Raw genomic sequence first — 54,310 nt, forward strand, 5'->3', positions numbered from 1 at the left:
AGCAGCTGGGTGCCGGACGGCTTGAGGTCCTCGCTGAGGGACGGAGTGGCGAGGCCGAGTACGGTGGCGTCGACCGCGACCAGCAGGACGGCCAGGACGAGCACGGAGAGCGCGAGCCACCTGCCGCCGCTCTTCGCCTCCGTCCCCTTCTGCCGTGTGAGCTGTTCGGTACGGGTCATTTCTCCACACTCCGTCGTGCGCCACCGAGCAACAGCTCGATGATCATGTACTGGAAGTCCTTGGCCGCGACCCGGCCGTCCATGACGGCCCAGGCACAGGTGCCGATGAGGCCGTAGAGGGCCTCGGTGAGCCAGGCGGGGCTCAGGTCGATCCGGATCGTGCCCTCGTCCTGGCCGCGCCGGAACAGGGCGCTGACGCGGGCGTCGAGCCGGGACCACCCCTCGTGGACCTGATCGCCCTCGAAGAGCTGGTTCTCGGTGACGAGGAAGGCCAGCAGCTGGGCGTTGGGTTCGCTCTCCGCGACGAGCCGCCTGAGCGCCTCGACGGCCGTGCCCTCGCCGAGGCGGGCGTTGTCGAACGCCACCTCGAACTCCCGGATGCCCATCTCCTCCAGGGCCCGCACGAGGGCGTCGCGCCCGGCGAAGTGCCGGTGCAGGGTCGCGCGGCCGATGCCGGCGGCGCGGGCGACCTCGTCCATCGTCGCGGTCGATTTCCGGGAAAGCAGGGCGGCCGCGTCGCGGAGCACCTGGTCACGATCCATGGCCATGAGACAACGATACCCCAAATGAGACGCCGATGTCTCATTCAAGCGGAAAATGGGCTGCCCTGGCGGCAGCCGGAAGGAATCCTGCCGAGATGGAACCGCTGAAGCCGCTGCTGCTGATCGATGTCGACGGACCACTGAACCCCTACGCGGCCAAGCCGCAGCGCCGCCCCGAGGGCTACGCCACCCACCGGATGCGCCCGACCGGCTGGAGGGAGGCCGAGAGCCGCAAGCCGCTGCGGGTGTGGCTGAACCCCGGTCACGGGGCGGAGCTGCTCGCGCTGGCGGGCGCGTACGAGTTGGTCTGGGCGACGACCTGGAAGGACGAGGCCAACGAGTGGATCGGGCCGCGCCTGGGGCTGCCCCGGCTGCCGTTCGTCGACTGGCCGCAGATGCACGGGCGGGCGCCGCGCGGCACCTTCTGGAAGACCCAGTACGTCCTGGAGTACGGGGGCCACCGGCCCTTCGCGTGGATCGACGACGACATCACGGCCATGGACCGGGAGTACGTAGACCGGCGCCACCCCGCGCGGGCGCTGCTGATGCGGATAGACGAGCGGGTCGGGCTGGTCCGGGCGGATTTCGGGGCGCTCGCGGCCTGGGCGGCGGCGTAACCGACGGGAGGGCGGCCGGAGCGGGTGCTCCGGCCGCCCTCCCGGGGGGTGACGCGGTTACTGCTTGTGCGCGGCCCAGGCGTGCTGGATGACCAGGTCCGCCTTGAGCTCGGTCAGCTGGGTGGCCACCGCCGACGGCGCGGTGCCGCCGCGGCCGTTGCGGGAGGCGAGGGCGCCCTTGACGTTGAGGACCGTACGGACCTCCGGCGTCAGGTGCTCCGAGATCTTGGAGAACTGCTCGTCCGTGAGCCCGTCCAGCTCGATGCCGAGCGCCTCGCACTCCTTGACGCACTCGCCGGCCACCTCGTGCGCGACCCGGAACGGCACGCCCTGCTTGACCAGCCATTCCGCGATGTCCGTCGCGAGCGAGAAGCCCGCCGGAGCCAGCTCCTCCATCCGCTCGCGGTTGACGGTGAGCGTCGCCATCATGCCGGTGAAGGCGGGCAGCAGGACCTCAAGGGTGTCGCAGGAGTCGAACACCGGCTCCTTGTCCTCCTGGAGATCGCGGTTGTACGCGAGCGGGAGGGCCTTGAGGGTGGCGAGCAGGCCGGTCAGGTTGCCGATCAGGCGGCCGGACTTGCCGCGCGCCAGCTCCGCGATGTCCGGGTTCTTCTTCTGCGGCATGATCGACGACCCGGTGGAGAAGGCGTCGTGCAGCGTCACGAAGGAGAACTCCTTCGTGTTCCAGATGATGATCTCCTCCGCGATCCGGGACAGGTTGATCCCGATCATCGCGGTGATGAAGGCGAACTCGGCGACGAAGTCACGGGAGGCCGTGCCGTCGATGGAGTTGCCGACCGAACCCCGCTCGAAGCCGAGGTCCGCGGCGACCGCCTCCGGGTCCAGGCCCAGCGAGGAGCCGGCCAGGGCGCCGGAGCCGTACGGGGAGACGGCGGTGCGGGTGTCCCACTGGCGCAGCCGCTCCGCGTCCCGGGACAGGGACTGCACGTGGGCCAGTACGTGGTGGGCGAACAGCACCGGCTGCGCGTGCTGGAGGTGCGTGCGGCCCGGCATGGCCACGTCGGCGTGCGCCTCGGCGAGCCCGACCAGCGCGTCCTGGAGGTCGGCGAGCAGGCCGCCGACGATCCGCGCGTGGTCGCGCAGGTACATCCGGAAGAGGGTGGCCACCTGGTCGTTGCGGGACCGGCCGGCCCGCAGCTTGCCGCCGAGGTCGGCGCCGAGCCGCTCCAGCAGGCCGCGCTCCAGGGCGGTGTGCACGTCCTCGTCGGCGATGGTGCCGGTGAAGGAGCCGTCGGCCACATCGGCTTCCAGCCGGTCCAGCCCGGCGATCATGCGGTCGAGCTCGTCGGCCGTGAGCAGGCCCGCTTTGGCGAGGACCCGCGCGTGGGCGCGGGAGCCGGCGATGTCGTACGGCGCGAGGCGCCAGTCGAAGTGGACGGACGCGGACAGCTTGGCCAGGGCCTCGGCCGGACCGTCGGCGAACCGGCCGCCCCAGAGCCGGACGTCACCGTTGTTGCTGCTCACAGCTACTGCTCCTCAAGAGTGGGGGTACGACCGGCTCCCTGTCGCGGAGGAAACAGGGAGCCGGTCTTCGTACTGCGTGGAACGACTCGGCTCAGCCGAGGTCGCGGCGCGCGGCGATCTTCGACGACAGGCCGAAGATCTCGATGAAGCCCTGGGCCTTCGACTGGTCGAAGGTGTCGCCCGAGTCGTAGGTCGCCAGGTTGAAGTCGTACAGCGACTCGTCCGACTTGCGGCCGGTGACGACGGCGCGGCCGCCGTGCAGCGTCATCCGGACGTCACCGGTGACGTGCAGGTTGGCCTCGTCGATGAAACCGTCCAGGGCCCGCTTGAGCGGGGAGAACCACAGGCCGTCGTAGACCAGCTCGCCCCAGCGCTGCTCGACCTGCCGCTTGTAGCGGGCCAGCTCGCGCTCGACCGTGACGTTCTCCAACTCCTGGTGGGCGGTGATCAGGGCGATCGCGCCCGGAGCCTCGTACACCTCGCGGGACTTGATGCCGACGAGGCGGTCCTCGACCATGTCGATCCGGCCGACGCCCTGGGCGCCCGCGCGCTCGTTGAGCTGCTGGACGGCCTGGAGCACGGTGACGGGCCTGCCGTCGATGGCGACCGGGACGCCCTCCTTGAAGGAGATGACGACCTCGTCGGCCTCGCGGGGGGTCGCCGGGTTCGCGGTGTACTCGTAGACGTCCTCGATCGGGGCGTTCCAGATGTCCTCCAGGAACCCCGTCTCGACGGCGCGCCCGAAGACGTTCTGGTCGATGGAGTACGGGGACTTCTTGGTGGTCGCGATCGGGAGGTCCTGCTGCTCGCAGAAGGCGATGGCCTTGTCGCGCGTCATCGCGTAGTCGCGGACCGGGGCGATGCACTTGAGGCCGGGGCCGAGGGCGGCGATGCCGGCCTCGAAGCGGACCTGGTCGTTGCCCTTGCCGGTGCAGCCGTGGGCGACGGTCGTCGCGCCGTGCTTCTCGGCGGCGGCGACGAGGTGCTTGACGATCGCGGGCCGGGAGAGCGCCGAGACGAGCGGGTAGCGGTCCATGTACAGGGCGTTCGCCTTGATCGCCGGGAGGCAGTACTCCTCGGCGAACTCGTCCTTGGCGTCCGCGACCTCGGCCTCGACGGCGCCGCAGGCGAGCGCGCGCTTGCGGATGACGTCGAGGTCCTCACCGCCCTGGCCGACGTCCACGGCGACGGCGATGACCTCGGCGCCCGTCTCCTCGGCGATCCAGCCGATGGCGACGGAGGTGTCCAGGCCGCCCGAATAGGCGAGTACGACGCGCTCGGTCACGGTCTTCTCCTCACGGTGCGATCGGCGATAGGCATAACTATGCACTGCTCCGTATGTTTCGTCAATCGAGCCCGGGGGCGCCGGGGTCTGTGCCGGGGCCTGGTGGGTGAGGGACCGGCCTGTCTGCGGGGTGCGGGGCGGTGGCCGTCGTAGCGTCTGGGGCGTGCTGCGTACCGCTCTCCTCGCCGGCTCGCTGGTGGTCGGCTGCCTGCTGCCCCACCGCCCGGAGCCGTTGCCCGCCCGCCTCGCCGACACCGGCGGGGGCAGTCAGCTCATCGTCGCCGTCGCGCCCTCGGCGGGCTCCACTGCCGGGTGGCTGACCTGGTGGGACCGGCGCGCGGGCCGGTGGTACGAGGAGGGGCGGGCGCCCGCGCGGTTCGGGGCGAACGGGCTGGCCGAGGGTGCGAGCCGGGTCCAGGGGACCAACACCACCCCGGCCGGGCTGTACGACCTCCCGTACGCCTTCGGTGTCGCACACGCCCCCGTGAACACGCGGTACCCCTACCGCCGGGTGACGGACCGCTCCTGGTGGTGCCAGGACAACGCCTCGGGCCGCTACAACCGCTGGGTGGAGCCGCTGCCGGCCGACTGCGCGCCCGGCGAGGCGGAACACCTGGCCGGGTACGGGGAGCAGTACGCGCACGCCCTGGTCATCGGCTTCAACTACGAGCGGCCGGTACGCGGCCGCGGCGCGGGCATCTTCCTGCACGTCAACGGCAAGGGCGCGACGGCCGGCTGCGTGTCCGTCCCGGTGCGGGCCATGCGGGCGGTGCTGCGCTGGGCGAACCCGCGCAGGCACCCGCACATCGTGGTCGGCACGGAGTCCGGACCACTGGCCGTGACGCGCTACTAGGACGGCCCGGTCCCGTCAGCTTTCCTTCTGTGCCAGCCGCAGCAGGTGGTCCGCGAGGGCCTGGCCGCCCACCGGATCACGGCTGATCAGCATCAGGGTGTCGTCGCCGGCGATGGTGCCGAGGATCGACCGCAGTTCCGCCTGGTCGATCGCCGAGGCCAGGAATTGGGCCGCACCCGGCGGGGTGCGCAGGACCACGAGGTTCGCGGAGGCCTCCGCCGAGATCAGCAGTTCCCCGGAGAGGCGCCGCATGCGCTCCTCCTTCGCCGACTCGCCCAGCGGGGCCTGCGGGGTGCGGAAGCCGCCCTCGCTGGGGACCGCGTAGATCAGCTCGCCGCCCGTGTTGCGGATCTTCACCGCGCCCAGCTCGTCGAGGTCGCGGGAGAGCGTCGCCTGGGTGACGCTCAGCCCGTCGTCGGCGAGCAGTTTGGCCAGCTGGCTCTGCGAGCGGACCGGCTGCCGGTTGAGGATGTCCACGATCCGGCGGTGGCGGGCGGTGCGGGTCTGCGGGACGGACGGGCCGCCCCCGGAGTCCGTCTGGGAGGACCCCCAGGACTCGTGTTCCTGCGCCTGACTCATCGTCGTCTCATTCCCCGGTTCGTCCGTCCCCGTTGGCCTCGTCGGACGCGGCCTGGGCCGCGTCGAGCACGCCGGGCAGCGCCCGGACGAACGCGTCCGCCTCGGCCTCGGTCAGTACGAACGGCGGCATGAGCCGTACGACGTCGGGGGCGGGCGCGTTGACCAGGAAGCCGGCGTCCTGAGCCGCCTGCTGCACCAGCGGTGCGAGCGGCCCGGTCAGCACGATACCCAGCAAAAGGCCCGCCCCACGGACATGGGAGACCAGCTCGTGCCCGGTGCCCTCGATTCCGGAGCGCAGCCGCTCCCCGCGCGCCTTGACCCGCTGCAGCAGTCCGTCGGCGGCGATGGTGTCGATGACGGCGAGTCCGGCGGCGCAGGCGACCGGGTTGCCGCCGAAGGTGGTGCCGTGCTGCCCGGGCCGGAGCAGGTCGGCGGCCGGGCCGAAAGCGGCGACCGCGCCGATCGGCAGGCCGCCGCCCAGCCCCTTCGCGAGCGTGACGAGGTCGGGCTCCACGCCCTCGTGGGCCTGGTGCTCGAACCACTGGCCGCAGCGCCCGATGCCGGTCTGCACCTCGTCGAGGACGAGCAGGGTCCCGGTGGCCCGGGTGATCGCGCGGGCGGCCGTCAGGTAGCCGGCCGGGGGTACGACGACGCCGTTCTCGCCCTGGATCGGCTCGATCACCACCAGCGCGGTCTCCTCGGTGACGGCGGCCCGCAGGGCCTCCACGTCACCGTAGGGGACGTGGGTGACGTCGCCGGGCAGCGGCCGGAACGGGTCCTGCTTCTTGGGCTGGCCGGTGAGCGCGAGCGCGCCCATGGTCCGGCCGTGGAAGCCGCCGTCGGTGGCCACCATGTGGGTGCGCCCGGTCAGCCGGCCGATCTTGAACGCGGCCTCGACGGCCTCGGCGCCGGAGTTGCAGAAGAAAACACGGCCGGGGCGGCCGAAGATCTGGAGCAGCCGCTCGCCGAGCGCGAGCACCGGCTCGGAGGCGTACAGGTTGGAGACGTGGCCGAGGGTGGAGACCTGCTCCGTCACCGCGGCGACGACCGCCGGGTGCGCGTGCCCGAGGGCGTTGACGGCGATGCCGCCGACGAAGTCGGTGTACTGCTTGCCGTCCGCGTCCCAGACCTGTGCGCCTTCGCCGCGGACGAGGGCCAGCGCCGGGGTGCCGTAGTTGTCGGTCAGCGCTCCCCGCCAGCGGGCCGCGTAGTGCTCGTTGCCGGTCGTGCCGGTCATTGGGGTTCCCCTCCCTGTGGGTCGGGCACGACCATGGTGCCGATGCCCTCGTCCGTGAAGATCTCCAGCAGGATCGAGTGCGGGACCCGTCCGTCGATCACGCGAGCGGTGCTCACTCCGCCGCGCACGGCGTGCAGGCAGCCCTCCATCTTGGGCACCATGCCGCTCGACAGCTCGGGCAGCAGCTTCTCCAACTGGCTCACCGTCAGCCGGCTGATGACCTCGTCGCTGTGCGGCCAGTCCGCGTACAGGCCCTCGACGTCGGTGAGGACCATCAGCGTCTCGGCGCCGAGCGCCGCGGCGAGCGCGGCGGCCGCCGTGTCGGCGTTGACGTTGTACACGTGGTGGTCGTCGGCGCTGCGCGCGATGGAGGAGATCACCGGGATCCGGCCGTCCGCCAGCAGGGCCTCGATCGCGCCGGTGTCGATGGCGGTGATCTCGCCGACCCGCCCGATGTCGACGCGTTCGCCGTCGATCTGCGGGCTGTGCTTGGTGGCGGTGATGGTGCGGGCGTCCTCGCCGGTCATGCCGACGGCCAGCGGCCCGTGCTGGTTGAGCAACCCCACCAGCTCGCGCTGGACCTGACCCGCCAGCACCATCCGTACGACGTCCATCGCCTCGGGGGTGGTGACGCGCAGGCCCGCCTTGAACTCGCTGACCAGGCCCTGCTTGTCGAGCTGGGCGTTGATCTGGGGGCCGCCGCCGTGCACCACGACGGGCTTCAGGCCGGCCTGGCGCAGGAAGACGACGTCCTGCGCGAAGGCCGCCTTGAGGTCCTCGTCGATCATGGCGTTGCCGCCGAACTTGATGACGACGACCTTGCCGTTGTGCCGGGTGAGCCAGGGCAGTGCCTCGATGAGGATCTGCGCCTTGGGCAGCGCGGTGTGCTTGCGCGCGGTTCCGGCGCCGGGCTGTCCGGCCTTGTCGCCGCTCATGAGCTGTACGCGCTGTTCTCGTGGACGTACTCGGCGGTCAGGTCGTTGGCCCAGATGACCGCGGAGTCGGAACCGGTGGCCAGGTCAGCGGTGATGCGGACCTCGCGGTCCTTCATCGAGACCAGGTCCCGGTCCTCGCCGACGCTGCCGTTCTTGCAGACCCAGACGCCGTTGATGGCGACGTTCAGCCGGTCGGGGTCGAAGGCGGCCTTGGTGGTGCCGATCGCGGAGAGCACCCGGCCCCAGTTGGGGTCCTCGCCGTGGATGGCGCACTTGAGGAGGTTGTTGCGGGCGATGGACCGGCCGACCTCGACCGCGTCGTCCTCGTTCGCCGCGCCGATGACCTCGATGCGGATGTCCTTGCTCGCGCCTTCGGCGTCGCCGATCAGCTGGCGGGCGAGGTCGGCGCACACCGTCCGTACCGCCTCCGCGAACGCCGCGTACGCGGGCACCTGGCCGGAGGCCCCGGAGGCCAGCAGCAGCACCGTGTCGTTGGTGGACATGCAGCCGTCGGAGTCGACCCGGTCGAAGGTGGTGCGGGTGGCGGCGCGCAGCGCCTTGTCGAGGGTGGCGCTGTCCAGGTCGGCGTCGGTGGTGAGGACGACGAGCATGGTGGCGAGGCCCGGGGCGAGCATGCCCGCGCCCTTGGCCATGCCGCCGACCGTCCAGCCGCCGCCGTCCCCGGCGGTGACGACGGCCGTCTTGTGGACGGTGTCGGTGGTCTTGATGGCGATGGCGGCGGCCTCGCCGCCGTCGGCGGAGAGGGCGGCCGCCGCCGCGTCGATGCCCGGGAGCAGCTTGTCCATGGGGAGCAGGACGCCGATCAGCCCGGTGGAGGCGACGGCGATCTCGCCGGCGTTGTGCTCGCCGCCGAGTACGCGGGCCACGCGTTCGGCGGTGGCGTGCGTGTCCTGGAAGCCCTTGGGGCCGGTGCAGGCGTTGGCGCCGCCGGAGTTGAGGACCACCGCGCTGACGGCGCCGCCGCGCAGCACCTGCTCGGACCAGTGGACGGGGGCGGCCTTGACGCGGTTGGAGGTGAAGACGCCCGCGGCGGCCAGACGCGGCCCGTTGTTGACCACGAGGGCCAGGTCCGGGTTGCCGTTCGCCTTGATTCCCGCGGCGATGCCCGCCGCGGTGAACCCCTGTGCTGCCGTGACGCTCACTGCATCTCCTTGGTCGTGGTGGCTGCGGGGGCGTCGCTCACGGAGCGACTCCGACCGCGGTGAGCCCGAGCTGCTCGGGCAGCCCGAGGGCGATGTTCATGCTCTGCACCGCGCCGCCGGCGGTGCCCTTGGTGAGGTTGTCGATGGCGCTGATCGCGATGATCCGCTGGGCGGAGGCGTCGTACGCGACCTGGATCTGCGCGGCGTTGGAGCCGAGGACGGACTGGGTGGCCGGCCACTGCCCCTCGGGCAGGAGGTGGCCGAAGGGCTCGTCGGCGTACGCCTTCTCGTACGCGGCGCGCACCGCGTCGGCGGTGGTACCGGGGACGGCCTTCGCGGAGCAGGTGGCGAGGATCCCCCGGGCCATGGGCACCAGGGTGGGGGTGAAGGAGACCGACACCCGCTCTCCCGCGAGCGGGCTCAGGTTCTGCACCATCTCGGGGGTGTGCCGGTGGCCGCCGCCCACCCCGTACGGGCTGACGGAGCCCATGACCTCGGAGCCCAGCAGGTGCGGCTTGAGCGCCTTGCCGGCGCCGGAGGTACCGGTGGCGGCGACGATCACCGCTTCGGGTTCTGCGAGGCCGGCCGCGTACGCCGGGAAGAGGGCGAGGGAGACGGCGGTCGGGAAGCAGCCGGGGACCGCGATGCGCTTGGCCCCCTCCAGCGCGGCGCGGGCGCCGGGGAGTTCGGGCAGCCCGTACGGCCAGGTGCCGGCGTGCGGCGCCCCGTAGAAGGCGTCCCAGTCGGCGGGGTCCTTCAGCCGGTGGTCGGCGCCCATGTCGATGACGAGCACGTCGTCGCCGAGCTGCGCGGCGACGGCGGCGGACTGGCCGTGCGGCAGCGCGAGGAACACCACATCGTGCCCCGCCAGCACCTCGGGCGTGGTCGCCTCCAGCGTCCGGCCGGCGAGCGGCACGAGGTGCGGCTGGAGCGCGCCGAGGAGCTGCCCCGCATTGGTGTTGCCGGTCAGCGCGCCGATCTCCACCTCGGGGTGCGCGAGGAGCAGGCGCAGCACTTCTCCGCCCGCGTACCCGCTCGCTCCGGCCACCGCTACACGTACCACCATCGGACCTCCTCCTCGATGGCATGACTATACGGCCCCCCGCAGTTTTATGCAAAGCTCTTCCATGCCTCGCCGGACGGCCGCTGAGGGACGGTGTCCCGGTCAGCCCCGGCGTGCACGGAACGCGGCGGCCTTGGTGCGGTTCTGGCAGGCGGTGGAGCAGAACTGCCGGGCCGCGTTGCGGGAGGTGTCGACGTACACGCGGTCACAGCGGTCGGCCCGGCACACTCCGAGCCGGCCCGCGAGGCCGCCGCCCACCGCCAGGGCCAGCGCGGTCGCGCAGCTGGCGCTGCAGCCCGCCGCGAACGAGTCGTTCGCCCCGTGGAAGTGCACCTGCCAGGGCTCGCCCTCGGCGCGGTCCAGCCGGGGCCGGGCCGCCGTGTCGCACAGCAGGGCGTTCACGGCCCCCGCGGCGGCGTCCGGCTCGCCGTCCTGCACGGCTCGGAACACCTCGCGCATCCGCCGGGCCGTCCCCACCAGGTACCGCACCTGCTCGGCGTCGATGTCGCGCGGCAGGGACGCGGCGGCGCGTCCCACGGCGGCGTCGATCACCTCCGGCAGTTCCGCGGCGGGCGGTGCGGTGTAGGGGCGACCGCGCGCCTCGCCGTCGGTCAGCGCGTTCACGAGCGACACGGCCTGGTCCAGCAGTACCGCGACGTGACTGTCGAACATCACTTGACCAGTCACTCCTTCCATGGCTAGCGTCTCGATGACTGACATTATCCGGTTCGACAGTTACGCGAGGGGTGGCGGACATGCCGCGGACCGTATGGCTGCTGGTGGTGGCGCGGGCGATCAACCGGCTCGGCGCCTTCTCGCTGCCCTTCCTGACCGTCCTGATCAGTACGGATTTCGGCGCGAGCGCCACCACGGCCGGCCTGCTCTCCGCCGCCTTCGGGCTCGCGACGATCCCCTCCCGGCTGGCCGGCGGCCGGCTCGCGGCCCGGCTCGGACGCCGCCGCACGATCGTGCTCGGCCTCACGGGATGCGCCGTCGCCCAGTTGGGCATCGCCGCCGCCGGCTCCCTGGCCGCGGTGGCGGCCTGCGCGATCCTGCTCGGCCTGGCCTTCGAGCTGTACGAGCCGCCGAGCCAGGCGATGATCGCCGACGCAGTCGGGCCCGCCGAGCGGGTGCGCGCGTTCAGCCTGCTGGGCGCCGCCCTCGCCGCCGGCGGCACCGGCGCCGGACTGATCGCGGCGGCCCTGGGGCGGTGGGACCTGCGCTGGCTGTTCGTCGCCGACGCGCTCACCTGCCTGGCCTGCGCCCTGATGCTGCGCCTGGCGCTGCCCGCCGACCGCCCCGGCGGCACGGCCGCCCGGACCGCCGACCGCGAGGAGCCGGTCCGGCCGTGGCGGGACGGGGCGCTGTGGGCCGTCTTCGCGGCCGGGACCGGCTTCGCGCTGGTCTCCATGCAGATCGTGGTCGCGCTGCCGCTCACCCTCGGCCGCACCGGCTTCGCCCCGGCCGACGCGGGACTGCTGTTCACCGCCTCGGCCGTGACCGTCGTCGCAGCCCAGCCCGCGCTGCGCCTGCGCCGGCTCGCCGCGCTGCCCGACTCCGCGGTCCTCGCCCTCGGCTACGTGCTGATGGCGGCCGGGCTGGCCGGTTACGCGGTGGCGCACGCCCTGCCCGGGTTCCTGGGGGCCACCGTCGTGTGGAGCCTGGGCGACCTGCTCATCCTCGGCCGGGCGTTCAGCGTCGTGGCGGGACTCGCGCCGCCGGGCGGTATGGACCGCTACCTCGCCGGCTACGGCATCAGTTGGGGCATCGCCACCACCGCCGCCCCGGTCACCGCCACCCAGCTGCTCGCCCACGCCGGGGTCACCGCCCTGTGGGCCGGCACGGCGGCCTTCTGCCTCGCCCTCGCCGCCGCCCAACTCCTCGTGGTCGGCCCGCTCGTCGCCCGCGCGGTGCGGCCCCGCACGGCGACGGCCCCGGCCGCCGTACGGGCCGGCTCCGGCCTGCCCGGCTGACCGCGGGGACGCCGAGATGCAGCGCACCCCGTTCGGACGCACACTGGGCATGGCCCCCGCCGGTGCGGCCGGCCGAGCCAGGCGGAGTTCCTTCGGGTCCCCATGGGGAGGCTCTCGTGCTCTTCGCAGCCCTGTGCGTACCTGTTCTGATGATGCTGTTCCTGATCGGGATGGGCGCCTTCGAAGACCTCGTCTCCCGGCCGGCGCCCGAGCCCGTGGAGGTGGCCGCCGAGCAGGCCCCCGAGGTGTGACCCTCAGCCCAGCGGGTGGCGGACCCAGACGTTCGGTTCGACGTAGACCGCGTGGTCGTGGTCCGGTTCGCAGTGGACGGGAACCAGCGCCCCGGGCACCCGCACCGGTCCCGGCGCGTCGAACGGCAGGCCCGTCCACTCCCGCCACTGCGCCGTGGAACCGCTGATCGTCATGGACAGCGGGGCCACCGAGTCGATGACGGCCCCCGCCCGCACGTGGACCCGCAGCCACGGGTCGTACGGCAGCCCGTCCGCGCGGGTCCGGAACGCGTACTCCCCCATCGGGGTGTCCGGTTCGGCCGGCTTCCCGGTCGGCCGTACGGGCGCCACCACCTCCACGAACCCGTGCGCGCGGGCGTTGTCCCGCATGGCGGTGAGCAGCCGGCCGGACAGGCCCCGCCCCTGCCGGCCGGGGGCGACCGAGATCTCGATCGCGCTGACCGTGTCCGGCTCCACCGCGCCCCGCCGGTCCGCGAAGGCCCACATCAGGACCTGGTCCCAGCCCCGCGCGGGCAGCGCCCCGGCACGGCCCTCCGCATGCAGGGCGAAGGGCACGCTGAACGCCCGGGCGACCACCTCGTCGCCGTCCGTGGCGATGAACACGTACTCCGCCAGCTCCGCCACCATCCACGGGTACAGCAGCGCGGAGACGGGGTCGTGGGCGGCGAACGCGGGCCAGGGGTTTTCCATGTCCCAGAGGCGGTCGGTGAGTTCGGGCCGCTGCGCGAGCATGGTGATCAGTATGCCGGTCATTCACCGGAGGATAGTGCTGTGACCGGGAAGGTCTGCCGGGCGCCGCGACCCGGTGGACCTTTCCGGTCACGGCACCAGATCGCGGACGGCGCGGGGCTCAACCGCTCTGCGGCGGCCGCGTTCAGGGCATTCGGCCCAGGACGTCCCGCAGCCGCCTGACCGCCTCCGTCAGTTCGGCCGCCGCCGCGACCCCGGCGAAGCTGAGCCGGACGTACGGACCCGGCGGTTCCGCGCAGAAGTAGGGCCGGCCCGGGGCGACCGCCACACCGGCCCGCAGCGCGGCCGCCACGAAGGCGGCGTCGTCGCCCTCCCCCGGCCGGACCCACAACTGGTAGCCCCCGCGCGGCAGGTGGGGCAGCTCCAGCGCGGGCAGCTCACGGCGCAGTGCGCCCGCGAGCACGTCCCGGCGGTGGCGCAACTCGGCGGCGACGGCCCGCAGGTGGCGCGGCCAGGCGGGGGCGCCGACCAGTTCCAGGGCGGCCTCCTGGAGCGGGCGGGGCACGAAGAAGCTGTCCACGACCTGAATGGCGCGCAGCCGGTCCAGCACCGGTCCCCGGGCGGCCAGCGCCCCCACCCGCATGCTGGGCGAGGTCACCTTGGTCAGGGACCGTACGTGGACCACCACCCCGTCCTCGTCCTCGGCGGCGAGCGTGGCGGGCAGCGGTCCGGCGTCCTCGTGGGCCAGCGCCCGGGCGTAGTCGTCCTCGACCACGAAGGCCCCGGCGGCCCGCGCGATCCGCAGCACCTCGCCGCGGCGGGCCGCCGACAGCACCGCGCCGGTCGGGTTCTGGAACAGCGGCTGGCATACGAAGACCCGCGCGCCCGTCGCCTCGAAGGCGGCGGCCAGCAGCTCCGGCCGGACCCCTTCGGAGTCGACCGGGACCGGCACGGGCCGGCACCCCGAGGCGCGGGCGATCGCCAGCAGGCCGGGATAGGTCGGCGATTCCACCAGGATCGGCGCCCCGGGCGGCGCCAGCGCCCGCAGCGCGGTGGTCAGCGCGCTCTGCCCGCCCGCGGTGATCAGGACGTCGGCGGCGGTCAGGGCCCGGGCCGCGCCGCCGATGTCCCGGGCGAACCAGTCGCGCAGCTCGGGCAGCCCCTCCACCGGCGTCCGCCCCCACGCCCCGGGCCGGCGCCCGGCCCGGGCCAGGGCCGCCGCCATGGCCCGCTCGGGCTGGAGCGAGGGGTGCAGGTAGCCGCTGTGCAGCTCGATCACCCCGGGCGGCGGCGCCGCCAGCGTCACCAGCACCCCGGAGGCGTCGACGGAACGCGGTACGACGTCCCCGGCGCCCTCGGCGGTGAGGGCGACCTCCTGCCACGAGGTGTCCCCGGGCGCGGGGGCCGACGTACGGGGCAGCGCGCGGAACGCCCCGGCGCCGGGCCGGGTGACCACGAGCCCTTCCGCGGCGAGCTGGGCGAGGGCCCGGGAGACGGTGACCGGGCTGACCCGGTAGCGCTCCACCAGGGCGCGACTCGACGGCAGCTTCCCACCTGCCGAGTAGCGGTTCAGTTCCGCCCGCAAGGATTCTGCCAAGGCGGCCACACTGCTACGCTCGTACATGACAGCACACAATAGCGCTACTCTCTCCTCCCCGATAGCGGTCCGGGGATCGGCGAGGGGCGGAACCGCGCTGGCCGCGCTCGGCGTCACCATGTTCTCCCTGACCTTCCCCGGCACCGCCTGGGGGCTGGAAAGCTTCGGCCCCTGGTCGCTCGTCGCCCTGCGCGGCGTCCTCGCCGCCGTGGTGGCCGGCGGCTTCCTGCTCGCCCTTCGGGTACCGCTGCCGGCCCGGGAGCACTGGACGGGGCTGCTGGTCGTCGCGGCCGGGGTCGTCGTCGGCTTCCCGCTGCTGACCACCCTGGCGCTCCGGACCTCCACCACCTCGCACGCCGCCGTGGTGGTGGGGCTGCTGCCGCTGACCACGGCGGCGGTGTCCTCGCTGCGCACCGGGGCCCGGCCCTCCGGCCGGTTCTGGGCCGCGGCCGTCGCCGGGGCGGCGGTCGTCCTCGGATTCACCCTCGGCCAGAGCGGCGGCTCCCTCTCGGCCGGCGACCTGTACCTGTTCGGGGCGCTGCTGGTGTGCGCGGCCGGTTACACCGAAGGCGGCCGGCTGGCGCGGGTGCTGCCCGGCTGGCAGGTGATCGGCTGGGCGCTGGTGCTGTGCCTGCCCGTCGGGCTGGCCGGCTCGGCGGCCGGGCTCGCGTACGAGCCGGTGCACCTGAACTGGCACGGCGTCGCCGGGCTGGTCTGGGTGGCGGCGGGGTCGTCCTTCTTCGGCCTGTACGTCTGGTACCGGGGCATGGCGGAGATCGGCGCCGTCCGGGCCAGCCAGCTCCAGCTCGCCCAGCCGCTGCTGACACTGGTCTGGTCGGTCGCCCTGCTGGGCGAGCGGCTGTCACCGGCCGCGCCGGTGGCCGCCGGCGCGGTCCTGGTCTGCATCGCCGTGACCCAACGGGTCAAATAGGGACCTGTCGGCCTAAACTGCTAGCACGGATCGGACCGCCACCGAGGAGGTCAGCTATGCGCGCGACCGAGGGCGACCAGCTGGTACAGCACGGCAGGATCGTGGGCCAGCACGACAAGGTCGGAGAGATCACGCAGGTGCTGGGAGAGAACGGAACCCCTCCCTACCGGGTCCGCTTCCAGGACGGGCACGAGGCCGTGATGTCCCCGGGCCCCGACTGCGTCGTGAAGCACCCGAGCGAACCCCCCCAGTAATTCCTCCTCTTCCGCCACCCGCGCCCGGCCGCGGCCGCCTTCAGCGCGGTGGCACCGGCGTCGGGTAGTGGTCGGCGACCACCCGGGCCATCGCCCCGTTGGGGTCCGCGACCATCTGCTTCGCCGAGAAGTAGACGTGGCCGCGGACCTCGGGGTGGTCCTTGGCGAAGCTCACGTGCCGCGACAGTTCTGCGGGGTCGCGCCACGCCTCGGTCGGACTGTCGGGGTCGCAGCGGTACAGCGCCTCCCCCACGTACAGGCTCACTCCGGTCCCGGCGACCGTACGGGCCCACCAGGGCACGATCTCGGCGTAGTCGGCGGTCGGGTGGCCCAGCTGCCAGTAGGCCTGCGGCACGATGTAGTCGATCCAGCCCTCCTTGACCCACTTGCGGGTGTCCGCGTACAGGTCGTCGTACGTGCCCACGCCCGCGCGGGTGTGTGAGCCGAGCGGGTCCACGTCGTCGTTGCGCCACACGGCGAACGGGCTGATGCCGAACCGGGCCGCCGGCCGGATCCGGCGCAGCCGCTCGGACATCTCCCGCACCAGGGCGTCCGTGTTGGCGCGGCGCCAGTCCGCACGGGACTCGAACCCGCCGCCGAACTCCTCGAACGCCTGGTCGTCGTCGAAGTCCTCGCCCTCGACGGGGTACGGGTAGAAGTAGTCGTCCCAGTGCACCCCGTCCACCGGATAGCGGGCCACCGCGTCGGCCATGGCGTCCTGCACGAACCGCCGCACCTGCGGCAGCCCGGGGTTGTAGTACAGCTTCCCGCCGTACGGGACCAGCCACTCGGGGTTGCGGCGGGCCGGGTGGGTCGTGGCGAGCCGGTCGGGGTCGGTGTGGTTGGCCACCCGGTAGGGGTTGAACCAGGCGTGCAGCTCCAGCCCGCGCTCGTGCGCGGCGGCGACCGCCGTGCCCAGCGGGTCCCAGCCGGGGTCGCCGCCCTGGACCCCGGTCAGCCACTGCGACCAGGGCTCCAGCGGCGAGGGCCACAGGGCGTCGGCCGCCGGCCGGACCTGGAGGATCACGGCGTTCAGCCGGCGCTCGACGGCGGTGTCCAGCAGGCCCAGCAGCTCGGCGCGCTGCCGGCCGGCGGACAGCCCGGCCTTCGAGGGCCAGTCGACGTTCTCCACGGAGGCGATCCACATCCCACGGAACTCGGCGCCGGCGGCGCCCCGGCCGTGCCCGCCCGCGGCTCCCGTTGCGGCCCGTGCCGCCCGTGCGGGGGCCGCCGCGGCCCCGGCGGCCAGCAGGCCCGCCGCTCCGGCCAGCAGCCTGCGTCGTCCGATGTGCGCCATGTGACGGCTCCGTTCCGCTCTGTGACATCGCTCGCGTTCGCCCAGCATGCCCGCCCCGGGCCGCCACCGGGGGGAAGGTCGGGGGTAACGTCGTGGGGCGTGGCGGGCGCCGGACAGCAGTTACCACTGCCGAGCACGGGGGACCCGCCGACGGATGAGCAGCGAAAGGCACGAAGTGACTGACCTCCCTTCCGACATCACTCGAGTCGGCGTAGTGGGCTGTGGCCAGATGGGCGCGGGGATCGCCGAGGTGTGCGCCCGCAGTGGCCTTGAGGTCAAGGTCGCCGAGACCACGGGCGAGGCCCTGGAGATCGGACGTACCCGGCTGTACAACTCGCTGACCAAGGCCGCCGAACGCGGCAAGATCAGCGAGGAGGAGCGGGACGCCACCCTGGCCCGCCTCACGTTCACCACCGACCTCGGCGAGTTCGCCGACCGCGACCTGGTCATCGAGGCCGTCGTCGAGAACGAGCAGGTCAAGACGGAGATCTTCCAGGTCCTGGACCAGGTGATCACCCGCCCGGACGCGATCTTGGCGTCCAACACCTCCTCGATCCCGCTGGTCAAGCTGGCCGTCTCGACCTCGCGGCCCGACCAGGTGATCGGCATCCACTTCTTCAACCCGGCCCCCGTCCAGCAGTTGGTCGAGCTGATCCCCGCGCTGACCACGGGCGAGGAGACCATCAAGCGGTCCGAGGCCCTGGTGCGGGACGTGCTCGGCAAGCACGCGATCCGCGCCCAGGACCGGTCCGGCTTCGTGGTCAACGCGCTGCTCATCCCGTACCTGCTGTCGGCGATCCGGATGTTCGAGTCCGGCATCGCCAGCCGCGAGGACATCGACAACGGCATGGAGCTGGGCTGCGCCCACCCGATGGGGCCGCTGAAGCTGGCGGACCTGATCGGCCTGGACACCGTCGCGTCGGTCGCGGACAGCATGTACGCCGAGTTCAAGGAGCCGCTGTACGCCGCTCCCCCGCTGCTCCAGCGGATGGTCGACGCCGGCCGCCTCGGCCGCAAGACGGGCTCCGGCTTCTACCCGTACGGCTGAACCGGGCGGCTCAGCCCAGCCGCAGGTGGCGCAGCAGGAGCAGGCCGGCCGCCATGTTGGCGGCCGGTACCTCGCCCCGGGCGATCATGTCCGGGACCTGTTTGAGCGGCACCCAGGCGCGGCGCGAGGATTCGAAGTCGTCCTCGGGGTGGCCGGTGTACGTGGCCCCGTCCGCCCAGTAGAGGTGGTGGCGGGCGTCGGTCAGCCCGTTGGAGGGCTCGACCGTCATCAGGTGGTGCAGCGGGCCGGGCCGCCAGCCCGATTCCTCCTCCATCTCGCGGGCGGCCGCGGCCGCGACGTCCTCGCCGTCCTCGACCACCCCGGCCGGCAGCTCCCAGCCCCAGCTGCCGGTGATGAAGCGGTGGCGCCACAGCAGCAGCACCTCATTGGCGTCGTTCACGGCCGTGGCCGCGGCGACGGGCCGCAGCCGGATCACGAAGTGGTCCAGGTGCCGCCCGTCGGGGAGTTCCACATCGGCCAGGTTCACATCGAACCAGCGGTTCTTGTACACGGTCTGCTCACTCAGGTTCGTCCACTGCACGGCTTTGCCACCTTCCTTCGAACGGATGGCAACATGGCAGCAGTTACGGACGTCACAGGGGAACGCGCAGCGCCCCGTCGATCAGCCGGGTGGTCTCCTCGGCTCCGGCGCAGCCGCTGGTCAGCAGCTGCTCCCGGACCGCGCGCAACCGGTCGCGCAGCCGCAGCGACTCCATCCCCCGGGCCCGCTCCGCCATTTCGGCCGCGGCCGCGACCGCCCGGTCCGCCTCGCCCTGGCGCAGCTGGATCTCGCACAGCATGGCCAGCCGGTGGACCCGGCCGCGGTCGTGCGCCGGGGTGCAGGCGGCGGCCGCCGCCTGCTCGTGCGCGGCCGCCAGATCGCCCAGGCTGAGCAGCGCCTCGGCCACCTGTACGTTGACCAGCCCGGGCTGTACGTACCCGGTCTCGGCCGGCTCCGCGCCCGGGTGGATCCGCTGGGCGGCCGCCTCCGCGCGCCGGATGCAGGAGAGCGCGGCGGCGCCGTCCCCGAGCCGGGCGTAGGCCTTGGCCTGCATCGCGTACAGATCGGCGGCCAGGGCGGGGGTGGTGCGCCGGCCGGCGGCCCGCAGTGCGGCTTCGGCGAAGGCGACAGCCTGCCGGTGCTCCCGCAGGTGCAGCGACTGGTTGACGAGCAGCGCGATGACGTACGCGCCGAGCCCCCGGTCGCCGCTGGCCTTCGCGAGCCGCAGCGCCTGGTGGAAGTACCGCTGGGCGAGGCCGTGGGCGTCCGAGTCGTACGCGCAGATGCCCGCCACCGCCACCAGGGACCCGGTCGCCCGGTGCAGCTGCCTCCCCAGGGCGTCGGGGTAACTCCCGCGCAGCATGGGCGCGGTCTCGCTGCCGAGGAAGCGCACGATGCGGGCCCGGGTGGCGAGGCCGCCCGAGCGGCGGTACATCAGCTCGTAGTGGGCGCGGGCGGCGGTCAGGATCTCGATGTGCTCGGGCCCGACGGGGTGGGACCCGTCGCGGGACACGTCGCAGTCCTCGGGCGGGTTCTCCCACTCCCAGACCGGGATCACGGCGGGCGTTCCCGTGAGCGCCTCCACGGCCGTCGGCCGGGACCGCCCCTGCTCGTCGGCCCGCCAGAGCGCGGCGGCGCGGTCGACGAAGCCGCTGAGCGGGGTGGGGTGCGCCGCGGGCTGCCCCGGCCGGCCGAGGCCGGCGTCGTCCAGCGAGACGGGCCGCCGCAGCCGTCCGCCGAGCACCTCGCAGATCAGCTCGGGCACCTGGCCGCGCGGCCGCTGCCCCTTCAACCAGCGGGAGACGGCGGTGTGTTCGTAGCGCAGCGCGAGTCCGCGGGACCGGCCGGCCTGGTTGACGTACGCGGCGAGGCCGGCGTGGGACATTCCCGCCTCGGCGAGGAGGGCGTCGAGCAGGGCGTTGGGCTGCATGGGGCCCCTCCAAGGGCTTGTCCCGTTCAGGCTAGTGGGTGCGGGGTTCACACGGGGTGTGAACCGAGTACGCGCATAAATGCGATACGCACCCTGCCGCGGGGGTGCCCGGGAGCGCTTCACTTAAGGGCCTCGCCAAGAGGCCGCTCGGGTCGTCGGCTCCCCCTCGTACAGTGCGACGACCCGGCACCGCGCCGCCCGTCCTGTTGTCTGCCCGACACTCCACGGCAGGCGGGCGGCGCGCCGCGGTTCCGCCGCAGCCCGGTTGGTCGCCGGGCCCGGCCGGAACCGGGGCGACCGCGCACCGGGCCCTCCCACCGGGACCCGGTGCGCCGTCCCGTCCGGGGGTTCCAGCGCCGGGGGTCGGGGCAGCCGCGCCCCGCCGACGGCCGAGCCGCAGCGCCGTTCCCCGGGCTCCGCCGTAAGCCGGCGGGGCCGGCGAACCAGCCCCGCCGGCGTTCGAGCCCCGCGGGCCCGGGCGCAGCCCGGGGCGCTTGCGCGGCGGCGGCGCGGCCGAACGGCCCGGCAATGGGTGAGGGGCGCACCCGGATCACCGGATGCGCCCCTCACCGGAGCCCGCGGCAGCGGCTACGCGCCGCGCAGCACCGCCCCCGTACGCTCGGCGGCCAGCGCAACGGCCGCGTCGCGGGCCGCCGTCGACTCCTCCGCCGTCAGCGTCCGGTCGGCCGCGCGGAAGCGCAGCGCGTACGCCAGGGACTTCTTGCCCGCCCCGACCTGCTCACCGGTGAACACGTCGAACAGCCGCAGCGACTCCAGCAGTTCGCCCGCGCCCCGGCGCAGCGCGTCCTCCACCGCCGAAGCCGGCACGGAGGCGTCCACGATCAGCGCGACGTCCTGGGTCGCCACCGGGAAGGTGGAGATCCGCGGCGCCTGCACGGCCTCGCCGCCGGCCGCCGCGAGGCGGTCCAGGTCGAGTTCCATGGCGCTGGTGCGCGCCGGCAGGCCCATCGCCTTGACCACCCGCGGGTGCAGCTCACCGGCGTGGCCGATGACCGTCTCCGCCCCGTCCAGGGTGACGACCAGCTCCGCGCACCGGCCCGGGTGCCACGGACCGTACTGGCCCTGGCGCACCACCAGCTCCGCACCGGCCTCGACGGCCAGCGAGCGCGCCGCCTGGACGGCGTCCGCCCAGTCCGCCGGACGGCCCTTGCCCCACCAGCCGGCCTGCTCGCGCGCCCCGGCCAGCACGACCGCGGCGTACCGCGGCTGCTCCGGCAGGGCGGCGTTCAGCGTGGCGATCTCCTCGTCCGTGGGTCGCCGGTCGACGGGCAGCCGTACCGCGACGCCCGGCCGCCCGGCGGCCCGGAAGACGGAGCCGGTCTCGAAGAGCGCGAGGTCGTGGCTGCCCCGGCTGTCGTTGCGGCGCAGCGCGCCCAGCAGACCCGGCAGCAGCGTCGTGCGCAGCGCCGGCTCCTCGTCGGAGATCGGGTTGACCAGCGTGACGACCTGCCGGGCCGGGTCGCCGGCGGGCAGCTGGAGCTGGTCGAAGACGCCCTCGCCGAGGAACGGGTAGCTGAGCGCCTCGACGTAGCCCGCGCCGGCCAGCGCCCGGCCGACCCGGCGGTGCAGCTGCTGCCGGGCGGTCAGGCCGCGGCCGGAGGGCACCTGCGGCAGGGTCGACGGGAGGTTCCCGTAGCCCTCCAGCCGGATGACCTCTTCTGCGAGGTCGTTGGGCTCGGCGAGGTCGGGCCGCCACGACGGGACGGTGACGACGAGCTCGTCCTGCCCGTAGACGTCGCAGCCGACCTCCTGGAGGCGGCGCACGACGGTCTCGCGGCCGTACTCCATGCCCGCCACCCGGTCCGGGTGGTCCGCGCGCATCGCGATGGTGCGCGGGGCGCCCGGCGCGGTGAGCTCGGTGACGCCGGCCTCGGCGGTGCCACCGGCCAGCAGGACGAGCAGGTCGACGGTCCGCTGCGCGGCCGCGGCGGCGGCCTGCGGGTCGACGCCGCGCTCGAAGCGCTTGGACGCCTCGGAGGACAGCTTGAGGCGGCGGGCGGTGCGCGAGATCGACACGGAGTCGAAGTGCGCGGCCTCGATGACGACGTCCGTGGTTCCGGTGACCTGGCCGGTCTCCGGGTCGGTCACGGAGTCGGCGATCTCGGTGTTGGCGCCGCCCATGACGCCCGCGAGCCCGATCGGCCCGCTGTTGTCGGTGATCACCAGGTCCTCGGCGTCGAGCGTGCGCTTGACCCCGTCGAGGGTGGTGAACGTCTCGCCCTGCTCGGCCCGGCGGACGCCGATGGCACCGTCCAGGCGCGAGCGGTCGTACGCGTGCAGCGGCTGGCCGAGCTCCAGCATCACGTAGTTGGTGACGTCGACGGCGAGCGAGATCGGGCGCATGCCCGCCTTCTGCAGGCGGCGGGTGAGCCAGATCGGGGAACGCGCCTCCGGGTCGAGACCGGTCACGGTGCGGGCGGTGAAGCGGTCGCAGCCGGCCGGGTCGTCGATCTTGACGAGGTAGCCGTACGAGTTCGGCGCGGGCACGTCCAGCAGCGCCGGGTCGCGCAGCGGCAGGCCGTAGGCGGTGGCGGCCTCGCGGGCCACACCGCGCATCGACATGCAGTAGCCGCGGTCGGGGGTGATGTCGATGTCGAGGACCTCGTCGACGAGCTGGAGCAGCTCGATCGCGTCGGTGCCGACCTCGTGCTCCGGCGGCAGCACGATGATCCCGTGCGTACCGTCGTCCCCCATGCCCAGCTCCTCGCCGGAGCAGATCATGCCGTGCGAGGTCTTGCCGTACGTCTTGCGCGAGGCGATCGCGAAGTCGCCGGGCAGCACCGCGCCGGGCAGCACCACGACGACCTTGTCGCCGACGGAGAAGTTGCGGGCGCCGCAGACGATCTCCTGCGGCTCGCCGGTGCCGTTGGCCCGGCCGACGTCCACCGTGCAGAAGCGGATGGGCTTGCGGAAGCCCTCCAGCTCCTCGATGGTCAGCACCTGGCCGACGACGAGGGGGCCCTTGAGCCCGGCGCCGAGCTGCTCGACGGTCTCGACCTCCAGGCCGGCGTCGACCAGCTTGGCCGCGACGTCGCGACCGGTTTCACCCGCGGGGAGGTCGACGTACTCCCGCAGCCAAGAAAGCGGGACCCGCATCAGATCTCCATCCCGAACGGCCGGGTGAAACGGACGTCACCCTCGACCATGTCTCGCATGTCTTCGACGTTGTGGCGGAACATCAGCATCCGTTCGATGCCGAACCCGAAGGCGAACCCGCTGTACTTCTCGGGGTCCACACCGCAGGCGATGAGCACCTTGGGGTTGACCATGCCGCAGCCGCCCAGCTCGATCCAGCCCTCGCTGGAGCAGGTACGGCACGGGCGGTCGGGGTTGCCCACCGACTCGCCGCGGCACACGTAGCACTGCATGTCCATCTCGGCGGACGGCTCGGTGAACGGGAAGAAGTGCGGGCGCAGCCGCGTGGTGGTGCCCTCGCCGAACAGCTCCTGGACCATGTGGTCCATGGTGCCCTTGAGGTCCGCCATGGTCAGGCCCTCGTCCACGGCGAGCAGCTCGACCTGGTGGAAGACCGGGGTGTGCGTCGCGTCGAGCTCGTCGGTGCGGTAGACCCGGCCCGGGCAGACGATGTAGACGGGCGGCTTGCGCTCCAGCAGCGACCGCGCCTGCACCGGGGAGGTGTGGGTGCGCAGCACGACGCCGGATTCGTCGCCCTGGGTGCCTTCCGGCCCCCGGACGAAGAAGGTGTCCTGCATCTGGCGTGCCGGGTGGTCGGGCGTGAAGTTGAGGGCGTCGAAGTTGAACCACTCCGCCTCGACCTCGGGGCCTTCCGCGACCTCGTACCCCATGGCCACGAAGATGTCCGCGATGCGGTCCATCAGGGTGGTCAGGGGGTGGCGGGCGCCGGCCGGGACGCGGTCGTGGGGCAGCGTGACGTCCACGGCCTCCTCGACCAGCACCCGCTCGTCGCGCTCGGCTTCGAGCTCGACGGTGCGGGCCCCGAAGGCCTTGTTCACGGCGCCGCGGGCCTGGCCGACGCGCTTGCCGGCCTCGGCCTTGGCCTGGGGCGGCAGGGCGCCGATCTCGCGGTTGGCGAGCGCCAACGGCGAGCGGTCGCCCATGTGCGCGGTCTTCGCCTCACGGAGCTCGTCGAGGTCGCCGGCGGCCGCGAAGGCGGCGAGCGCCTCGTCCCGCATGCGCTCGATCTCTTCCGGTTTCAGTGCCTCGACCTCGACAGGGTCGTACGACTTGTTCGGTGCCGACATCTCTTCCCGTACTTCCGATGGCTGGCTGGTGGTCCCCGTACGACTCGATCGGACCGATCGAAGCAGAGACACAAAGGTGCCAAAGCACGAGTCTAAAGGTCGCCGGGGGTGGAGGGGCCCGTGGGCCGCCTGGCGAGACGCTCCGCAGGGTTACTGCGTGAGGTAGGCCGGGGCGGCGACGGGCAGGATGAATCGGAACTCGGCGCCGCCGCCGGGACCGCGGCCGACCGTGATGGTGCCCCCGTGGGCCTCCACGATGCCCTTGACGATGTACAGGCCAAGGCCGGTGCCGCCGCGTTTGCTGCCCCGCCAGAAGCGGGTGAACACGCGGCCCATCGACTCCTCGGGGATACCGGGGCCCTCGTCGGTCACGGTGACGGCGGTTCCCTTCTCGGTCTTCCCCGCGGCGTTCGCGAAGGCGGTCGGCGATACGTCGATGGTGACCGTTCCCTCACCGTGCCGCACCGCATTTTCGAGCAGGTTGCCCAGGATCTGGTCGATCTTGTCCGGATCGGCCCACAGGTCGGGGAGCGGCCGGCTGACCCGGACGAGGAACCGTTCGGGCGCCTGCCCGTTCGCGGTGAGCGCCTGTACGTGCCGGCCGACGGCGGTGGCGATGTCCACCGGCTGGCGGCGCACCTCCAGCCGCCCGGAGTCGATGCGCGAGATGTCCAGCAGTTCCGCGATCAGCCGGGTGACGCGGTTGGCGTCCGCGTCGACGGTCTCCAGCATCAGCCGCTTCTGGTCGTCGGTGAACCGGCCCCACTTGGCGAGCAGGGTCGCGGTGAAGCCCTTGACGGAGGTCAGCGGGGAGCGCAGCTCGTGCGCGACGGTGGCGATCAGCTCGGCGTGGCTGCGTTCGGTGCGCCGCCGGGCCTCGGTACCGCGCAAGGTGATCACCAGGCGGCGCAGCGGGCCCTTGGGGTGGGTGCGCACGTAGCGGGCGGAGACCAGGACCTCCCGGCCGCCCGGGAGCAGCAGGTTCCGCTCCGGCTGCCCGCGCCGGGTGGCCAGGCCCCCGTACGGATCGGTCAGAGTCCACCAGCGGCGGCCTTCGAGGTCCTCCAGCGGCAGCGCCCGGTCGATCCGCGCCCCGAGGGCTTCGCCGGGCGCCAGCGCGGTGATCCTGGCGGCGGCGGAGTTGAAGCAGATGACCCGGCCGGTGTCGTCGGCGACGACCAGGCCGTCGGGGAGGTCGTCGGCGTCTATCCCCAGGGCCCCGAGGTCCGCCCCGGCGACCTCCGCGGGAACGGCGCGGCGCGGCGGCCCGGCCGCTCCGGCGGCCGCCGCCGGCGAGCTGTTCGTACCGACGCTCATGTCCCCGTCTACCCCACATCTCCGAGTACCGCGGTGGGCCCCCCGGGCAGCCACATTACTAGCTGGGGGTCACGCAGCGGCACCCTCCGGACGCCCGCTGTGCACGCGCGGACGCGTACAGGCACACCGCGGCGGCCGTGGCGAGGTTCAGGCTCTCCGCCTTGCCGTGGATCGGGACGCGTACGACGGCGTCCGCCAGCGCCCGGGTCTCTTCCGGCAGGCCCCACGCCTCGTTGCCGAACACCCAGGCGGTGGGGCCGCCCATGGTGCCCGCGTCCAGCTCCGCGTCCAGGTCGTCCTCGCCGGCCCCGTCCGCGGCGAGGATCCGTACGCCCGCGGCCCGCAGGCCCGCCACGGCCTGCTCCACCGGCACCCCGACCGCCACCGGCAGGTGGAAGAGGGAGCCCACGGAGGCCCGTACGGACTTCGGGTTGTACAGGTCCACGGAGGCGTCGGTCAGCACCACCGCGTCGGCGCCCGCCGCGTCCGCGCAGCGCAGCACCGTACCGGCGTTCCCGGGGTCGCGTACGTGGGCGAGGACGGCGACCAGCTTGGGGCCGGCCGCCAGGATGTCCTCGAACGGCGAGTCGAGGAACTGGCAGACGCCGACCAGGCCCTGCGGGGTGACGGTCTGCGAGACCTCGGCGAGCACCTCGTCGCAGGCGTAGTGCACGCGCGCCCCGGCCAGCAGCGCGGCCTCGACGATGTCGGCGTAGCGCTCGGCGGCCTCGACGGTGGCGAACAGCTCGAGCAGGGTCGGGGCGCCCCCGGGGCCGCGGTGCTCGACGGCCTCGCGGACCGCCTGCGGGCCCTCGGCGATGAACCGGCGCTCCTTGGTGCGGAAGTTGCGCCGCGCCAGGCGCCTGGCGGCGGCCACCCGCGGGGATCGGGGGGAGATCAGCTCGGCGGGGGTGCCCATGGCGTCAGCGGTTCTTTCTCGGGTGTCCGGTGCGCGGCTCCGGCGGGACGTGCGGCCACGGGGGCCTGGCCGGTCGGAGACGAGCGGGGGTCGCGGGGCCCCGGCGGGCGGGGCGAAAGCACACGGACCCGCAGGCGATTCGCCTGCGGGTCCGTGGGTGCCGACTGCGTTACGCGGCCGGCCAGTCCTTAGGCAGCGGCCTTCGGGGCGTTGACGTCGGCCGGGAGGGCCTTCTGCGCGACCTCGACGAGCGCGGCGAACGCGTTGGCGTCGTTGACGGCCAGCTCCGCGAGGATCTTGCGGTCCACCTCGATGTTGGCGGCCTTGAGACCCTGGATGAGGCGGTTGTACGTCATGCCGTTCTGGCGGGCAGCGGCGTTGATGCGCTGGATCCACAGCTGACGGAAGTCGCCCTTGCGCTTCTTGCGGTCGTTGAAGTTGTAGACCAGCGAGTGGGTGACCTGCTCCTTGGCCTTGCGGTACAGGCGCGAACGCTGACCGCGGTAGCCGGAGGCCGCCTCGAGGATCGCCCGGCGCTTCTTGTGGGCGTTTACTGCCCGCTTGACGCGTGCCACTTTTTAACTCCTTGTAGCGGGGCCGTGGGTGTCTTCACACGGCCCGAATTCAGATGGGGTCCCGGTCTCGACGTACCGCTCCCGGCGAGGGGAGCGGAGGACGTCACTTGCCGAGAAGCTTCTTGATCTTCGCGGCGTCGCCGGGGGCCATCTCCGCGGTGCCGGTCAGGCGGCGGGTGACACGGGACGACTTGTGCTCGAGCAGGTGGCGCTTGCCGGCGCGCTCACGGAGCACCTTGCCGGAGCCGGTGATCTTGAAGCGCTTCTTGGAACCGCTGTGCGTCTTGTTCTTCGGCATAGCGCCGTTATCTCCTCGTCGGTGGCGCTCCCGCCGGTCCTGGGGACCGGCTCACGGGAGCGTCATGTTGTGTCGGTGATTCCGAGGCGGGCTGCCCCGGGATCAGGCCTCGGCAGAAGCCTCGTGAGAGGTGTCCGCCTCGTCGGAGGCGGCCTCGGCGGAGACGTCTGCCTCGTCTGCGTCGGCCTCGACGGCGGTGTCGGCTTCCTCGGAAGCCTCCTCGCCGGCGGGAGCGACGCCCTGGCGCTCGGCCTTGCGGGCGGCCTGCGCCTCGCGGGCTTCGGCCATCGCCTCGGTCTTCTTCTTGTGCGGACCGAGAACCATGATCATGTTTCGGCCGTCCTGCTTCGGGTTCGACTCGATGAACCCGAGGTCCTCGACGTCCGAGGCGAGGCGCTGCAGCAGTCGGTAGCCGAGTTCCGGCCGGGACTGCTCGCGACCACGGAACATGATCGTGATCTTGACCTTGTCGCCCTGCTTGAGGAACCGAACGACGTGACCCTTCTTGGTGTCATAGTCGTGCGGGTCGATCTTCGGCCGGAGCTTCATTTCCTTGATGACCGTGTGCGCCTGGTTCTTGCGCGCCTCACGGGCCTTCATGGCCGACTCGTACTTGAACTTGCCGTAGTCCATGAGCTTGCAGACCGGCGGGCGTGCGGACGCCGCGACCTCGACCAGGTCGAGGTCGTACTCCTGCGCGAGCTCAAGCGCCTTGGCAAGCGGCACGATGCCGACCTGCTCGCCGCTGGGACCGACGAGTCGTACCTCGGGAACGCGAATCCGGTCGTTGATGCGGGGCTCGGTGCTGATGGATCCTCCTCGGTAGCACCACACGGCTGCCTGGCAGACAGCCGTTGACGTTGGTGTCGTCAGACCGGCCGCGGCGGGAACGAAAAAAGCCCCGCCGGGACACAGGCAGGGGCTCCAAAACAACCGGAGCACCGTCGCGTGAACCGCGGGGCGCAGACTCGGGCGGCTTTCCATCGTCCGTACGGAACGATGGATACCGCCTGACCGGTGACCCGCCGCCCCGGAAGGCGGTCAGGTGGGAGAATCGGAGCCTCCACTTGTGGGCCGGGGACATAGGTCTCCGGCCGGTCGTAGCCCAATATAGCATTCCGCGCCAGGGCCGCTCACCCGGAGCGGGCGGTCAGCGGCCGGCGCGGCCCGGCTTATCGTGTGAAGCATGACTGACGCGACCCCCAACCCCGCCACCGAGGCCGACAGCACGCCTGACGCTCCCGACTACGACGCCATGACCCGCGACATCGCGGACGTGCCCGCCGTCGAGGTGATCACCACGGTGGCCGTGCACCTGCTGAGCGCCGCGGCGGTCAACCTGGGACTGGACAAGCCCGACTCCGAGCACAAGGACCTCGACGAGGCCCGCAAGCTGATCACCGCCCTCGCCGGCCTGGTCACGGCGAGCGCCACCGAGATCAGCTCCTTCCACGCGGCCCCGCTGCGCGACGGCCTCAAGTCGCTCCAGCTGGCCTTCCGCGAGGCCTCGATCGTGCCGGACGAGCCGGGCCAGGGGCCGGGTGAGAAGTTCACGGGTCCGGTGTACGCCTGAGGGCTGTCTGTCCGGTAACGACCCCGAAGGGCCGGGACCGCCGCCGTCGCGGCCGTCCCGGCCCTTCGCCGTCCGTACGGTCTCAGCGGGCGAACAGGGGCTCTCCGGGCGGCGCCGCCGCGGTCGACGGCAGCAGGGCCAGGTCCAGCCCGCGCACCAGCCTGCCGCGCAGGACCTCGTCGGCCGCCAGCGCCTCGGCGACCCGCCGGGCGGCGGCCGGGCCGCCCGCGTCGGAGGACGGCACGATCGCGAGGGTGCCGTCGGAGCCGGCGCCGCCGGGGCCGAGGTGGGCGCGCAGTACGTCCGGCTCGCCGGCCACCGCCGCCCGTACGGCCTCGCGCACGGCCGGGTCCGCCAGCGGGTCGGGGTCCGTGCGGCCCTCCGCGAGGGCCAGCAGGGCCGGGCCGGTGAGCTGGTACGGGACGGGGCCGGCCAGGTCGAGCACGATCGTGTCGGCCTTCTCGTGCGCGGCGGCGGCCAGCGCCTGGTGCAGCGGGACCGCCACCGGGCGGGCCGCCGGGTCCCACAGCGCGAGCGTGGCCGTCGAGGTGAAGGCGGGCAGCGCCCGGCGGTTGCCCGCGGTCAGCGTCGGGACGGCCATGTCGCTGGTCTTCTCGCGCCTCAGGCCCGTCTGCGGGTCGGTCTCGGCCTCGCCCAGCACGGCGACGACGGGAACCAGCAGGCGGGCGCCCTTGAGCGCGGCCAGCACCTGCTGTTCGGCCGAGCGGTCCTGCGCCCAGGCGGCCAGGGCCGCGCTCAGTGCGGGATCGGCGGAGCCGTCGTCGTCGGAGAAACCGGGGTCGGGAATGTTCTTGTTCGCCACAGTTAACCGACCCTATCCCGCCGCGGGCCGCGCGGACGCCGGGCCAGTACGGCGGCCACCACCAGCAGCGCCACCCCCGCGGCGGCCGCCGCCGGGGCGCCCAGCCGGGGCCGGCGCTCGGTACGGGCGGCGGACTCGGGGCCGGGGCCGAAGTAGGGGCGCCCGGCCGCGACGGGCGTGGGCAGCGGCGCCTCCGGGCGGAGCCCGTCCGCGCCCTGGAGCGCGGCGGCGGCGTCCACCGTGCCGTATCCGCGGGAGTCGTCGCGGCCGCCGGCCGGGGCGTCCGCGGCGGTGTCCCGGAGCAGCTTCTTGATCTGTGCCGGGGAGAGGCCGGGGTGGGCGGCCTTGACCAGGGCGACCGTGCCGGAGACGAAGGCGGCGGCCGCGCTGGTGCCCCAGCCCTCGTAGTAGCTGCGGTCGGGGTCGGCGATCACCACGTCGACGCCGGGGGCGCTGACGGTCGCGTACCAGTGGCGGGTGGAGAAGCCGGCCTTGTGGCCCTTGCGGTCGACGGCGGCGACCGCGATCACCCCCGGGTAGGCCGCGGGGTAGGAGACGGGGTCGCCGTGCTCGCCGCCGTTGCCCGCGGAGGCGACGACCACCACGCCCTTGCCGAGCGCGTACTGGACCGCCTCGTCCTCGGCGGCTTCGTGGTGGGCGGATTCGCTGTCGTCGCCCAGCGAGAGGTTGATGACGTCGGCCCCGTGGTCGGCGGCCCAGCGGATGCCTTCGGCGAGCGCGCCCGACTTGCTGTCGCGGGCCTTGGCACGGCCGGGGTCGCTCTCCTCCAGGATCACCCGGACCGGCAGGATCCGGGCGCGCGGGGCGACGCCGAGCACGCCTTCGGCGCGGTCGGGGCCGTGGCCGCGTCCGGCGATGATGGCGGCCATCGCGGTGCCGTGCCGGGCCCAGGCGCGGTCGCCCCGGCCGGCGCCCATGCCGACGAGGTCGGCGCCGTCGAGGACCTGGCCGGCGAGGTCGGGGTGGGTGCCGTCGACGCCGGTGTCCAGGACGGCGACCGTGACCCCCTCGCCCTGGGTGGTGCCCCAGGCCTCTTCGGCGCGCAGGGTGAGCAGGCCCCACTGGCGGTCGCGGACGACGTCGGCGGCCGCGGGGTGCGCGCCGGCGGCGGTGAGGAGGGCGGCGAGGGCCAGCGCCCCGGCCGTGCGGGTTCGGCTCATCGGGCGGACTCCGGGTCCGTGCGGTGCGGCGCCGGCGGGGCGGCGAGGTCCTCGACGGCCCGCTCGACCCGCCCGGCGACGGCCTTGGCCTCGTGGCCGAGGCCCGCCTGGGCCGGTGCCCCGGTGGCGGCGGGCCGGGCGGCTTCCTCGGCCGGCTGGGGCGCGTCCTGGATCCGGCCGTCGGCGAAGGCGGAGACGGCGTAGACGACGGCCGGGGCCCGGGTGACGACGTCCGCGGCCCAGGTGGCGCGCTGCGGGTCGGTGAAGCCGTAGCCGGAGGGGGCGGGGAGGTGGCCGTGCAGCCCGGCCAGGACGGCCGGGTCGGCGGTGGTGAAGACCAGGCCGACGCTGACCAGGGAGCTGCGGGTGGAGTCGGTGTAGGTGGCGCGCAGGACCCGGGCACAGCCGGTGGGGGCCAGGGCGGCGCGCCAGTCGGCGTTGAGGGCGGCGGGGCCGCAGTCCGCGTCGGGGGCGAGCGCGACCCTGGTCCAGGTCCGGTCGGCGCCGCCGGGGCCGTCGCCGGAGCCCTCGATCACCGGCGGCAGGAGCCGGTCGACGGGGGCGTTGCGCCACAGCGACGCGGCCGCGCGGTAGGCGGCGTCGGCCGGCCGGGGGCGGTGGGCGGCGCGGTGGTCGCTCCAGGCGGTGGCGGCGGCCCCCGCGGTGAGGCCGGTGCCCAGCAGCGCGCAGAGCACGGCGGCGGTGACGCGGGCGGGGCCGCGGTGGCCGGGGGCCGTCCCGGGGCCGGGTCCGGCGAGGTCCGCGGGCAGCGGTGTAGACGTCGTCATCCGGCGGCTCCGCCCCCCGTTCGTCCGCTGCGGCCTTGTCCGTACTCTACGAGGTCGAGCGGGCCGGCCCGCGGTGTCCCCCGGGGTGCGCGAAGTGCCGAGGGACCGCGCCCGACCCCTACCCACGGGTACACCCGCGTGGCAGGCTGCCGCCATGACTTCCGACCGTGCCCGGTACGACGCGGCCACCGCCCACCTCGACGCGCCGCTGGCGATCGTCGACCTGGACGCGTTCGACGCCAACGCCGACGACCTCGTCCGCCGCGCCGGCGGCAAGCCGATCCGGGTGGCCAGCAAGTCCGTGCGGTGCCGGGCGCTGCTGGAACGGGTGCTGGCCCGGCCCGGGTTCGCCGGGATCATGTCGTACACGCTCGCGGAGAGCATCTGGCTGGCCCGCTCCGGTTTCGCGGACGTGCTCCTCGCCTATCCGTCCGCGGACCGCGCAGGTTTCGCCGAACTCGCCGCCGACCCGAAGCTCGCCGCCGCCGTGACCGTGATGGTCGACGACCCCGCGCAGCTGGAGCTGATCGACCGCTCCCGCGCCGGCGGCGCCGAGGAGGTCCGGGTCTGCCTGGAGCTGGACACCGCGCTGCGGCTGCTCGGCGGCCGGATCCGGGTCGGGGCCCGCCGCTCGCCGCTGCGCGAGCCGGCCCAGCTCGCCGCGCTGGCCCGTACGGTGAGCGCCCGACCGGGGTTCCGGGTGGTGGGGCTGATGGGCTACGAGGGCCACGTGGCCGGGGTCGGGGACCTGCTCGGGGGGCGCCCGGTGCGCTCCCGGGCGATCCGGCTGATGCAGGCCGCGGCGCGCCGGGAGCTCGCGGCCCGGCGCGCCGAGGCGGTCCGGGCCGTCCGGGCCGTCGTGCCGGACCTGGAGTTCGTCAACGGCGGCGGGACCGGCAGCGTGCAGCACACCGCCGCCGAGGAGGCCGTCACGGAGATCGCCGCCGGGTCGGGGCTGTACGTGCCGCGCCTGTTCGACAACTACACCTCGTTCCGGGGCCGGCCGGCCGCGCTCTTCGCCCTGCCGGTGGTGCGCAGGCCCGGCGTCGGGGTGGTGACGGTGCTCGGCGGCGGCTACCCGGCCTCCGGCGCCCCCGGCCCGGACCGGCTGCCAGAGCCGTACCTGCCGCGGGGGCTGCGCTACGACCCGCAGGAGGGCGCGGGCGAGGTGCAGACGCCGCTGCTGGGCGGCCCGGCCGACGACCTGCTGATCGGGGACCGGGTCTGGTTCCGGCACGCGAAGGCGGGTGAGCTGTGCGAGCGCTTCGACGCGCTGCACCTGGTCGAGGGCGACCGGGTGACGGCCACCGTCCCGACCTACCGGGGCGAGGGCCGCACCTTCCTGTGAGGCGGCGGGGGGCTCCGGCGCAGTGGATCCGGCGGGGCGGATCCGGCGGGGCGAATATCGGGTGACCGCGGTCCGTACCGGCACGTAACGTGCCCTCCATGGACCCGCTCACCGAACAACAGATCCGCTCGTCCTTCGTGAACTGCAGCAAGGGCGAGGCGGCCCGGCTGAAGCTGCCGCTGGACTTCGCCGAACTCCCCTGGGACGACCTGGACTTCCTCGGCTGGGTCGATCCGGGCGCGCCGCTGCGCGCCCATATCGTGCGGCCCGCGGCGGACGGCTCGGCCGTCGGCATCACCCTGCGGGTGCCGGGGGCGAACCGGGCGGCCGCCTTCAAGTCGAGCATCTGCCAGATATGCCTGACCGGGCACGCGTCCTCCGGTGTCGCCCTGCTCGTCGCTCCGCTGGCGGGGGCGCGCGGCCGGGAGGGCAACAGCGTCGGTACGTACCTGTGCGCCGACCTGGCGTGCTCCCTCTACATGCGGGGCAAGCGGCAGCCGAAGCTGCGTACCCGCGGATACGAGGAGACGCTGTCCCTGGAGGAGCGCGTGGCGCGCGCCGAGGCGAACCTGGACGCCTTCGCCGCCAAGGTCACCGGCTGACGACGGCGCCCGGAACACCGCGTCCGCGAACGGTGCGGCGCGGCCCGGCAGCCGGACGCCGGGCGACGTCCGGCTGCCGGGGCACGGCGGAGGGGCGGCCCCTGGGCCGTCCCTACAGGGGCGTGACGTACGCGCCGGAGATGCCGCCGTCCACCAGGAAGTCGGTGGCGTTGATGAACGAGGAGTCGTCGCTGGCCAGGAAGGCGACGGCGGCGGCGATCTCGGTGGGTTCGGCGAACCGGCCGAGCGGGATGTGCACCAGGCGCCGGGCGGCCCGCTCGGGGTCCTTGGCGAACAGTTCCTGGAGCAGCGGGGTGTTGACCGGCCCCGGGCACAGCGCGTTGACGCGGATGCCCTCGCGGGCGAACTGCACGCCGAGTTCGCGGGACATGGCGAGGACGCCGCCCTTGGAGGCGGTGTAGGAGATCTGGGAAGTGGCGGCGCCCATGACGGCCACGAAGGAAGCGGTGTTGATGATGGAGCCGCGGCCCTGGCGCTGCATGTAGGGCAGGGCGGCCTTGCAGCACAGGTAGACCGAGGTGAGGTTGACGTCCTGGACGCGCTTCCAGGCCTCCAGACCGGTGGTGAGGATGGAGTCGTCGTCCGGCGGGGAGATGCCGGCGTTGTTGAAGGCGATGTCGACGGAGCCGTAGGTGTCGAAGGCGGTCTTGAAGAGGGCTTCGACCTCCTCGGGGCTGGTGACGTCGACCTTGACGAAGGTACCGCCGACTTCCTCGGCCGCGGCCTTGCCGGCGGTCTCGTCGATGTCTCCGCAGACGACGTCGGCGCCCTCGGAGGCCAGGCGGCGGGCGGTGGCGAGGCCGATGCCGCTGCCGGCGCCGGTGATGACGGCGGTGCGGCCGACCAGGCGGCGGCAGACGGGCTCTTCGTTGACTCGACTGGACATGGGGTTCAGGCCTCCGTGCTGATGAAGACGTTCTTGGTCTCGGTGAATGCGGTCAGGGCGTCGGGTCCGAGCTCCCGGCCGAGGCCGGACTGCTTGTAGCCGCCGAAGGGGGTCCAGTAGCGGACGCTGCTGTGGGAGTTGACGGACAGGTTCCCGGCGGCGACGGCGCGCGAGACGCGCAGGGCGCGGCCGATGTCGCGGGTCCAGAGGGAGCCGGAGAGGCCGTAGTCGGTGGCGTTGGCCAGGCGTACGGCGTCTTCCTCGTCCTCGAAGGGCAGGACGACGGCGACCGGGCCGAAGACCTCCTCCATGGCCACGGGCGCGGTGGGGGCGACGTCCGTGACGAGGGTCGGCGGGTACCAGAAGCCGGGCCCCTCCGGGGCGGTGCCGCGGACGGCGGTGAGGTCGTCGGTGACGTATCCGCGGACCCGCTCCAGCTGGGTCCGCGAGATCAGCGGGCCCATCTGGGTCTTCTCGTCGGCGGGGTCGCCGACGCGCACGTCCTGGAGGGCCGGGGCGACGAGTTCCAGGAACCGGTCGTAAGCGGAGCGCTGGACGAGGATGCGGGTGCGGGCGCAGCAGTCCTGGCCGGTGTTGTCGAGGAAGGCCATGGGGGCGGCGGCCGCCGCGGCCTCGATGTCGGCGTCGGCGAAGACGATGTTGGGGCTCTTGCCGCCGAGTTCGAGGGTGATCCGCTTCACCCGGTCGGCGCACTTGGACATGATCTGCTTGCCGACGGCGGTGGAGCCGGTGAAGACGATCTTGGCGACTCCGGGGTGTTCCACCAGCGCGTCGCCGGTGACGGCACCGGTGCCGGGGAGCACCTGGAAGAGGTGCTCGGGGATCCCGGCTTCGAGGGCGAGTTCGGCGAGGCGCAGGGCGGTGAGGGGGGTGGTCTCGGCGGGCTTGAGGATGACGGCGTTGCCCGCGGCGAGGGCGGGTGCCAGGCCCCAGGCGGCGATCGGCATGGGGAAGTTCCAGGGGGCGATCACGCCGATGACGCCGAGGGGTTCGAGGAAGGTGACGTCGATGCCGCCCGCGACGGGGATCTGCCGGCCGGAGAGCCGTTCGACTCCCCCGGCGGCGAAGTCGAGCAGGTCGCGTACGTTGCCCGCTTCCCAGCGGGCGTTGCCGATGGTGTGGCCGGCTTCGCGGACTTCCAGCCGGGCGAGTTCCTCGGCGTGTCCGTCCACCACCGCGGCGAACCGGCGCAGCAGCCTGGCCCGGTCGGCGGGGGCCGCGGCCGCCCAGCCGCGCTGGGCGCCCGCGGCTCTGGCGACGGCGGCGTCGACGTCGTCCCGTGTGGCGGCCGGGACGGTGGCGACGAGTTCCTCGGTGGCCGGATTCAGCACGTGCAGGGCGGAAGGGGCCAGCACTTCGGACACGTGGTGCCTCACAGACTTTCCGTAGGGGGAGTTACAGGCGTTCGAAGGAGCGGCGCAGCTCCCAGTCGGTGACCGCGGAGTCGTACGCGTCGAGTTCGACGCGGGCCATGTTGCGGTAGTGGGCGACGACCTCGGGGCCGAAGGCGGCCTTGGCGATCTCGCTGTTCTCCCAGAGCTCCGCGGCCTCGCGCAGGGTGCTGGGGACGTGCGCGAAGTCGGCGGTGTAGGCGTTGCCGGTGCAGGCCTCGGGCAGTTCGAGGCGGTTCTCGATGCCGTAGAGCCCGGCCGCGACCAGTCCGGCGACGGCCAGGTAGGGGTTCACGTCGCCGCCGGGGAGCCGGTTCTCGAAGCGCATGGAGCGGCCGTGGCCGACCACGCGCAGGGCGCAGGTCCGGTTGTCCACGCCCCAGGCGACGGCGGTCGGGGCGAACGATCCGGGCCGGAAGCGCTTGTACGAGTTGATGTTCGGGGCGTAGAGAAGGGAGAAGTCGCGCAGTGCGGCGAGCTGGCCGGCCAGGAAGTGGCGCATCACCGGTGACATGCCGTGTTCTTGGACGTTCCCGTCGCCGGCCATCACGTTGTGTCCGTCGGTGTCGGTGAGCGAGAGGTGGATGTGGCAGGAGTTGCCTTCGCGCTCGTCGTACTTGGCCATGAAGGTGAGCGAGACGCCCTCTTGGGCGGCGATCTCCTTGGCCCCCGTCTTGTAGACGGAGTGCTGGTCGCAGGTGGTGAGCGCCTCGTCGTAGCGGAAGACGATCTCGTGCTGGCCGAGGTTGCACTCGCCCTTGGCGGACTCGACGACCAGGCCCGCGGCCTGCATCTCGTTGCGGATGCGGCGCAGCAGGGGCTCGATGCGGCCGGTGCCGAGGACGGAGTAGTCGATGTTGTACTGGTTGGCGGGGGTCAGGTCGCGGTAGCCGGAGTTCCAGGCCTGTTCGTAGGTGTCCTGGAACACCATGAACTCCAGCTCGGTGCCGACCATCGCGGTGTACCCGTGCTCGGCGAGGCGCTCCAGCTGGCGGCGCAGGATCTGCCGGGGCGCGGCAACGACGGGCGAGCCGTCGTTCCAGGCGAGGTCGGCGAGGACGAACGCGCTGCCGGGGTTCCACGGGATGCGGCGCAGGGTGGCGAGGTCGGCGTGCATGGCGAAGTCGCCGTAGCCGCGGTCCCAGGAGGACATCTCGTATCCGTCGACCGTGTTCATCTCGGTGTCGACGGCGAGCAGGTAGTTGCAGCCCTCGGTGCCGTGGGCGAGGACTTCGTCGAGGAAGAACTGTGCGGCGAACCGCTTGCCCTGGAGGCGCCCTTGCATGTCGGGGAAGGCCAGGACGACTGTGTCGATCTCTCCGCTGGCGACCAGGGAGCGGAGCTCCTCGGGCGCGAGCGGGGGCTTGCGGTCTACCACTGGAATCTCTCCTTCGGTGAGCCGAGGGGACCTAAGGTATTGAACAGAACCATTGCTTGGGAAGGGGTGGAGCCGAGATGGCCGATACGGCGAGTGAGGGCGACGCGATCGCACGGCTGAATCCCGTGCTGCGACAGGTGCGCGCGGGCAACGGTTTCGAGGAGGCGCTGGAGCAGATCCTCCAGGTGGTCCGGCTGGGGCTGGTGTCCGGTGGGGAACGGCTGCCGCCCGAGCGGGAGTTGGCTGAGCGGATGGGCATCAGCCGGGTCACCCTGCGCGAGGTGCTGAAGGTGCTCCAGGACCAGGGCCTGGTGGAGGCCCGGCGCGGCCGGTACGGCGGAACGTTTGTGCTGGGCCGCCCCGACCCGCCGGCCGGCGGCGCCGAGCAGGAGCTGCGCCGCCGGGTCGCGGGGGTGGACATCGAGGACGCGCTGCGGTTCCGCGAGGTCCTGGAGGTGGGCGCGGCCGGCCTGTGCGCCACGCACGGGCTCACCGAGGAGGGTACGGAACGGCTGCTCGGCGCCCTCGCCGCCACCCATGACGCCCCGCTCCAGGACTACCGCCGCCAGGACACCCTGTTCCACCTCACCCTGTGCGAACTGGCGGGATCGCCCACCCTGACGGCCCAGTACGCGGCCGTCCGGGCGACCGTCAACGACCTGCTGGACTGCATTCCGCTGCTGGTGCGCAACCTGGAGCACTCACAGCAGCAGCACACCGCACTGGTCGAGGCGGTGCTGGAGCGGGACGCGGACTCGGCCCGCGCGACGATGCGCGAGCACTGCTGCGGCACGGCCGCGCTGCTGCGGGGATTCCTGGCGTGAACCGTCCGGAGCGGCGCAAGACCGAGAGGTTTTCGTAACCCCTGTTTAACACCGGGGACTTGCGCGCTCCACCCTCATGACGCAAAGGTACGCCTCACAACCATTGCACGCGTCTCACCCCCATCACCCGTTGCACCACCTTGCCCCAGGCAGGAGCGCACATGGCCGACGACATCGAGGCCCGGCTGACCGCCGCGCCCGGATCCACCAAGGCCCCGCAGGCCGGCGACACCTACCTGGAGCGCCGCACGCTGCGCCGCGGCAGCGCCGGGTGGCTGCTGCTCACCGGCCTCGGCGTCGCCTACGTCGTCTCGGGCGACTTCTCCGGCTGGAACGTCGGTCTCGCCCAAGGCGGGTTCGGCGGCCTCGCCATCGCGACCGCACTGATGGGCGCGATGTACGCCTGCCTGGTGTTCTCGCTCGCCGAGCTGTCCGCCATCCTGCCCACGGCGGGCGGCGGTTACGGCTTCGCCCGCCGGGCGCTGGGCACCTGGGGCGGCTTCCTCACCGGCACGGCCATCCTCATCGAGTACATCCTCGCGCCCGCCGCGATCTCCATCTTCATCGGCGACTACGTCGAGTCGCTGCACCTGTTCGGCCTCACCTCCGGCTGGCCCGTCTACCTCGCCTGCTTCGCCGTGTTCATCGGCATCCACCTGTGGGGGGTGGGCGAAGCCCTGCGCTTCTCCCTCGTCGTCACCGCGGTCGCCGTGCTGGCCCTCATCGTCTTCGCGCTGGGCGCGTTCACCGAGTTCGACCCGGCCCGACTGGACGACATCGCCGTCGACACCACGGCCGCGGGCGCGAGTTCGTGGCTGCCGCTCGGGTTCCTCGGCATCTGGTCCGCGTTCCCCTTCGGCATGTGGTTCTTCCTCGGCGTGGAGGGCGTCCCGCTCGCGGCCGAGGAGGCCAAGGACCCGGTCCGCTCGATGCCCCGCGCGCTGTCCATCTCCATGGGCATCCTGGTCCTGCTGGCCCTCATGACGTTCCTGGCCTCCACCGGCGCCCGCGGCGCGGACGCCATCAAGGACGCGGGCAACCCGCTGGTCGTGGCGCTGGAGGGCGACCCGGGCCGGTCCTGGCTCAAGACCTTCGTCAACTACGCCGGCCTCGCCGGGCTCGTGGCCTCCTTCTTCTCCCTCATCTACGCGGGCTCCCGGCAGCTGTTCGCCCTGTCGCGGGCCGGCTACCTGCCGCGCTTCCTGTCCCTCACCTCGAAGCGCAAGGCCCCGTACCTGGGCCTGCTGATACCCGGTGCGATCGGGTTCGCGCTGGCCGCCGCCACCGGCAACGGCCCGCGCATGCTGAACATCGCGGTGTTCGGCGCGACCATCTCCTACGCCCTGATGGCCCTGTCCCACATCGTGCTGCGCCGCCGCGAGCCCGGCCTGGAGCGCCCGTACCGCACGCCGGGCGGCGCCGTCACCTCTTCGGTGGCCTTCGTGCTGGCCCTGTCCGCACTGGTCGCCACCTTCCTGGTGGACCAGGACGCGGCGTTCATCGCGCTGGCCGTCTACGCCGTCGCGCTCGCCTACTTCGCCTGCTACAGCCGCCACCGGCTCGTCGCGTCCGCGCCCGAGGAGGAGTTCGCGGCGCTGGCCGAAGCCGAGGCGGAATTGACCCGTGACTGAAATCCTGACGCTGACCCGGATCCCGTCCACCTGGAGGTAGAACCGTGCCCAGGCCGCTCATCGGCATCACCACCTACGTCGAGGCGTCCACCCGCTACGGCGTGTGGGACCTCGCGACGTCCCTCGTCCCCTCCGGGTACTACGAACTCGTCCAGGCGGCGGGCGGTACGGCCGTGCTGCTGCCCCCGGACGACCCGTCCCGGGCGGCGGAGGTGCTGAGCCGGGTGGACGGCCTGGTCGTCGCGGGCGGTCCGGACGTGGACCCGGTGCACTACGGCGCCCCGCGCGACCCCCGTACGGGCGCCCCCGCGACGGTCCGTGACACCTGGGAGCTCGCCCTGATCAGGGCCGCGCTGGAGTCCGGCGCCCCGCTGCTCGGCATCTGCCGGGGCATGCAGGCGCTGAACGTGGCCCTGGGCGGCACCCTGATCCAGCACATCGACGGCCACGTGGACACCCCCGGCGTCACGTCCTGGCACCCGGTCCGCCCCGTCGGCGGCACCCGCTACGCGGCGCTGGTCCCGGAGCAGGCCGAGGTCCCGACCTACCACCACCAGGCGGTGGACCGGCTGGGCGAGGGACTGGTCGTCTCGGCGCACGCCCTGGACGGCACGGTCGAGGCCATCGAACTGCCGGACCCGGACCGCTGGGTGGTGGGCGTGCAGTGGCACCCCGAACGCGACAAGGACACCCGGGTGATGGCGGCCCTGGTCGACGCGGCGGCGGAGTTCAACCTCACGGCGCCCACCGCGGCGGCCTTGGCCCCGGCGGCCCTCTAGGGGAGGCCCGGGCGGCTTCTCAGGACGGTCCGGGGCGGCAGCCCGTCATTCGCACCCGGTGCGGCTGCCCGGCCCGCGCCGTCCGACGGCTCAGGCGTGCTGCGGGACCTCGTCCTTCATGGCCGCCTTGAGCTGGTCGCGCAGCTCCTGGCTCGCGGTGTGGCCGTGCACGGAAACGGCGTGCTCCTCCGCGGCGCGGACCAGTTCCGCTTCCTCGCCCGCCATGAAGAGGCTGCAGTTCGATTCACTCGGGAATTCGCGGCAGTCGATCATCTTGCGCATCACGCGCCTCCTCGGATCCGACTGCCTCCATTGTCCGCCCGTACCGTCACGATGGCGAACACTGGCCCCGCGTCGGCCGTGCCCGGCCCGGTCACGCCGGGCGGCGGGTCAGGGAGAGCAGGTCGCGGGCCGGGCCGGCCGGGCGGGCGCCCGTCGGCCAGACGGCCCGCAGCGCCCGGGCCAGGCCCGCACCGGCCACCGGCACCTCCACCAGCCGCCGGGACCCCAGCTCGTCCCCCACCGCCAGCTCCGACAGCACGCACGGCCCCGCCCCGCTCAGCGCCGCCGACTTCACCGCGGTGGTGGACGCCAGCTCCAGCAGCGGCTGCGCCAGTCCCCCGGACCCGGCCAGCGCCGCGTCCAGCACCTGCCGGGTCCCCGATCCCCGCTCGCGCAGGATCAGCGGGGTCGCCGCCAGCTCCTCGGCCGCCACCCCGCGCGGGCGCCGCGCCCACGGGTGCCCAGGAGCCACCGCCACCACGAGCCGGTCCTGCGCGATGACCGCCGAGTCCAGTCCCTCGGGCACCGAGAGCCCCTCCACGAAGCCCAGGTCCGCTTCGTGCGCGAGGACCAGCTCGGCGACGATCGCCGAGTTCCCCGCGTGCAGGGACACCGCGGTCCCCGGCCGCTGCCCCCGCAGTGCGATCAGCCACCCGGGCAGCAGGTACTCCGCGATCGTCATACTGGCCGCGACCCGCAGCCGCGAGTCCCGCTGTCCCCGCAGCGCCTGCGCGCCCACGTCGAAGGCCTCGGCCGCCTCCACCACCCGCCGCGCCCAGTCCGTGACCAGCGCGCCCTGCGCCGTCAGCGTCGAGCCGCGCGGCGAGCGGTCCACCAGCGCCACCCCCAGCCGGGTCTCCATCGCCCGGATCCGGCTGCTCGCCGCCGGCTGGGTGATCCCCAGCCGCCGGGCCGCCCCGCTCAGGCTGCCGACCCGCGCGACCGTGAGCAACAGCTCCAGCGCGCCCAGGTCCGGCACCCGGTGCGCCAGCGGCACCCGTTCCTCATTACCCATAAACCCAGTTTATGCCCTCATACGGAACCGCCCCCTCCCCCCGGCCGCGCCCGGCCACGAGGCTGGGGCCATGGCCACCACCCTCGTGCGACCCCGCACCACCACCGCACCTGCGCCCCGGGCCCACAAGGCCCCCGCGCTCCGCAACCTCGGCCCCAACTGGTACGCCTGCGTGATGGGCACGGCGATCGTCGCCAACGCCGGCGCCACCCTCCCGTACCAGCTCCCCGGCCAGCGCGTGGCCTGCCAGCTCGTCTGGGCGCTGTCCGCCGCGGCCCTCGCCGTCCTGCTCACCGCCCGCGCCGGGCACTGGCTCCACCACCGCGACCAGGCGCGCGCCCACCTGCTGGACCCCGCCATGGCCCCGTTCTACGGGTGTCTGGCCATGGCCCTGCTGGCGGTCGGCGGCGGCACCATGATCGTCGGCAAGGACCTGATCGGCACCCCGGCGGCCGTCGCCGCCGACGCCGTGTTCTTCACCGCCGGGACCGCGATCGGCCTCCTGATGGCGGTACTGATCCCCTACCTGATGGTGGTGCGGCACCGGATCGAGCCCCAGCAGGCCTCCCCCGTATGGCTGCTGCCCCTGGTCTCCCCCATGGTCTCCGCCGCCCTCGGCCCGCTGCTCATCCCCCACCTGCCCGCCGGCCAGCCCCGCGAGGCGATGCTGCTGGCCTGCTACGCCCTCTTCGGTGTGAGTCTGCTGGCCGTCCTGCTGATGCTGCCCCTCGTCTTCGGCCGGCTGATCGTGAACGGGCCACTGCCACTGGCGCTGACCCCCACCCTGTTCCTGGTCCTGGGTCCCCTCGGCCAGTCGGCCACCGCCGTGAACCAGCTCGCCGACCTGGTTCCCCTGTCGATCGGCGCCCCCTACGCGGACGCGTTCGGCGCCTTCGCCGTGGTCTACGGGGTGCCCGTGCTGGGCTTCGCCCTGCTGTGGCTGGCCCTCGCCACCGCGCTGCTGGTCCGGGCGGCCCGGGGCGGCATGGGGTTCGCGATGACCTGGTGGGCGCTGACCTTCCCCGTCGGCACCTGCGTGACCGGAGCCGCCGGCCTGGCCCGTCACACCGGCCTGACCGCCTTCGCCTGGCTGGCCGCCGCCCTGTTCCTCACCCTGCTGGCCACCTGGCTGCTGACCGCCGCCCACACCCTGCGCGGCCTGCTCACCGGCCGGCTGCTGCCCCGTTAGGGGGTGTCTGGCGGATCATGGCCGGGCCCGGCCCGCCTGGCACCGCGGCTTGCCGCGTTGTCGTCGGTCACCCACGTCCCCCAGCCATCTCCCCCAGACTCCGTCCGGGGGGGACCCCAGAGGTACCCCCACCGCGGTGGCTCCCTCCTCCGCCGTGCAATCCACGGCACCGGCCGACCCGGGCTATCCGACCCTGATCCGCCAGACACCCGCTACCGCGCGGCCCGCAGCGCCCGCGCCAGCACCGCCGGGGCCTCGACCAGCGAGGGCCCGTACCAGGTCAGGTGCCGGCCGCTGACGAGGGCGGCCGGCAGGTCCGGGAACGCCTCGGGGCCGTCCTCGGCCGTGAACCGGTACGGCTCGTCCGGCAGGACCACCAGATCGCAGCCCGCGCCGTCCAGGCCGGTCGGGGCGATGCGCGGGTAGCGCTCGGCGTGTCCGGCGTGGACGTTGCGCACGCCGAGCCGGGCCAGCAGGTCCCCGGCGAAGGTGTCCCGGCCCAGCACCATCCACGGCCGCCGCCACACCGGTACGACGGCGCGCAGCGGACCGAGCGGCTCCGCCGACGCCCACGCGGCCTCCGCCTCGGCCAGCCAGGACGGCCGCGCCAGCCCCAGCGCCCCCACCAGCACCCGGTCCAGTTCACCGAAGGCCTGCGCCAGCGTGCGGACCTCGGTGACCAGCACCGGCACTCCCGCCGCCCCGAGGGCCGCCAGGTCCGGCGCCCGGTTCTCCTCCTCGTTGGCGATGACCAGGTCCGGGCGCAGCGCGGTGATCGCGGGCACGTCGGGGTTCTTCGTCCCGCCGATCCGTACCGCTCCCCCGAGGTCCCCGGGGTGCGTGCACCAGTCGGTGACCCCGACGAGCAGGCCGGGCGCGCTGACCGCCACCGCCTCGGTCAGCGACGGCACCAGCGAGACGACCCGCCGCACCCCGCTCAGTGCTCCGGGGACGGCGGCTCGGACGTCGCGTGGATGTGCTCGCCCACCGCCACCACCAGGATCCGGGTGTCCTCGCTCACGGCCCGCCAGCGGTGCCGTACGCCACCGGACAGGAACAGCGCGTCGCCGTTCTCCAGCCGGTACGCCCGCCCCTCGGCCTCCACCTGGCAGGCGCCCGCGACCACGTACATCAGCTCGTCGTTGCGGTGCTGGTACTCGCGGCCCGCGTCCTGGTCCCCGCTGAATTCGAGCGCGTGCAACTGGTGGTGCCCGCGTACGAGGGGACGCACGCCCGGGGCCGGCGCCAGGCCGGAGTCGTCCCCGGCCCGTACGAGGTCCACCGTGCGCGCGGTGTCGGAGGCGGCCAGCAGTTCGACGGCCGTGGTCTCCAGCGCGTCCGCGACCCGCTCCAGGGAACGCATGCTGGGCCGGGCCCGCTCGTTCTCTATCTGGCTCAGGAAGGGGACGGACAGGCCGCTGCGCGCCGACACGACGGCGAGGGTCAGATGGAGCGCGCGGCGCCGTTTGCGTACGGCGACGCCCACCCGGAGCGGCCGCTCCTTGCCGTCCTTCTCCTTCTCGTCCCTGCCGTCCGTGCCGATCTTGCCGTCCTTGTCGTTCATGTCGGGGCTGCCCTCCCCCACTCGTCGCACATCGGTGTGCTGTAAGCACCTTACGCAGCAACCGCCCCCGGATTCGCGTTCACGGCAGGACCGGCCGCCGGCCGCGGGCGGCGGGGCGGCTGCGGCATCATCGTCAGCGTGACGACACGACGCCTGATGCTCCTGGACACCGCCTCCCTCTACTTCCGCGCGTACTTCGGCGTGCCGGACTCCGTGAAGGCCCCGGACGGCACGCCGGTCAACGCCGTGCGCGGCCTGCTCGACTTCATCGGCCGGCTGGTCCAGGACCACCACCCGGACGACCTGGTGGCCTGCATGGACGCCGACTGGCGGCCGCAGTGGCGGGTGGAGCTCATCCCGTCCTACAAGGCGCACCGGGTCGCGCAGGAGCGCGAGGGCGGCCCCGACGTCGAGGAGACGCCGGACACCCTCACCCCGCAGGTACCGATCATCGAGGCGGCGCTGGACGCGTTCGGGATCGCCCGGGTGGGCGTGGCCGGGTACGAGGCGGACGACGTCATCGGGACGCTCACCGCCCGGGCCACCGGCCCGGTGGACATCGTCACGGGCGACCGGGACCTGTACCAGCTGATCGACGACGAGAAGCGGCGGCGCGTGCTGTACCCGCTCAAGGGCGTCGGCTCGCTCCAGGTGACGGACGAGGCGTGGCTGCGGGAGAAGTACGGAGTGGACGGCCCCGGCTACGCGGACCTGGCGCTGCTGCGCGGGGACCCGAGCGACGGCCTGCCGGGGGTCCCCGGCATCGGTGAGAAGACGGCGGCGAAGCTGCTGGACGCGTTCGGCAGCCTGTCCGGGATCATCGCGGCGATCGACGACCCGAGGTCGAAGCTGACCCCCGCGCAGCGCAAGCGGCTGGACGAGTCCCGGCCGTATCTGGCCGTCGCCCCGAAGGTGGTCAAGGTCGCCTCGGACGTCCCGCTGCCGGCCTTCGATCCCGCCCTTCCGGCGGCGCCGGCCCAGCCCGAGCTGGTCGAGGCGCTCGCCCGCCGGTGGGGCCTGGGCGGAGCCGTGGCCCGGCTGGGCAGCGCACTCCACCGGTGAGATGCTAACTTAGGGGAACCTAAGTTTCTGTGGAGTCAGGGGAGACGCCGTGGCAGAAGGACGCGCCCGCTCGGTCGGCACCGCCGTCGTCGTACGTACCGAGCGGCTGACGCCGCACATGGTGCGGGTGGTGCTGGGCGGAGACGGGCTGGCCGGATTCGGCGCGGGCGGCTTCACCGACCACTACGTGAAGCTCCTCTTCGCCCCGGTCGGCGTCCGCTATGACACCCCCTGGGACCTGGACCGGATCCGCGCCGAGCACCCGCGCGAGGAGTGGCCGCGCCAGCGGGCGTACACCGTCCGCAGCTGGGACCCGGTGCACCGGGAGCTGGCCCTCGACTTCGTGGTGCACGGCGACGAGGGCCTCGCCGGGCCCTGGGCGGCCTCCGTCCAGCCCGGCGAGGAGGTCCGCTTCCTCGGCCCGGGCGGGGCCTACGCCCCCTCCCCGACCGCGGGCTGGCACCTGCTGGCGGGCGACGAGAGCGCGCTGCCGGCGATCGCCGCGGCGATGGAGCGGATGCCGGCGGGCGCGGTGGTGCGCGCGTTCGTGGAGATCGACGGCCCGGCCGACGAGCAGAAGATCGCCACCCCGGACGGCGTCGTCCCGGTCTGGCTGCACCGCGGCGACCGCCCGATCGGCGAGGCCCTGGTGGAGGCGGTCTCGGCGCTGGAGTTCCCCTCGCACGACGTCCACGCCTTCGTCCACGGCGAGGCGGGCTTCGTGAAGGACCTCCGCCACCACCTCCGCGTGGCCCGCGGCATCCCGCGCGAACGCCTCTCCATCTCGGGCTACTGGCGCCTGGGCCAGACGGACGAAGGCTGGCGAGCGATCAAGCGCGACTGGAACGCCCGCATCGAAGCCGAACAAGAACCCGCCGCCGCGGCCTGACATCCAGCCCGGGGCCCGATCCAGCCCCCGGCATTGAAGGCGCGCCCAACCCAGCCCCGCCGGCATTGGAGACGCGCCCAACCCAGCCCCGCCGACATTGAAGGCGCGCCCAACCCAGCCCCGCCGACATTGGAGGCGCGCCCACCCCAGCCCCGCCGGCGTTTGAGGCGCGGGGCCCCAGCGCTACCCGCTCGCCCACTACGACGGCGACACGTTCAGCTTCGAGACCCGCGGCGAGAACGCGGTCGGCCGCACCGGTGCCACCTTCACCGGCGCCACCCTGCGCATCGAGCACCTGGACGCCACCCACCTGGGCACCTTCACCCACCGGTAGCCGCCCCGGCAGGGCCTACGCTGGACCCCGATGAGACGCAGATCCCACATCCCGCCCGCCCCCCTGCCCCAACTGGCCGGCATCGACCCGGTCCGGCTGCGGCTGCCCCCCGACCCGGACGGGCTGTGGCCGGACCTCGGCGCCTACCTCGCCGCGCGCTACGCCGGCACCCGCGGCGCCGAGTCCATGGCGCGGCTGCTGGACTCGGGCCGCGTCCTCGGCCCCGGCGGGCGCGTGCTGCGCCCGCGCGACCCGTACGAGCCGGGCGCGTTCCTGTGGTTCCACCGGGACATGCCGCCCGAGCCGGTCGTGCCGTTCCCGATCCGCGTGGTCCACCGCGACCCGCACCTCCTGGTCGTGGACAAGCCGCACTTCCTGGCGACGACCCCGCGCGGCACCCACGTCTTCCAGACCGCACTGGCGCGGCTGCGCGCGGAACTGGACCTGCCCGCCCTCAGCCCGGCGCACCGCCTCGACCGGATGACCGCCGGACTGGTGATGTTCAGCATCCGCTCCGAGGACCGCGGCGCCTACCAGTCGCTGTTCGAGCAGCGGAAGGTCTTCAAGGAGTACGAGGCCGTCGCGCCGCACGATCCGCGGGTCCGGCTGCCGCGTACGGTACGCAGCCACATCGAGAAGGTGCGCGGCGAGATGGCCGCGGTGGAGGTGGCGGGCGCCGAACCGAACGCCGAGAGCCTCGTCGAGCTCATCGCCACCCGCGGGGAACTGGGCCGCTACCGGCTGACCCCGCACACCGGGCGCACCCATCAGCTGCGGGTGCACATGAACAGCCTGGGCCTGCCGATCCTGGGCGATCCCGTCTACCCGGTGGTCGCCGCGGCCGCGGACCCGGCCGACTACCGGCGCCCGCTCCAACTCCTCGCCCGCCGACTCGCGTTCACCGATCCCCTGACCGGCACCGCCCACCGCCTGGAGAGCGGCCTGACCCTGCGGGCCTGGGACGACCTCCCCGGCTGGGAGACCGGCCCCTGAGGCGAAAACGCCTCAAGGGTCACAAGTCAAGGGGCCGCAAGGGGGTCGAGGGCCTCAAGCCTTCTCGCTGACCCCGGCGACCCGCAGCGCCGCGTCCGCGGCGGCCTCGGCGAAGGCGGCGACCGGCCGCGCCGGGTCGGAGCGGTGGGTGAGCATGACCCCCTCGATGAGGCCGAAGACGAGGTCGTTGCGCAGGGCCAGCCCGGCCCGGTCCCCGGCCAGTTCGGCCCCGACGGAGGTGGCGCGCAACAACTCCCGGTAGGAGCCCCGCAGTTCCCCGCGCATCCGGTGGAACTGCGCGAACCGGGTCCCGCGCACTTCGGGCAGCAGGTAGAGGGCGCCGAGGTTGTACGGGCCGCCGCACAGCAGCAGCACCTCGGAACGGCACAGCTCCCACAGCCGCCGCGCGGCGGGGAGCGCACTATCGGCCAGCAGCCGGCGGGCCAGCGCCAGCGAGGGCGCGACCGTGGATTCCAGCAGTTCGGCGAGGAGTTCCTCCTTGCCGCCGAAGTAGTGGTACATCGTCGCCTGGCGCATTCCGGCCCGTTCCGCGACGGTCCGTGTGGTGGTCGCCGCGTACCCGTGCACCGTGAACAGCTCGGCCGCCGCGCACAGGAGTTCCTCGCGCGGCGGCCGGCCACCGTGCCGTCTCAGCTGATCAGCGCGTGGCCGACCGACCCGTCTCGGCCCTTCGTCCGTTCCCCCACTCATGTGCCGATCGTCGCACGGGCCACGTCCGATCGATCATGGCAAGAGATGAGATCCGGCCTTGCCCCTCTCGGAGGAAGACCCAAATCCGGTTAGCCGACGGAGCTGTAGGCCACCACACCCCGAAGGAGCGCGTCCACGGCCTTACGGGCATTTCGCGCCACCGTGCTGCCGCCCTGGGAGGACGGCGGGGCGGAGGACGCCGGCGCGGCCGCCGCGATCTGCCCGAGCACGTCGATGACTTGCTTGCACCAGCGCACGAAGTCACCGGCCGGCATCTCCGCCTCGCGCAGCACCTCGTCCAGGCTCTTGTCGGACGCCCACTGGTAGGCCGCCCATGCGAAGCCGAGGTCCGGCTCGCGCTGGCCCACGCCCTCCGCCTGGTTGATCCGGTGCTCCTCCTCCAGGGCGTCGAGCCGGCCCCAGATACGGACCATCTCGCCCAGCGCCGCCTTCGCCGCGCCGCCCGGCACCTTGGGCGCCACCGCGTCGTCGGACTGGCGCGCCTCGAACACCAGCGCCGAGACGCAGGCGGCCAGTTCGGCCGGGTTCAGCCCCTCCCAGACGCCCTCGCGCAGGCACTCGGACGCCAGCAGGTCCAGCTCCCCGTACAGCCGGGCGAGCCGCTTGCCGTGCACGGTGACCTCGTCCTCGCGCAGGTAGTCCAGCTCGGTCAGCAAGGCGTGGATCCGGTCGAAGGTGCGGGCGATGGTGTTCGTCCGCCCCTCGATGCGCCGCTCCAGCTGCACGGTGTCCCGCTTGAGCCGGTGGTAGCGCTCGGCCCAGCGGGCGTGGTCCTCGCGCTCGTCACAGCCGTGGCAGGGGTGCGCCCGCAGCTCGGCGCGCAGCCGGGCGATCTCGCGGTCGTCGGCCGCGGCGGCCCGCCCGCGCCCCCGCCGCTCGGGGACTATGTGCCCGGCCTTGGCCCGCAGCGCGGACGCCAGGTCCCGACGCGACTGCGGTGAGCGCGGGTTGAAGGTCTTCGGGATCCGCATCCGGTCGATCGCCTCCACCGGGACCGGGAAGTCGATCGCCGCGAGCCGCTTGACCTGGCGCTCCACGGTGAGCACCAGCGGCCGCGGCCCCTCGGTGTACTCGTACCCCCGGTGCCCGTTGGACCGGCCGGCCGGCATGCCCGGGTCCAGCACCAGCGCGAGCCCGGCGAACTTGCCGGTCGGCACGTGGATGACATCGCCCGGCTTGAGCTTCTCCAGCGAACCGGCCGCCTGGACCCGGCGCTGCGCCGCGCCCTGCTTGGCCAGCTCCGTCTCGCGGTCCTTGAGGTCGCGGCGCAGCCGCGCGTACTCCTCGAAGTTGCCCAGGTGGCAGGTCATGCCCTCCCGGTAGCCGTCCAGGCCCTCCTCATTGCGCTGCACCTGCCGGGAGATGCCGACGACCGAGCGGTCGGCCTGGAACTGTGCGAACGAGGTCTCCAGCAGCTCGCGCGAGCGGTGCCGCCCGAACTGCTGCACCAGGTTCACGGCCATGTTGTACGAGGGCTTGAAGCTGGAGCGCAGCGGATAGGTACGGGTGCCCGCGAGCCCGGCGAGCGCCACCGGGTCCATGCCGCGCTGCCACAGCACGACCGCGTGGCCCTCGACGTCGATGCCGCGCCGCCCGGCCCGGCCGGTGAGCTGCGTGTACTCGCCGGGGGTGATGTCGGCGTGCTGTTCGCCGTTCCACTTGACCAGCTTCTCCAGGATCACCGTCCGCGCGGGCATGTTGATGCCGAGCGCGAGGGTCTCCGTGGCGAAGACGGCCTTGACCAGGCCGCGGACGAACAGCTCCTCCACGACCTCCTTGAAGGTCGGCAGCATTCCGGCGTGGTGCGCGGCGATGCCCCGCTCCAGCCCTTCGAGCCATTCGTAGTAGCCGAGGACGTGCAGGTCCTCGGTGGGGATGGACGAGGTGCGCGCCTCGACGATCTCCCGGACCCGCAGCCGCGCGCCCTCGTCGTTGAGCCGCAGGCCCGCGTACAGGCACTGCTGGACGGCGGCCTCGCAGCCGGCCCGGCTGAAGATGAAGTTGATGGCGGGGAGCAGGTCCTCGTTGTCGAGCCGGGCGATGACCTCGGGCCGGCTCGGGGTCCAGATCCGGCCGCGGGAGCGCCGCTCGCGCTCGCGGTCGGCCTCGCGGACCATCTTGCCGCGCCGCCGGTCCTTCGGGTTGTACGTGCGGCTGTTCTCTTCCCGCGCCATGCGCAGCAGGTCGGGGTTGACCTCGCGCCGGGCGGAGCCGCGGCCGCCGTGGTCGGACTCCTCCTCGAAGAGGTCGTAGACCTTGCGGCCGGCCATGACGTGCTGCCACAGCGGAACGGGCCGCTCCTCGGAGACGATCACCTCGGTGTCCCCGCGCACGGTGTCGAGCCAGTCGCCGAACTCCTCGGCGTTGGAGACGGTGGCGGAGAGCGAGACCAGGGTGACCGACTCCGGGAGGTGGATGATCACTTCCTCCCAGACGGCGCCGCGGAACCGGTCGGAGAGGTAGTGCACCTCGTCCATCACCACGTAGCCGAGGCCCAGGAGCGACTGGGAGCCCGCGTAGAGCATGTTGCGGAGCACCTCGGTGGTCATCACGACCACCGGCGCCTCGGAGTTGACGCTGTTGTCACCGGTCAGCAGGCCGACCTTCTCGGCGCCGTAGCGCTTGACGAGGTCGGCGTACTTCTGGTTCGACAGCGCCTTGATCGGCGTGGTGTAGAAGCACTTGCGGCCCTGCCGCAGCGCGAGGTGCACGGCGAACTCGCCGACGATCGTCTTGCCGGAGCCGGTGGGGGCGGCGACGAGGACGCCCTTGCCCGCCTCCAGGGCCCGGCAGGCCTCGACCTGGTACGGATCCAGGCCGAATTCGTACATCTCGCGGAAGGGAGCCAGGGCGGTGGCCTCTTCGGCGGCGCGGATCCGGGCAGCGGCGTACCGCTGCGCGGGTGAGAGTTCTTCGGTCATCTTGTCTTCGAGCCTACCCGCCGCCTGTGACAACAGTCGGATCTTTAACGGGCAGCCCGAGGACCGGCCCGAGGACCGGCCCCGGGGGCGGGACCGTCAGGTCGCGTCGTCGTACCCGTTGATCCGCTCGCGCCCGCCGTCGTCCTGCGCGGGCAGGGCCGAGGCGGCCGGAGCCGCCTCCACCGCCCCGATGGGCGCGGGCGTCAGGTCCAGCACGGAGGCCTCGTCGTCGTCCAGATCGGCGTCGGGGTTGCGCCGCTTGCGCCTGCGGTCGTTGAGCAGGCAGAGGCCGAGCGCGATGAAGTACAGGGCGATGATCGGGGCGGCCAGCGACATCATGGTGAGCGGGTCGCCGGTGGGCGTCGCGAACGCCGCGAAGATCGTGATGCCGAGCACCATGATCCGCCACCAGCTCGCCAGTCGCCTGGCGGTGAGCACACCGGTGAAGTTGAGCAGGATCAGCAGCAGCGGCAGCTCGAAGGCGAGACCGAACACGACGACCATGCGCGTGACCAGGTCGAGGTAGTCGTCGACCGGCAGCAGGTTGCGCGCGTTGTCGGGCGTGAACTCCAGCAGGATCATCGCGGTCTGCGGGAGGATCTTGTACGCGAGCACCGCGCCGGCGGCGAACAGCGGCGCTCCGGCCGCGACGAAGCCGACGGCGTACTTCTTCTCGTGGCTGTGCAGCCCGGGAGCGACGAACGCCCACAGCTGGTAGAGCCACACCGGCGCGGAGAGCACCACGCCGGCGGTGAGCGAGACCTTGAGGGCGATCGAGAACGGCGCGATGAGGCCGTTCACGGTCATGTCGGCGCAGGGGCGGCCGTTGCGCTGCGAGACCACCCCGTTGGTGCAGCCCACGGAGTCCAGCATCGGCTTCAGCATGAAGTCGATGAGGTTCTTGTAGAAGAAGGCCGCCACCACGGTGATCACGAGGATCGCCAGGACCGACTTCATCAGGCGGTTTCTCAGCTCACGCAGGTGCTCGACAAGGGGCATCCGCCCTTCGGCGTCCTTGTTCGCTTGACCCTGCTTGCGGGCAGACTTGAGCAACCCACGTCCCTCGTCTCGTTGCAGATGACTGGCGTGACCGGTGAGGCCGCAGGCTGTCAGCCCTGGGTGGTGCGGTTCGGCTCGCCGACCGGACGGGCGCTGGTCACGTCACCGGGCGAGGCCTGGATCGTGCGCGGCGCGACCGGCTGCTGCGGGGCCTGGTCGGCGACGGGGGCGGCGGCGGCTTCCTCGGCCTGGCCGTCCTGCTTCATCGCCTTGGCCTCGCTCTTGAGGATGCGGGCCGACTTGCCGAGGGAGCGCGCCATGTCGGGGAGCTTCTTGGCACCGAACAGCAGGAAGATCACGGCGATGATCAGGAGGATCTCAAGAGGCTTCAGATTGCCGATCATGGGCTGACTTCCTTCTCACCGAAACGGCTGGTTAAGGGCGACGGGCGGCCCGGGACGCAGTCCCGGCACCGCTCCTGCATGGATCGTAACCCCCAGGGGTTAACGCCCGGCAATCACCCGGCGTCTCCCCGCCCCCTGCGGCGCGGGCGGACCCGGACCCGGACCCGGTCAAGGGATCGTACGACCCCGTACGCGAGGTTTCTACGAGGGTACGCCTACCGGCTCGCCGCCCGGCCGGCCCCGGCCAGATCCGTGGCGGCCCGCTCCAGGTCGCCCGCGGCCTCGGTGACCCGGCGGCTGGCCTCGGCCACCTGCGCCGACAGCCGGCGCACCGCCAGGAACACCCGCACGGCCGGCACCGCCAGCACGGCGAGACCGAGGAAACCCAGGGCAATTGCGAGCATCGGCCACAGCATGGGAGGAGCCTAGCGCCGCCGCCGCCTCACACGCTGCGCAGGGTGCACACCCCGCCGCCCGTCAGCAGCTCCACGATCCGGTCCCCGGCGGGCTTGCGCACCTGCGCCCCGCACTGCGGGCAGGTGAACGAGTAGAACGTGCTGCGGCGGCTGCCCCCGATCGCCAGGCGCAGCGCGCCCGCCGCGAGCTCGAACCGCCCGCGGCACTCCGGGCACCCGGCCTTGAAGGTGACCGGACCGCCCCGGGCTGCACCGGCCCCGGGCCGCTTCTGCCCCGGACCGGCGGCCGGTCCCGGGCCGCCCCCCGATGTTGCCGGCATCGCTCCCCCTAGCCCTGTTCCCCGTATCCCGCGAGTGCCGCTCGAGCGGCGCTGCACGCGCTCTCCGCCAGCTCCGGAGGCGACACGATCCGCCCCTCCCGGCCCAGCCGCAGCGCGAGCCGGCGCAGCGAGGCCGGATCCGGGCTGCGCAGCGTGATCCGCAGGCCGCCCCCGGCCAGTTCCTCGGCACTGTCGTGCGGGTAGTACTCGGCGACCCAGCGCCCGCCGGGGCCCACCTCGACCACCACCTCCGGGTCCTCCGCGGCCGGCTGGACCAGCCCCTCCGACAGGTCGCGCGGCTCGATCGCGGGCGGCTCGGCCCGCTCGTCCAGCAGCCGGATCTCCGCGACCCGGTCCAGCCGGAAGGTGCGCCGGGCCTCGGACAGGTGGCACCAGCCCTCCATGTACGTGTGCCCCACCGCGAACAGCCGGATCGGGTCCACCGTCCGCTCGGTCAGCTCGTCCCGCGCCGGCGAGTAGTAGCGCAGCCACAGCCGGCGGCGCTCGGCGATGGCCCGGTCGACGTCCGCGAACACCCCGCCCTCGGACTCGAAGGTCACCGACAGCCGGGAGCTGGCCCCCGCCGCCTCGCCCGCGGCCGCCTCCAGCTTCGCGGTGGCCCGCAGCAGCGCGTCCCGGTCGCTCTCGCGCAGCCCCGGCAGGGTCGCCACCGCCCGGGCG

General features: G+C 73.3%; 56 protein-coding genes (2 of these 56 only partly in view). 17 read left to right on the forward strand and 39 right to left on the reverse strand.

Annotated features, from left to right (window positions below):
- Window positions 1-179 carry the 5' portion of an MFS transporter gene (locus ACZ4M3_RS27205; RefSeq protein WP_467736894.1) on the reverse strand. It extends 1,366 nt beyond the left edge of the window, so 179 of the gene's 1,545 nt are visible here — the first part of the coding sequence; it begins with the start codon at window positions 177-179; its stop codon lies off the left edge, out of view.
- Window positions 176-727, reverse strand: a complete 552-nt coding sequence (locus ACZ4M3_RS27210) for a TetR/AcrR family transcriptional regulator (protein ID WP_467736896.1) — start codon at window positions 725-727, stop codon at window positions 176-178. The genes ACZ4M3_RS27205 and ACZ4M3_RS27210 overlap by 4 nt, the downstream gene beginning before the upstream one ends.
- Before the next feature lie 98 nt (window positions 728-825).
- Here ACZ4M3_RS27210 and ACZ4M3_RS27215 point away from each other — a divergent pair, with 98 nt between their 5' ends.
- Window positions 826-1,338, forward strand: coding sequence for an HAD domain-containing protein (locus tag ACZ4M3_RS27215; RefSeq protein ID WP_467737044.1), 513 nt, complete (start codon window positions 826-828; stop codon window positions 1,336-1,338).
- Window positions 1,339-1,395: 57 nt separating this feature from the next.
- Here the strand turns inward: ACZ4M3_RS27215 and argH are convergent, their stop codons facing one another.
- Entirely contained in the window at window positions 1,396-2,823 is a 1,428-nt protein-coding gene (argH, locus tag ACZ4M3_RS27220; protein WP_467736898.1) for an argininosuccinate lyase, read from the reverse strand.
- Window positions 2,824-2,914: 91 nt separating this feature from the next.
- A complete protein-coding gene (locus ACZ4M3_RS27225) occupies window positions 2,915-4,108 on the reverse strand; it encodes an argininosuccinate synthase (protein WP_467736900.1) in 1,194 nt (397 codons plus the stop codon).
- A gap of 163 nt (window positions 4,109-4,271) precedes the next feature.
- On the opposite strand from ACZ4M3_RS27225, the gene ACZ4M3_RS27230 reads away from it, so the two are divergent.
- Complete coding sequence (locus tag ACZ4M3_RS27230) at window positions 4,272-4,961, forward strand: L,D-transpeptidase family protein (protein ID WP_467736902.1); 690 nt, start codon at window positions 4,272-4,274, stop codon at window positions 4,959-4,961.
- A gap of 15 nt (window positions 4,962-4,976) precedes the next feature.
- Here the strand turns inward: ACZ4M3_RS27230 and ACZ4M3_RS27235 are convergent, their stop codons facing one another.
- From ACZ4M3_RS27235 to ACZ4M3_RS27260, 6 genes are all read right to left on the reverse strand, one after another.
- The gene (locus tag ACZ4M3_RS27235) at window positions 4,977-5,540 is read right to left on the reverse strand and encodes an arginine repressor (RefSeq protein WP_467736904.1); all 564 of its coding nucleotides are present in this window, start codon (window positions 5,538-5,540) and stop codon (window positions 4,977-4,979) included.
- A gap of 7 nt (window positions 5,541-5,547) precedes the next feature.
- On the reverse strand, window positions 5,548-6,777 hold the full coding sequence (locus ACZ4M3_RS27240) for an acetylornithine transaminase (protein WP_467736906.1): 1,230 nt from the start codon (window positions 6,775-6,777) through the stop codon (window positions 5,548-5,550).
- A complete protein-coding gene (gene argB, locus ACZ4M3_RS27245; protein WP_467736908.1) occupies window positions 6,774-7,712 on the reverse strand; it encodes an acetylglutamate kinase in 939 nt (312 codons plus the stop codon). Before argB ends, ACZ4M3_RS27240 begins: the two co-directional genes overlap by 4 nt.
- Window positions 7,709-8,875 carry a bifunctional glutamate N-acetyltransferase/amino-acid acetyltransferase ArgJ gene (gene argJ / locus ACZ4M3_RS27250; RefSeq protein WP_467736910.1) on the reverse strand — a complete coding sequence of 389 codons (1,167 nt, stop codon included), beginning with the start codon at window positions 8,873-8,875 and terminating at the stop codon, window positions 7,709-7,711. The genes argB and argJ overlap by 4 nt, the downstream gene beginning before the upstream one ends.
- A gap of 37 nt (window positions 8,876-8,912) precedes the next feature.
- Window positions 8,913-9,941 carry an N-acetyl-gamma-glutamyl-phosphate reductase gene (gene argC, locus ACZ4M3_RS27255; protein WP_467736912.1) on the reverse strand — a complete coding sequence of 343 codons (1,029 nt, stop codon included), beginning with the start codon at window positions 9,939-9,941 and terminating at the stop codon, window positions 8,913-8,915.
- A 99-nt stretch (window positions 9,942-10,040) separates the two neighbouring features.
- Window positions 10,041-10,610: a CGNR zinc finger domain-containing protein gene (locus ACZ4M3_RS27260; RefSeq protein WP_467737046.1), complete on the reverse strand. Its 570-nt coding sequence runs from the start codon at window positions 10,608-10,610 to the stop codon at window positions 10,041-10,043.
- An 83-nt stretch (window positions 10,611-10,693) separates the two neighbouring features.
- Between ACZ4M3_RS27260 and ACZ4M3_RS27265 the strand changes: the two genes are divergently transcribed.
- Together ACZ4M3_RS27265 and ACZ4M3_RS27270 are read left to right on the forward strand one after the other, a co-directional pair.
- Window positions 10,694-11,911, forward strand: a complete 1,218-nt coding sequence (locus ACZ4M3_RS27265) for an MFS transporter (protein WP_467736914.1) — start codon at window positions 10,694-10,696, stop codon at window positions 11,909-11,911.
- Between the two features lie 116 nt (window positions 11,912-12,027).
- Window positions 12,028-12,162, forward strand: a complete 135-nt coding sequence (locus tag ACZ4M3_RS27270) for a hypothetical protein (protein ID WP_467736916.1) — start codon at window positions 12,028-12,030, stop codon at window positions 12,160-12,162.
- 3 nt (window positions 12,163-12,165) lie between these two features.
- Here the strand turns inward: ACZ4M3_RS27270 and ACZ4M3_RS27275 are convergent, their stop codons facing one another.
- Window positions 12,166-12,915, reverse strand: coding sequence for a GNAT family N-acetyltransferase (locus ACZ4M3_RS27275; protein ID WP_467736918.1), 750 nt, complete (start codon window positions 12,913-12,915; stop codon window positions 12,166-12,168).
- A 121-nt stretch (window positions 12,916-13,036) separates the two neighbouring features.
- Window positions 13,037-14,476: an aminotransferase-like domain-containing protein gene (locus ACZ4M3_RS27280; protein ID WP_467736920.1), complete on the reverse strand. Its 1,440-nt coding sequence runs from the start codon at window positions 14,474-14,476 to the stop codon at window positions 13,037-13,039.
- Between ACZ4M3_RS27280 and ACZ4M3_RS27285 the strand changes: the two genes are divergently transcribed.
- Entirely contained in the window at window positions 14,475-15,380 is a 906-nt protein-coding gene (locus ACZ4M3_RS27285) for a DMT family transporter (RefSeq protein ID WP_467736922.1), read from the forward strand. The genes ACZ4M3_RS27280 and ACZ4M3_RS27285 overlap by 2 nt on opposite strands.
- Window positions 15,381-15,436: 56 nt before the next feature.
- The gene (locus tag ACZ4M3_RS27290; protein WP_467736924.1) at window positions 15,437-15,634 is read left to right on the forward strand and encodes a DUF1918 domain-containing protein; all 198 of its coding nucleotides are present in this window, start codon (window positions 15,437-15,439) and stop codon (window positions 15,632-15,634) included.
- A 40-nt stretch (window positions 15,635-15,674) separates the two neighbouring features.
- On the opposite strand, the gene ACZ4M3_RS27295 is transcribed toward ACZ4M3_RS27290, so the two are convergent.
- On the reverse strand, window positions 15,675-16,931 hold the full coding sequence (locus tag ACZ4M3_RS27295; protein ID WP_467736926.1) for a glycoside hydrolase family 10-like protein: 1,257 nt from the start codon (window positions 16,929-16,931) through the stop codon (window positions 15,675-15,677).
- Window positions 16,932-17,085: 154 nt separating this feature from the next.
- Between ACZ4M3_RS27295 and ACZ4M3_RS27300 the strand changes: the two genes are divergently transcribed.
- Entirely contained in the window at window positions 17,086-17,979 is an 894-nt protein-coding gene (locus ACZ4M3_RS27300) for a 3-hydroxybutyryl-CoA dehydrogenase (RefSeq protein ID WP_467736928.1), read from the forward strand.
- Window positions 17,980-17,989: 10 nt separating this feature from the next.
- On the opposite strand, the gene ACZ4M3_RS27305 is transcribed toward ACZ4M3_RS27300, so the two are convergent.
- From ACZ4M3_RS27305 to infC, 9 genes are all read right to left on the reverse strand, one after another.
- Window positions 17,990-18,520 carry an NUDIX hydrolase gene (locus tag ACZ4M3_RS27305; protein ID WP_467736930.1) on the reverse strand — a complete coding sequence of 177 codons (531 nt, stop codon included), beginning with the start codon at window positions 18,518-18,520 and terminating at the stop codon, window positions 17,990-17,992.
- Between the two features lie 52 nt (window positions 18,521-18,572).
- On the reverse strand, window positions 18,573-19,910 hold the full coding sequence (locus tag ACZ4M3_RS27310) for a transcriptional regulator (RefSeq protein ID WP_467736932.1): 1,338 nt from the start codon (window positions 19,908-19,910) through the stop codon (window positions 18,573-18,575).
- Window positions 19,911-20,498: 588 nt separating this feature from the next.
- Entirely contained in the window at window positions 20,499-23,027 is a 2,529-nt protein-coding gene (gene pheT / locus ACZ4M3_RS27315) for a phenylalanine--tRNA ligase subunit beta (RefSeq protein ID WP_467736934.1), read from the reverse strand.
- Window positions 23,027-24,154 carry a phenylalanine--tRNA ligase subunit alpha gene (pheS, locus tag ACZ4M3_RS27320; protein ID WP_467736936.1) on the reverse strand — a complete coding sequence of 376 codons (1,128 nt, stop codon included), beginning with the start codon at window positions 24,152-24,154 and terminating at the stop codon, window positions 23,027-23,029. The genes pheT and pheS overlap by 1 nt, the downstream gene beginning before the upstream one ends.
- 150 nt (window positions 24,155-24,304) lie before the next feature.
- A complete protein-coding gene (locus ACZ4M3_RS27325) occupies window positions 24,305-25,471 on the reverse strand; it encodes a sensor histidine kinase (RefSeq protein ID WP_467736938.1) in 1,167 nt (388 codons plus the stop codon).
- Window positions 25,472-25,529: 58 nt separating this feature from the next.
- Window positions 25,530-26,390, reverse strand: a complete 861-nt coding sequence (locus tag ACZ4M3_RS27330; RefSeq protein WP_467736940.1) for a TrmH family RNA methyltransferase — start codon at window positions 26,388-26,390, stop codon at window positions 25,530-25,532.
- 188 nt (window positions 26,391-26,578) lie between these two features.
- Window positions 26,579-26,965 (reverse strand): 50S ribosomal protein L20, encoded by a 387-nt coding sequence (gene rplT, locus ACZ4M3_RS27335; protein ID WP_007263143.1) that lies wholly within the window; start codon window positions 26,963-26,965, stop codon window positions 26,579-26,581.
- 103 nt (window positions 26,966-27,068) lie between these two features.
- Window positions 27,069-27,263, reverse strand: coding sequence for a 50S ribosomal protein L35 (rpmI, locus tag ACZ4M3_RS27340; protein ID WP_030387121.1), 195 nt, complete (start codon window positions 27,261-27,263; stop codon window positions 27,069-27,071).
- 102 nt (window positions 27,264-27,365) lie between these two features.
- On the reverse strand, window positions 27,366-28,097 hold the full coding sequence (gene infC / locus ACZ4M3_RS27345; protein WP_467737048.1) for a translation initiation factor IF-3: 732 nt from the start codon (window positions 28,095-28,097) through the stop codon (window positions 27,366-27,368).
- Window positions 28,098-28,449: 352 nt separating this feature from the next.
- Here infC and ACZ4M3_RS27350 point away from each other — a divergent pair, with 352 nt between their 5' ends.
- Window positions 28,450-28,836, forward strand: coding sequence for a DUF1844 domain-containing protein (locus ACZ4M3_RS27350; RefSeq protein ID WP_467736942.1), 387 nt, complete (start codon window positions 28,450-28,452; stop codon window positions 28,834-28,836).
- Window positions 28,837-28,918: 82 nt separating this feature from the next.
- Here the strand turns inward: ACZ4M3_RS27350 and ACZ4M3_RS27355 are convergent, their stop codons facing one another.
- Genes ACZ4M3_RS27355 through ACZ4M3_RS27365 form a run of 3 tightly spaced genes read right to left on the reverse strand, consistent with a single transcriptional unit; the run spans window position 28,919 to window position 31,628 of the window.
- Entirely contained in the window at window positions 28,919-29,659 is a 741-nt protein-coding gene (locus ACZ4M3_RS27355; RefSeq protein ID WP_467736944.1) for an SseB family protein, read from the reverse strand.
- A gap of 2 nt (window positions 29,660-29,661) precedes the next feature.
- Window positions 29,662-30,840, reverse strand: coding sequence for a type VII secretion-associated serine protease mycosin (gene mycP, locus ACZ4M3_RS27360; RefSeq protein WP_467736946.1), 1,179 nt, complete (start codon window positions 30,838-30,840; stop codon window positions 29,662-29,664).
- Window positions 30,837-31,628, reverse strand: coding sequence for a hypothetical protein (locus ACZ4M3_RS27365; RefSeq protein WP_467736948.1), 792 nt, complete (start codon window positions 31,626-31,628; stop codon window positions 30,837-30,839). Before ACZ4M3_RS27365 ends, mycP begins: the two co-directional genes overlap by 4 nt.
- Window positions 31,629-31,782: 154 nt before the next feature.
- Between ACZ4M3_RS27365 and ACZ4M3_RS27370 the strand changes: the two genes are divergently transcribed.
- Entirely contained in the window at window positions 31,783-32,976 is a 1,194-nt protein-coding gene (locus tag ACZ4M3_RS27370) for an amino acid deaminase/aldolase (protein WP_467736950.1), read from the forward strand.
- Between the two features lie 98 nt (window positions 32,977-33,074).
- Window positions 33,075-33,578 (forward strand): FBP domain-containing protein, encoded by a 504-nt coding sequence (locus tag ACZ4M3_RS27375; protein ID WP_467736952.1) that lies wholly within the window; start codon window positions 33,075-33,077, stop codon window positions 33,576-33,578.
- A 112-nt stretch (window positions 33,579-33,690) separates the two neighbouring features.
- Here the strand turns inward: ACZ4M3_RS27375 and ACZ4M3_RS27380 are convergent, their stop codons facing one another.
- The 3 genes from ACZ4M3_RS27380 to ACZ4M3_RS27390 are packed head-to-tail and all read right to left on the reverse strand — an operon-like array spanning window position 33,691 to window position 37,275.
- On the reverse strand, window positions 33,691-34,485 hold the full coding sequence (locus ACZ4M3_RS27380; RefSeq protein ID WP_467736954.1) for a 3-oxoacyl-ACP reductase: 795 nt from the start codon (window positions 34,483-34,485) through the stop codon (window positions 33,691-33,693).
- A gap of 5 nt (window positions 34,486-34,490) precedes the next feature.
- Window positions 34,491-35,861 (reverse strand): aldehyde dehydrogenase family protein, encoded by a 1,371-nt coding sequence (locus ACZ4M3_RS27385; RefSeq protein ID WP_467737050.1) that lies wholly within the window; start codon window positions 35,859-35,861, stop codon window positions 34,491-34,493.
- A gap of 40 nt (window positions 35,862-35,901) precedes the next feature.
- Window positions 35,902-37,275 carry a glutamine synthetase family protein gene (locus ACZ4M3_RS27390; protein WP_467736956.1) on the reverse strand — a complete coding sequence of 458 codons (1,374 nt, stop codon included), beginning with the start codon at window positions 37,273-37,275 and terminating at the stop codon, window positions 35,902-35,904.
- Window positions 37,276-37,352: 77 nt separating this feature from the next.
- Between ACZ4M3_RS27390 and ACZ4M3_RS27395 the strand changes: the two genes are divergently transcribed.
- From ACZ4M3_RS27395 to ACZ4M3_RS27405, 3 genes are all read left to right on the forward strand, one after another.
- Window positions 37,353-38,099: a FadR/GntR family transcriptional regulator gene (locus ACZ4M3_RS27395; protein WP_467736958.1), complete on the forward strand. Its 747-nt coding sequence runs from the start codon at window positions 37,353-37,355 to the stop codon at window positions 38,097-38,099.
- Window positions 38,100-38,260: 161 nt separating this feature from the next.
- A complete protein-coding gene (gene eat, locus ACZ4M3_RS27400) occupies window positions 38,261-39,730 on the forward strand; it encodes an ethanolamine permease (protein ID WP_467736960.1) in 1,470 nt (489 codons plus the stop codon).
- A 44-nt stretch (window positions 39,731-39,774) separates the two neighbouring features.
- Entirely contained in the window at window positions 39,775-40,509 is a 735-nt protein-coding gene (locus ACZ4M3_RS27405; protein WP_467736962.1) for a gamma-glutamyl-gamma-aminobutyrate hydrolase family protein, read from the forward strand.
- Between the two features lie 90 nt (window positions 40,510-40,599).
- On the opposite strand, the gene ACZ4M3_RS27410 is transcribed toward ACZ4M3_RS27405, so the two are convergent.
- Together ACZ4M3_RS27410 and ACZ4M3_RS27415 are read right to left on the reverse strand one after the other, a co-directional pair.
- Window positions 40,600-40,791 (reverse strand): DUF1059 domain-containing protein, encoded by a 192-nt coding sequence (locus tag ACZ4M3_RS27410; protein WP_467736964.1) that lies wholly within the window; start codon window positions 40,789-40,791, stop codon window positions 40,600-40,602.
- A 91-nt stretch (window positions 40,792-40,882) separates the two neighbouring features.
- The gene (locus tag ACZ4M3_RS27415; RefSeq protein ID WP_467736966.1) at window positions 40,883-41,806 is read right to left on the reverse strand and encodes a LysR family transcriptional regulator; all 924 of its coding nucleotides are present in this window, start codon (window positions 41,804-41,806) and stop codon (window positions 40,883-40,885) included.
- Between the two features lie 70 nt (window positions 41,807-41,876).
- Here ACZ4M3_RS27415 and ACZ4M3_RS27420 point away from each other — a divergent pair, with 70 nt between their 5' ends.
- Entirely contained in the window at window positions 41,877-42,995 is a 1,119-nt protein-coding gene (locus tag ACZ4M3_RS27420) for a TDT family transporter (RefSeq protein ID WP_467736968.1), read from the forward strand.
- Window positions 42,996-43,207: 212 nt separating this feature from the next.
- Here the strand turns inward: ACZ4M3_RS27420 and ACZ4M3_RS27425 are convergent, their stop codons facing one another.
- Window positions 43,208-43,927, reverse strand: a complete 720-nt coding sequence (locus tag ACZ4M3_RS27425) for a helical backbone metal receptor (RefSeq protein WP_467736970.1) — start codon at window positions 43,925-43,927, stop codon at window positions 43,208-43,210.
- Between the two features lie 5 nt (window positions 43,928-43,932).
- Window positions 43,933-44,559, reverse strand: a complete 627-nt coding sequence (locus ACZ4M3_RS27430; protein WP_467736972.1) for a helix-turn-helix domain-containing protein — start codon at window positions 44,557-44,559, stop codon at window positions 43,933-43,935.
- Window positions 44,560-44,715: 156 nt separating this feature from the next.
- Between ACZ4M3_RS27430 and ACZ4M3_RS27435 the strand changes: the two genes are divergently transcribed.
- From ACZ4M3_RS27435 to ACZ4M3_RS27445, 3 genes are all read left to right on the forward strand, one after another.
- Entirely contained in the window at window positions 44,716-45,621 is a 906-nt protein-coding gene (locus tag ACZ4M3_RS27435; protein ID WP_467737052.1) for a 5'-3' exonuclease, read from the forward strand.
- Between the two features lie 49 nt (window positions 45,622-45,670).
- A complete protein-coding gene (locus ACZ4M3_RS27440) occupies window positions 45,671-46,510 on the forward strand; it encodes a siderophore-interacting protein (RefSeq protein ID WP_467736974.1) in 840 nt (279 codons plus the stop codon).
- Between the two features lie 364 nt (window positions 46,511-46,874).
- Entirely contained in the window at window positions 46,875-47,837 is a 963-nt protein-coding gene (locus ACZ4M3_RS27445; RefSeq protein ID WP_467736976.1) for a pseudouridine synthase, read from the forward strand.
- A gap of 54 nt (window positions 47,838-47,891) precedes the next feature.
- Here the strand turns inward: ACZ4M3_RS27445 and ACZ4M3_RS27450 are convergent, their stop codons facing one another.
- The 7 genes from ACZ4M3_RS27450 to ACZ4M3_RS27480 all read right to left on the reverse strand — a co-directional run.
- Window positions 47,892-48,548: a TetR/AcrR family transcriptional regulator gene (locus ACZ4M3_RS27450; RefSeq protein WP_467736978.1), complete on the reverse strand. Its 657-nt coding sequence runs from the start codon at window positions 48,546-48,548 to the stop codon at window positions 47,892-47,894.
- Between the two features lie 89 nt (window positions 48,549-48,637).
- Window positions 48,638-51,490 (reverse strand): DEAD/DEAH box helicase, encoded by a 2,853-nt coding sequence (locus tag ACZ4M3_RS27455; RefSeq protein WP_467736980.1) that lies wholly within the window; start codon window positions 51,488-51,490, stop codon window positions 48,638-48,640.
- A 96-nt stretch (window positions 51,491-51,586) separates the two neighbouring features.
- Window positions 51,587-52,543 carry a twin-arginine translocase subunit TatC gene (tatC, locus tag ACZ4M3_RS27460; protein ID WP_467736982.1) on the reverse strand — a complete coding sequence of 319 codons (957 nt, stop codon included), beginning with the start codon at window positions 52,541-52,543 and terminating at the stop codon, window positions 51,587-51,589.
- Between the two features lie 56 nt (window positions 52,544-52,599).
- Complete coding sequence (tatA, locus tag ACZ4M3_RS27465; protein WP_467736984.1) at window positions 52,600-52,893, reverse strand: Sec-independent protein translocase subunit TatA; 294 nt, start codon at window positions 52,891-52,893, stop codon at window positions 52,600-52,602.
- A gap of 215 nt (window positions 52,894-53,108) precedes the next feature.
- On the reverse strand, window positions 53,109-53,309 hold the full coding sequence (locus ACZ4M3_RS27470) for a hypothetical protein (RefSeq protein WP_467736986.1): 201 nt from the start codon (window positions 53,307-53,309) through the stop codon (window positions 53,109-53,111).
- A 26-nt stretch (window positions 53,310-53,335) separates the two neighbouring features.
- Window positions 53,336-53,629, reverse strand: a complete 294-nt coding sequence (locus tag ACZ4M3_RS27475) for a hypothetical protein (RefSeq protein WP_467736988.1) — start codon at window positions 53,627-53,629, stop codon at window positions 53,336-53,338.
- 8 nt (window positions 53,630-53,637) lie between these two features.
- A protein-coding gene (locus ACZ4M3_RS27480; protein WP_467736990.1) for a helix-turn-helix transcriptional regulator crosses the window boundary here: on the reverse strand, window positions 53,638-54,310 show its 3' portion. 296 nt of this gene lie beyond the right edge of the window; the window shows 673 of its 969 coding nt (coding positions 297-969); its start codon lies beyond the right edge, outside the window; it ends in the stop codon at window positions 53,638-53,640.

It is taken from the genome of Streptomyces sp. NPDC026522 (assembly GCF_055567555.1).

Bases quoted from the DNA above. Each gene is read 5' to 3' on its own strand.
- ACZ4M3_RS27240 (WP_467736906.1), bottom strand. From the start codon at position 6,777: ATGACCGGCACGACCGGCAACGAGCACTACGCGGCCCGCTGGCGGGGA.
- ACZ4M3_RS27275 (WP_467736918.1), bottom strand. From the start codon at position 12,915: ATGACCGGCATACTGATCACCATGCTCGCGCAGCGGCCCGAACTCACC.
- pheS (WP_467736936.1), bottom strand. From the start codon at position 24,154: ATGTCGGCACCGAACAAGTCGTACGACCCTGTCGAGGTCGAGGCACTG.
- ACZ4M3_RS27410 (WP_467736964.1), bottom strand. From the start codon at position 40,791: ATGCGCAAGATGATCGACTGCCGCGAATTCCCGAGTGAATCGAACTGC.
- ACZ4M3_RS27470 (WP_467736986.1), bottom strand. From the start codon at position 53,309: ATGCTGTGGCCGATGCTCGCAATTGCCCTGGGTTTCCTCGGTCTCGCC.
- pheT (WP_467736934.1), bottom strand. From the start codon at position 23,027: ATGCGGGTCCCGCTTTCTTGGCTGCGGGAGTACGTCGACCTCCCCGCG.
- ACZ4M3_RS27350 (WP_467736942.1), top strand. From the start codon at position 28,450: ATGACTGACGCGACCCCCAACCCCGCCACCGAGGCCGACAGCACGCCT.
- ACZ4M3_RS27475 (WP_467736988.1), bottom strand. From the start codon at position 53,629: ATGCCGGCAACATCGGGGGGCGGCCCGGGACCGGCCGCCGGTCCGGGG.
- rpmI (WP_030387121.1), bottom strand. From the start codon at position 27,263: ATGCCGAAGAACAAGACGCACAGCGGTTCCAAGAAGCGCTTCAAGATC.
- ACZ4M3_RS27290 (WP_467736924.1), top strand. From the start codon at position 15,437: ATGCGCGCGACCGAGGGCGACCAGCTGGTACAGCACGGCAGGATCGTG.
- ACZ4M3_RS27295 (WP_467736926.1), bottom strand. From the start codon at position 16,931: ATGGCGCACATCGGACGACGCAGGCTGCTGGCCGGAGCGGCGGGCCTG.
- ACZ4M3_RS27285 (WP_467736922.1), top strand. From the start codon at position 14,475: ATGACAGCACACAATAGCGCTACTCTCTCCTCCCCGATAGCGGTCCGG.
- ACZ4M3_RS27310 (WP_467736932.1), bottom strand. From the start codon at position 19,910: ATGCAGCCCAACGCCCTGCTCGACGCCCTCCTCGCCGAGGCGGGAATG.
- ACZ4M3_RS27210 (WP_467736896.1), bottom strand. From the start codon at position 727: ATGGCCATGGATCGTGACCAGGTGCTCCGCGACGCGGCCGCCCTGCTT.
- ACZ4M3_RS27280 (WP_467736920.1), bottom strand. From the start codon at position 14,476: ATGTACGAGCGTAGCAGTGTGGCCGCCTTGGCAGAATCCTTGCGGGCG.
- ACZ4M3_RS27415 (WP_467736966.1), bottom strand. From the start codon at position 41,806: ATGGGTAATGAGGAACGGGTGCCGCTGGCGCACCGGGTGCCGGACCTG.
- ACZ4M3_RS27430 (WP_467736972.1), bottom strand. From the start codon at position 44,559: ATGAACGACAAGGACGGCAAGATCGGCACGGACGGCAGGGACGAGAAG.
- ACZ4M3_RS27235 (WP_467736904.1), bottom strand. From the start codon at position 5,540: ATGAGTCAGGCGCAGGAACACGAGTCCTGGGGGTCCTCCCAGACGGAC.
- ACZ4M3_RS27325 (WP_467736938.1), bottom strand. From the start codon at position 25,471: ATGAGCGTCGGTACGAACAGCTCGCCGGCGGCGGCCGCCGGAGCGGCC.
- ACZ4M3_RS27370 (WP_467736950.1), top strand. From the start codon at position 31,783: ATGACTTCCGACCGTGCCCGGTACGACGCGGCCACCGCCCACCTCGAC.
- argC (WP_467736912.1), bottom strand. From the start codon at position 9,941: ATGGTGGTACGTGTAGCGGTGGCCGGAGCGAGCGGGTACGCGGGCGGA.
- ACZ4M3_RS27260 (WP_467737046.1), bottom strand. From the start codon at position 10,610: ATGTTCGACAGTCACGTCGCGGTACTGCTGGACCAGGCCGTGTCGCTC.
- ACZ4M3_RS27330 (WP_467736940.1), bottom strand. From the start codon at position 26,390: ATGGGCACCCCCGCCGAGCTGATCTCCCCCCGATCCCCGCGGGTGGCC.
- ACZ4M3_RS27445 (WP_467736976.1), top strand. From the start codon at position 46,875: ATGAGACGCAGATCCCACATCCCGCCCGCCCCCCTGCCCCAACTGGCC.
- ACZ4M3_RS27450 (WP_467736978.1), bottom strand. From the start codon at position 48,548: ATGAGTGGGGGAACGGACGAAGGGCCGAGACGGGTCGGTCGGCCACGC.
- ACZ4M3_RS27435 (WP_467737052.1), top strand. From the start codon at position 44,716: ATGCTCCTGGACACCGCCTCCCTCTACTTCCGCGCGTACTTCGGCGTG.
- ACZ4M3_RS27395 (WP_467736958.1), top strand. From the start codon at position 37,353: ATGGCCGATACGGCGAGTGAGGGCGACGCGATCGCACGGCTGAATCCC.
- mycP (WP_467736946.1), bottom strand. From the start codon at position 30,840: ATGAGCCGAACCCGCACGGCCGGGGCGCTGGCCCTCGCCGCCCTCCTC.
- ACZ4M3_RS27300 (WP_467736928.1), top strand. From the start codon at position 17,086: ATGAGCAGCGAAAGGCACGAAGTGACTGACCTCCCTTCCGACATCACT.
- ACZ4M3_RS27375 (WP_467736952.1), top strand. From the start codon at position 33,075: ATGGACCCGCTCACCGAACAACAGATCCGCTCGTCCTTCGTGAACTGC.
- ACZ4M3_RS27420 (WP_467736968.1), top strand. From the start codon at position 41,877: ATGGCCACCACCCTCGTGCGACCCCGCACCACCACCGCACCTGCGCCC.
- ACZ4M3_RS27365 (WP_467736948.1), bottom strand. From the start codon at position 31,628: ATGACGACGTCTACACCGCTGCCCGCGGACCTCGCCGGACCCGGCCCC.
- ACZ4M3_RS27455 (WP_467736980.1), bottom strand. From the start codon at position 51,490: ATGACCGAAGAACTCTCACCCGCGCAGCGGTACGCCGCTGCCCGGATC.
- eat (WP_467736960.1), top strand. From the start codon at position 38,261: ATGGCCGACGACATCGAGGCCCGGCTGACCGCCGCGCCCGGATCCACC.
- argB (WP_467736908.1), bottom strand. From the start codon at position 7,712: ATGAGCGGCGACAAGGCCGGACAGCCCGGCGCCGGAACCGCGCGCAAG.
- tatA (WP_467736984.1), bottom strand. From the start codon at position 52,893: ATGATCGGCAATCTGAAGCCTCTTGAGATCCTCCTGATCATCGCCGTG.
- ACZ4M3_RS27265 (WP_467736914.1), top strand. From the start codon at position 10,694: ATGCCGCGGACCGTATGGCTGCTGGTGGTGGCGCGGGCGATCAACCGG.
- ACZ4M3_RS27380 (WP_467736954.1), bottom strand. From the start codon at position 34,485: ATGTCCAGTCGAGTCAACGAAGAGCCCGTCTGCCGCCGCCTGGTCGGC.